Here is a 57515-nt window from a genome sequence, read left to right as displayed (position 1 = left end):
CCTTCGGCGAACCGGAGCAGTCGGAGCCGCTCGGTGTCGTGTATCCGGTGACGCTCGAAGAGCCCCGGCCGGAGCGCCTGGTGGTCCGTGACGTCGCCAAGGGCGAATGGCGTCTGGAGGTCGATCCGCGCTACGGCGGCACCCGGGTCTACCCCGACGGTCTGGAGTTCACCGAGGACGCCCTGGAGACGTACACCATCCAGCAGGACGACCCGCTGTCGGCCAGGGCCCGCTCGGACTGGGCGATCCGGCTGCACCGCCCCGAGATGTCCTGGGACGTGCGGATCGAGACGCGTTCGGAGACGAGTGCGGACGCGGACGACTTCATCACCTCCAACGAGGTCGTGTGCAGGGACGGCGAGGAGGTCGTCTTCCACCGGACCTGGGAGAAACGAATCCCCCGCACGGCTGGCTGACCAGGGTTATCGCGTAACTTTCCGGGCATTACGCCTACTTGAGGCACTGCCGCCGACCGGCGCCGCCGACGTACCGTGTGTTCCTCAAGCCACTGGAAAGGGGCAGCGACAGATGCCCGAGCAGAGCAGTCCGCTCGATCTGGCCGAGGGCGATCCCTTCGGCCCGCACAATCTCCCGTACGGCGTGTTCTCCACCCCCGGACACCCGCAGGAGCGCAAGGTCGGCGTCCGCGTCGGCAGACACGTACTGGACGCGGGCGCGGCGGCGCACGCGCTCGGCTCGCCGTACGCCCGGCTGCTGGCGCAGCCGAGCCTGATGCCGCTCCTGGCGGCGGGGCGGACCGCGTGGCGGGACGTGCGGCGGGCCCTGACGGCGTGGGTGACCGTCCCGGCGCACCGCCCGGACATGGAGCCCCTGCTGTATCCGCTGGACGAGGTGACGCTGCACCTTCCGTACGAGGTCGCCGACTACGTCGACTTCTACGCCAGCGAGCACCACGCCACCAACGTGGGCAGGATCTTCCGGCCCGACGGCGCGGCCCTCACCCCCAACTGGAAGCACCTGCCGATCGGCTACCACGGACGGGCCGGCACGGTCGTCGTCTCGGGCACCGATGTGGTGCGCCCCTCCGGGCAGCGCAAGGCACCCTCCGACCCGGCGCCGGTGTTCGGCCCCTCGGTGAAGCTGGACATCGAGGCCGAGGTCGGCTTCGTCGTCGGTGTCCCCTCCGAACAGGGCACGCAGGTCCCGCTCGGTGACTTCCGGGAGCACGTCTTCGGTCTCTCCCTGCTCAACGACTGGTCGGCGCGCGACATCCAGGCCTGGGAGTACGTGCCGCTCGGACCGTTCCTGGGCAAGTCCTTCGCCACCTCCGTGTCGGCGTGGGTGACCCCGCTGGAGGCGCTGGACGCGGCCCGCACGGCCCCGCCCGCCCGGGACTTCGAGCTGCTCCCCTACCTGGAGGACGCGGACGACGAGGAGCCCGGCGGTTTCGACATCCGGATCTCGGTGGAGATCAACGGGCAGACCGTCTCCGAGCCTCCGTTCTCCTCCATGTACTGGACGGCGGCCCAGCAGCTGGCTCAGATGACGGTCAACGGCGCGTCCCTGCGCACGGGCGACCTGTACGGCTCCGGCACGGTCAGCGGCGCCGAGCCCGCCCAGCGCGGCTCCCTGCTGGAACTCACGTGGAACGGCCGCGATCCGCTGGACCTGTCCGAGGGCAAGCGGACGTTCCTGGAGGACGGCGACACGGTCACCCTGACCGCCTGGGCTCCCGGCCCGCACGGCACCCGGGTGGGGCTGGGCGAGGTCACGGGACGTATCACGGCCGCTTCCTGACGCCGCGTGAGCCGGTGCGGCGGCGATCGCGGCCGCACCGGTGCCGGCCACGGTGACGAGCCCCGGACCCGGGAGCGCGCGGGCACGTGGCCGGCGACACCAAAGGCGTTCACACGTTCGGGGGAGCTTCTGCCGTTTTCTGCCGATACGCTGAACAGGCCCGCGAGGCTTCGTCCCATGGGAGCACTGATGAGCATCGAACCCGAGGCCCCCGAGCCGCGGTGGGCGGTCCCGCCCGTGGGCGGCTGGACCGCCGATGACCTGGACACACTCCCGAGTCTGCCTCCGCACACGGAGCTGATCGACGGGAGCCTGGTTTTCGTGAGTCCGCAGACCGTATTCCATGAGCGTGCGATCGACTACCTCAAGTGGCAGTTGCAGTCGGTAGCGCCGCACGACCTGGAGGTCTTCCGGGAATTCACCATCGATGTCGACTTCCAGAACCGGCCCGAACCCGATGTCGTCGTCGTGCGCGCGGACGCGGTCGAGAGCTTGCGGCAGACACGGTTCCCCGCGAGCAGTGTGCTGCTCGCGATCGAGGTCGTATCGGACGAGTCCGTCACCCGTGACCGGGAGACCAAGCCCGTGAAGTACGCCCGAGCGAAGATCCCGCACTACTGGCGGGTGGAGAATCAGGACGGCCGGGCGGTCGTCTATGTCTTCGAGCTGGAACCCGCGACCGGCGCGTACACCTCCACGGGGATCTTCCATGACCGGATGAAGGTGTCCGCTCCCTTCACCATCGATCTCGACCTGACCGCGATCGTGTCGCGCCGCGGGGCAGCGAAGCCGGAGTAGACCCGGCTGCCGCTCAGTCGAACTCGGGCGGCTCCTCGTCCCAGCCGAACTCCGGGTCGGCGTCCGGGGCAGCCGGCGGCGCCTTCGGCTCCGGGGCCCGGGCCGCTGCGGGAGCCGTCTCCGGTGCTGCGGCGGGGGCCGCGTCACCCAGTCCGGCCAGCACCTCCAGCACTCCCTCGCCGTATGTCGCGAGCTTCTTCTCACCGAGCCCGCTGACCCCGCCGAGCTCCGTGAGGGACCCCGGGCGCAGGGTCGCGATCTCCCTCAGCGTCGCGTCGTGGAAGATCACATACGCCGGGAGGCCCAGCTCCTTCGCCGTGGCCCCGCGCCAGGCGCGCAGCGCCTCGAAGACCGGGACGGCCTCCGCCGGCAGGTCGGCCGCTGCCGCCGCCGACTTGGCCTTGCGCTCGCCGCCGGACGAGGACCGGCTCGTCGGCCGCTTCGGTTCCTTCCGCAGGAGCACCTCGCGCTCCCGGCCGAGCACGGAACCGCTGTCCTCGGTCAGTACCAGCGTGCCGTACTCGCCCTCGACGGCGAGCAGCCCCTGCGCGAGCAGCTGGCGCACCACGCCCCGCCACTCCGCCTCGGCAAGCTCCTCGCCGATGCCGAAGACGGACAGCTGGTCGTGGTCGAACTGGATCACCTTCGCGGTCCTGCGGCCCAGCAGGATGTCGATGATCTGCCCGGCCCCGAACTTCTGGTTCCGCTCGCGCTTCAGCCGGACCACGGTCGACAGCAGCTTCTGGGAGACCACCGTGCCGTCCCAGGTCTCGGGCGGGGTGAGGCAGGTGTCGCAGTTGCCGCAGGTCTCCTCGCCGGGCTCCTGGCCGAAGTAGGTCAGGAGCTGGGCGCGGCGGCACTGCACGGTCTCGCAGAGCGCCAGCATCGAGTCGAGGTGCGAGGCCGCGCGGCGCCGGAACGCCTCGTCGCCCTCACCGCCCTGGATCAGCTTGCGCTGCTGGACGACGTCCTGGAGTCCGTACGCCATCCAGGCCGTGGACGGTGCCCCGTCACGTCCCGCGCGGCCGGTCTCCTGGTAGTAGCCCTCGACGGACTTGGGCAGGTCGAGGTGGGCGACGAAACGCACGTCGGGCTTGTCGATGCCCATGCCGAAGGCGATCGTCGCGACGACGACGAGACCCTCCTCGCGCAGGAAGCGCGACTGGTGGGCGGCGCGCGTCCCGGCTTCGAGGCCCGCGTGGTACGGCACGGCCTCGACGCCGTTGCGGCTGAGGTACTCGGCGGTCTTCTCCGTCGAGTTGCGCGAGAGGCAGTAGACGATGCCGGCGTCCCCCGCGTGCTCCTCCTTGAGGAAGGTGAGCAGCTGCTTCTTCGGGTCGGACTTCCCCACGATGCGGTACTGGATGTTGGGCCGGTCGAAACTGGCCACGAAGTGCTTGGCCTCGGGCATACCGAGCCGCTGCGTGATCTCCCGGTGCGTGGCCTCGGTCGCCGTGGCGGTGAGGGCGATACGGGGCACGTCGGGCCAGCGCTCGCCCAGCACGGAGAGGGCCAGATAGTCGGGGCGGAAGTCGTGGCCCCACTGGGCGACGCAGTGGGCCTCGTCGATCGCGAAGACGGAGATCTCACCGCGGGCGAGCAGGGAGAGCGTGGAGTCGAGCCGCAGCCGCTCCGGGGCCAGATACAGGATGTCGAGCTCACCGGCGACGAACTGGGCCTCCATGGAGCGGCGCTCGTCGAAGTCCTGCGTGGAGTTCATGAAGCCCGCGCGGACCCCGAGCGCGCGCAGGGCGTCGACCTGGTCCTGCATGAGCGCGATCAGCGGGGAGATCACGATGCCCGTGCCCGGCCTGACCAGGGCGGGGATCTGGTAGCAGAGGGACTTGCCGCCGCCGGTGGGCATGAGCACGACCGCGTCGCCGCCCTCGACGACATGCTCGATCACCGCGCCCTGCTCGCCGCGGAACGCCTCGTACCCGAACACCCGGTGCAGCGTCTGCTGCGCAGCGCTCTCGGTCGTCACACTCATGGTCGCGCCCGTCCGTCCGTCTTCACCCGTCCACAGCAACCATAGGCGCCGCCTGTGACAACGCCGGACGGGCTTGACTTTCCAAGCCCGTCCGGCGTCGTCGTGGTGGTGCGGTGCGTCACCGCACGAAGACTCCCGCCTGGCTCGCCAGGTCCAGGAAGTACTGCGGGGCCAGGCCCAGCACCAGGGTCACGGCGACCCCGACCGCGATCGTGGTCATCGTCAGCGGGGACGGGACGGCGACCGTGGGGCCGTCCGCCTTCGGCTCGCTGAAGAACATCAGGACGATGACCCGGATGTAGAAGAACGCGGCGATGGCCGACGAGATCACACCGACCACGACCAGACCGCCCGCGCCGCCGTCCGCCGCCGCCTTGAAGACGGCGAACTTGCCGGAGAAGCCCGAGGTGAGCGGGATACCGGCGAAGGAGAGCAGGAAGACCGCGAAGACCGCCGCGGTCAGCGGGGAGCGCCTTCCGAGACCGGCCCACTTCGACAGATGGGTCGCCTCGCCGCCCGCGTCCCGCACCAGGGTGACGACCGCGAAGGCACCGACGGTCACGAAGGAGTACACCCCGAGGTAGAAGAGGACCGAGGAGACGCCGTCCGGGCTGGCCGCGATGACACCGGCGAGGATGAAGCCCGCGTGCGCGATCGAGGAGTAGGCCAGGAGCCGCTTGATGTCGGTCTGGGTGATCGCGACGATCGCCCCGCCCAGCATCGTGACGATCGCGACCCCCCACATGACGGGACGCAGGTCCCAGGTGAGGCCCGGCAGCACGACGTACAGCAGGCGCAGGAGCGCGCCGAACGCGGCGACCTTCGTGGCGGCGGCCATGAAGCCGGTGACCGGGGTCGGGGCGCCCTGGTAGACGTCCGGGGTCCACATGTGGAAGGGGACCGCGCCGACCTTGAAGAGCAGGCCCATGAGGATCATCGCGCCGCCGATCAGGAGCAGCGCGTCGTTGCCCATGGTGCTCGCGAGGGCCGGGTCGATCTCCTGGACGGTGCCGTCGACGACGTTGGCGATGCCCGCGTACGAGACGGTGCCCGCGTATCCGTAGAGCAGGGCGATCCCGAAGAGCAGGAACGCCGAGGCGAACGAGCCGAGCAGGAAGTACTTCACGGCCGCTTCCTGGGACATCAGCCGCTTGCGGCGGGCGATGGCGCACAGGAGGTAGAGCGGCAGGGAGAAGACCTCCAGCGCGATGAACAGCGTCAGCAGGTCGTTGGCCGCGGGGAAGACCAGCATGCCCGCCACGGCGAAGAGCGTCAGCGGGAAGACCTCGGTCGTGGTGAAACCGGCCTTGACCGCGGCCTTCTCCCCGTCGCTGCCGGGGACGGCACCCGCCTGTGCGGCGAAGGAGTCCACGCGGTTGCCGTGCGAGGCGGGGTCGAGGCGGCGCTCGGCGAAGGTGAAGACGGAGACCATCGAGACGAGCAGGATCGTGCCCTGGAGGAACAGGGCCGGTCCGTCGACGGCGATGGCGCCCATGGCCGCGATGTGGGCACTCTTCGTGGCGTACCCGTCGGCGGCGAGTCCCACGACCGCGGCGAACGAGGCGGCGATCGCGACGACGGTCAGGAACACCTGGGTGGTGTACCGGGCCCGGCGTGGGACGAACGCCTCCACGAGGACTCCGAGGACGGCGGCACCGACCACGATCAGGACGGGTGCCAGCTGGGCGTACTCGATGGTCGGGGCGGTGAACTTGTCGCCCGCGGCTGCCGATGTCACCCCGCCCGCCGTCGTCCACAGGCTGTGGACAGCTGTTGCGCTCACTTGGCGGCCTCCACCTCGGGCTGGGGGTCCTTCTTCTGTACGTCGTGCATGGTGTGCTGGACCGCCGGGTTGACGACCTCGGTGAGCGGCTTCGGGAAGACGCCCAGGAAGATCAGCAGGGCGATCAGCGGCAGGGCCACCGCCAGCTCACGGACCTTGAGGTCGGGCATGCCCCCGATGCCCTCCCTGACCGGCCCCGTCATCGTCCGCTGGTAGAGGACGAGGACGTAGAGCGCGGCGAGCACGATGCCGACGGTGGCGATGATGCCGACCACCGGGTACGCGCTGAACGCGCCGACCAGGACCAGGAACTCACTGACGAACGGGGCGAGGCCGGGCAGCGAGAGCGTGGCCAGACCGCCGATCAGGAAGGTCCCCGCCAGCAGCGGCGCCACCTTCTGCACCCCGCCGTAGTCGGCGATGAGCCGGGAGCCGCGCCGGGTGATCAGGAACCCGGCGACCAGCATCAGCGCGGCCGTCGAGATGCCGTGGTTGACCATGTAGAGCGTGGCGCCCGACTGGCCCTGGCTGGTCATCGCGAAGATACCGAGCACGATGAAGCCGAAGTGCGAGATCGACGCGTAGGCGATGAGCCGCTTGATGTCGCGCTGGCCCACGGCGAGCAGGGCGCCGTAGATGATCGAGATCAGCGCCAGGACGAGGATCACCGGCGTCGCCCACTTGCTGGCCTCCGGGAAGAGCTGGAGGCAGAAGCGGAGCATCGCGAAGGTGCCGACCTTGTCGACGACCGCCGTGATGAGGACGGCCACCGGGGTGGTCGCCTCCCCCATGGCGTTGGGCAGCCAGGTGTGCAGCGGCCAGAGGGGGGCCTTCACCGCGAAGGCGAAGAAGAACCCGAGGAACAGCCACCGCTCCGTGGAGGTCGCCATGTCCAGCGACCCGTTGGCCCGGGCCTCGGCGATCTCGGAGAGCGAGAAGCTCCCCGCGACGACGTAGAGCCCGATGACGGCGGCCAGCATGATGAGGCCGCCGGCCAGGTTGTAGAGGAGGAACTTCACGGCGGCGTAGCTGCGCTGTGCTGCGGCGTTCTCGTCGCTGCCGGTGTGCGCCCGGTCCCCGAAGCCGCCGATGAGGAAGTACATCGGGATGAGCATGGCTTCGAAGAGGATGTAGAAGAGGAAGACGTCGGTGGCGACGAAGGACAGGATCACCATCGCCTCGACCATGAGGATCAGGGCGAAGAAGCCCTGGGTCGGGCGCCACCGGCTGGAGTTGGTCTCCAGGGGGTCGGCGTCGTGCCAGCCCGCGAGGATCACGAAGGGGATCAGCAGCGCGGTGAGCGCGAGGAGCGCCACCCCGATGCCGTCGACGCCCAGTTCGTACCGGACGCCGAAGTCCTTGATCCAGGCGTGCGATTCGGTGAGCTGGTAGCGCTCGCCGCCCGGTTCGAAGCGGGCGAACACGATGCCGGCCAGGACGAGCGTGGCCAGCGAGACGGCCAGGGCCAGCCATTTGGCCGCAGTGCGCCGGGCGGCCGGGACCGCCGCGGTGGCGATCGCACCGATCGCCGGGAGCGCGGCCGTCGCTGTCAGGAGGGGAAAGGACATGGGATCAGACCGCCCTCATCAGCAGGGTCGCGGCGATGAGGACCGCCGCACCGCCGAACATCGAGACCGCGTAGGAGCGGGCGTAGCCGTTCTGCAGCTTGCGCAGCCGGCCGGAGAGCCCGCCCATCGAGGCGGCCGTGCCGTTGACGACGCCGTCGACCAGGGTGTGGTCGACATAGACCAGGGAGCGGGTGAGGTGCTCACCGCCGCGGACCAGGACCACGTGGTTGAAGTCGTCCTGGAGGAGGTCCCGGCGGGCCGCCCTGGTGAGCAGCGAGCCGCGCGGGGCGACGGCGGGGACGGGCCTGCGCCCGTACATCGCCCAGGCGATCGCCACACCGATGACGAGCACCACCATGGTGGCGGCGGTGACGGTCGTCGCGCTGACCGGGGCGTGTCCGTGGTCGTGCCCGGTGACAGGCTCGAGCCAGTGCATGAAGCGGTCGCCGATGGAGAAGAAGCCTCCGGCGAAGACCGACCCGAAGGCCAGCACGATCATCGGGATCGTCATGGACTTCGGTGACTCGTGCGGGTGCGGCTCGTGGCCCTCGGCGTCCGGCTGCCAGCGCTTCTCGCCGAAGAACGTCAGCAGCATCACGCGCGTCATGTAGAACGCAGTGATCGCGGCGCCCAGCAGGGTGACGGAACCGAGGATCCAGCCCTCGGTGCCGCCCTTGGCGAAGGCCGCCTCGATGATCATGTCCTTGGAGAAGAAGCCGGACAGGCCGGGGAAGCCGATGATCGCGAGGTAACCGAGTCCGAAGGTGACGAAGGTGACCGGCATGTACTTTCGCAGGCCGCCGTACTTCCTCATGTCCACCTCGTCGTTCATGCCGTGCATGACCGAACCGGCGCCGAGGAAGAGCCCGGCCTTGAAGAAGCCGTGCGTCACCAGGTGCATGATCGCGAAGACGTAGCCGATGGGGCCGAGGCCCGCGGCGAGGATCATGTAGCCGATCTGCGACATCGTCGAGCCCGCGAGGGCCTTCTTGATGTCGTCCTTCGCGCAACCGACGATCGCACCGAAGAGGAGCGTGACGGCTCCGACGACCACGACGACCAGTTGCGCGTCGGGCGCGGCGTTGAAGATCGCGCCGGATCGGACGATGAGGTAGACGCCCGCGGTCACCATGGTGGCGGCGTGGATGAGGGCCGAGACCGGGGTCGGGCCCTCCATCGCGTCACCGAGCCAGGACTGCAGCGGCACCTGGGCCGACTTGCCGCAGGCCGCGAGGAGCAGCATCAGGCCGATCGCGGTGAGCTTGCCCTCGCTGGTGTCGCCGGTGGCTTCGAGCACCGGCCCGAAGGCGAAGGTGCCGAAGGTGGTGAACATCAGCATGATCGCGATGGACAGGCCCATGTCGCCGACCCGGTTGACCAGGAAGGCCTTCTTCGCGGCGGTGGCCGCGCTGGGCTTGTGCTGCCAGAAGCCGATGAGGAGGTACGACGCCAGGCCGACACCCTCCCATCCGACGTACAGCAGGAGGTAGTTGTCGGCGATGACCAGGAGGAGCATCGCCGCGAGGAAGAGGTTCAGATAGCCGAAGAAACGGCGTCGCCGCTCGTCGTGCTCCATGTAGCCGATGGAGTAGATGTGGATCAGCGTGCCCACACCGGTGATCAGCAGGACGAACGTCATCGACAACTGGTCGAGCTGGAAGGCCACATCGGCCTGGAACCCCTCGACGGGGATCCAGCTGAACAGCTTCTGGTGCAGGGCGCGGTCCTCTGCGCCCTTGCCCAGCATGTCGGTGAAGAGCACGACACCGACGGCGAAGGACGCGGCGGCGAGCACCGTGCCGATCCAGTGGCCCGTCCGGTCGAGCCGACGGCCTCCGCAGAGCAGGACCGCCGCTCCGAGCAGGGGCGCCGCGACCAGCAGCGCAATCAGGTTTTCCACGATTCCGACCCCTTACAGCTTCATCAGGCTGGCGTCGTCGACCGAGGCCGAGTGGCGGGAACGGAACAGCGACACGATGATCGCGAGCCCCACGACGACCTCCGCGGCGGCGACGACCATCGTGAAGAAGGCGATGATCTGGCCGTCGAGATTGCCGTGCATCCGGGAGAACGCGACGAGCGCGAGGTTGCAGGCGTTGAGCATCAACTCGATGCACATGAACACCACGATCGCGTTCCGCCTGATCAGCACGCCGGAGGCGCCGATCGTGAACAAAAGGGCCGCGAGGTAGAGGTAGTTGACCGGATTCACTTGGCGACCTCCTCCTCTTCTTCTGCCGTGTGGTCGCGGGCCGGTCCGCGGTCACGGCCGAGCCGCTCCCCGGAGCGCTGTTCCAGCGCCTTGAGATCGGCGAGCGACTCGCTGGACACGTCGCGGATCTGGCCGCGCTGCCGGAGTGTCTGCATGACGGTGAGCTCGGACGGGGTGCCGTCCGGGAGCAGTCCCGCGATGTCCACCGCGTTGTGCCGGGCGTAGACGCCGGGGGCGGGCAGCGGCGGCAGGTGGCTGCTGCGCACCCGCTCCTGGGAGAGCTCGCGCTGCGTCTTCGCGCGTTCGGTGCGCTCGCGGTGCGTGAGCAGCATCGCGCCGACGGTCGCCGTGATCAGCAGGGCGCCGGTGATCTCGAACGCGAAGACGTACTTGGTGAAGATGAGGTTGGCGAGGCCCTCGACGTTTCCGCCGTGCTGGGCGTTGGCCGCGCCGAGGCCGTTGAACGTGCTCAGCGAGGCCTGCCCGATGCCGGCGATCAGAAGGATGCCGAAGCCGAGCCCGCAGGCGGCGGCCAGCCACCGCTGCCCCTTGAGGGTCTCCTTCAGCGAGTCGGCCGCCGTGACACCGACGAGCATGACCACGAAGAGGAACAGCATCATGATCGCGCCGGTGTAGACGACGACCTGCACGATGCCCAGGAAGTAGGCGCCGTTGGCGAGGTAGAAGACCGCCAGCACGATCATGGTGCCGGCGAGCGAGAGCGCGCTGTGCACCGCCTTCTTCATCAGGACGGTGGAGAGCGCCCCGATGACGGCGACGGTGCCGAGGATCCAGAACTGGACGGCCTCGCCGGTCGAGGTGGCGGTGGCCGCTGCGGCCAGGGTGGAGGTCATGCGTCGACCTCCTTGTCCGCTTCTCCCTTGGAGACGGCGGCCTGGCGCTCCGTGCCGGGAGCGGCCTCGGTCACCAGGCCCCGGTAGTAGTCCTGTTCGTCCATGCCCGGGAAGATCGCGTGCGGGCTGTCGACCATGCCTTCCTCCAGGCCCGCGAGCAGCTCGTCCTTGGTGTAGATGAGGCTCTCGCGGGTGGTGTTGGCGAGCTCGAACTCATTGGTCATGGTCAGTGCCCGGGTGGGGCACGCCTCGATGCAGAGCCCGCACAGGATGCAGCGTGCGTAGTTGATCTGGTAGACGCGGCCGTAGCGCTCGCCCGGGGAGTAGCGCTCCTCGTCCGTGTTGTCCGCGCCCTCGACGTAGATCGCGTCGGCCGGACAGGCCCAGGCGCACAGCTCGCAGCCGACGCACTTCTCCAGCCCGTCCGGGTGACGGTTGAGCTGGTGCCGGCCGTGGAAGCGCGGCGCCGTGACCTTCTGCGTCTCCGGGTACTGCTCGGTCAGCCGCTTCTTGAACATGGCCTTGAAGGTCACGCCGAAGCCGGCCACAGGATTCTGGAACTTCTCCCCTGAGGGTTCCGGTGACTCAGACACCGTCGGCCTCCCTTCCGTCACTCGAACTTCCGGCACTCGGACTTCCGCCACCTGTCAGGTCGTCACTCCGAGTATCCGGTCCACCACTGACAACGAGCTCCCGCTCACGTCGCGGCCTTCGGCGCGGCACCGGCGGCAGGGTCTGGCCGGGCAGCGGGGGCACGGGGTATCCGCCCGCCATCGGGTCGAACGCCGGCTCCGGTCCCGCCGCCTCCTCGGCGGCCTTGGCCTTCCGGTCGCGGAAGACGTCGGCGACGAAGGAGACGAGCAGGACCGCGATCACGGCCCCGGCGACGTACAGCAGGATCTGCGAGAAGTCGTAACCCTCGTTGTTCAGCGCCCTGACGGTGGCGACCATCATCAGCCAGACCACGGAGACCGGGATCAGGACCTTCCAGCCGAGCTTCATCAGCTGGTCGTAGCGGACGCGCGGCAGCGTGCCGCGCAGCCAGATGAAGAAGAAGAGGAGCAGCTGCACCTTGATGACGAACCAGAGCAGCGGCCACCAGCCGTGGTTCGCGCCCTCCCAGAAGGTGCTGACCGGGTACGGAGCCCGCCAGCCGCCCAGGAAGAGGGTCACGGAGACCGCGGAGACGGTGACCATGTTGACGTACTCCGCGAGCATGAACATCGCGAACTTGATCGACGAGTACTCGGTGTTGAAGCCGCCGACGAGGTCGCCCTCGGACTCCGGCATGTCGAACGGGGCGCGGTTGGTCTCGCCCACCATCGTGACGATGTAGATGATGAAGGAGACCGGCAGCAGCAGGACGAACCAGCGGTCCTCCTGCGCCGCCACGATCTCCGAGGTCGACATCGACCCGGAGTAGAGGAACACCGAGGCGAAGGCGGCGCCCATCGCGATCTCGTAGCTGATCATCTGGGCGCACGAGCGCAGACCGCCGAGCAGCGGGTACGTCGATCCGGAGGACCAGCCGGCCAGCACGATGCCGTAGATGCCGACGGAGGCGACCGCGAGGATGTACAGCATCGCGATCGGCAGGTCGGTGAGCTGCATCGTCGTACGGTGGCCGAAGATCGAGACCTCGTTGCCCGACGGGCCGAACGGGATCACGGCGATCGCCATGAACGCCGGTGCGGCGGCGACGATCGGGGCCAGGATGTAGACGACCTTGTCGGCCCGCTTGACGACGACGTCCTCCTTCAGCATCAGCTTGATGCCGTCGGCGAGCGACTGGAGCATGCCCCAGGGACCGTGCCGGTTGGGGCCGATGCGCAGCTGCATCCAGGCGACGACCTTGCGCTCCCACACGATGGAGAAGAGCACGGTCACCATCAGGAACGCGAAGCAGAACACCGCCTTGACGACGACGAGCCACCACGGGTCGGTGCCGAACATCGAGAGGTCCTCGGCCGCGAGGACGGTCCCCCGCGGTGCCGCGGCGAGTTGGGCGAGGCCGGTCACTCTCCTACCTCCGTTGTCACGACGTGGGAGCCCGGGGCGGCCGGACCGATCCTGACCAGTCCGCCCGGCTGGGCGCCGGTGTCGGCGGGGACGCCCCGGCCGACGGAGTTGAGCGGCACCCACACCACCCGGTCGGGCATCTCGGTGACCACGAGCGGGAGTTCGGTGGTGCCCGCGGGTCCGGTGACGGCCAGCAGATCGCCGTCCTTCACCCCGGACTCGGCCGCGGTGGCCGGGGAGAGCCGGGCGACCGCCGCGTGCCGGGTACCGGCGAGCGCCTCGTCGCCCTCCTGGAGCCGGCCGCGGTCGAGCAGCATCCGGTGTCCCGCGAGTACGGCCTCGCCGTCCCCGGGCCGGGGCACCGGACGCGACTCCGCCCGCGGGTCGTCGGCGTGGCGCACGTCCTGGCCGCCGAGGCGGTCGAGCTCGCGCCGGGCCGCCCTCAGGTCGGGCAGGCCCAGGTGCACGTCGAGCGCGTCGGCCAGCATGTGCAGCACGCGCGCGTCGGTCGGGCAGAGCGTCCTCGGCAGCTGCTCGGGCTTCAGCGCGGCCTCGAACATGCGCGCCCTGCCCTCCCAGTTGAGGAAGGTGCCGGGCTTCTCCGGGACGGCGGCGACGGGGAGGACCACGTCGGCGCGCTCGGTGACCGCGCCGGGGCGCAGCTCCAGCGACACGAGGAAACCGACCTCGTCCAGCGCCTGGAGCGCCCCGGCCGGGTCCGGCAGGTCCTCGGGGTCGACGCCCGCGACCAGCAGCGCGCCCAGCTCGCCGGTGGCGGCGGCCCGGAGGATCTGTCCGGTGTCACGGCCGAAGCGCGAGGGGAGTTCGGCGACGCCCCAGACGGACGCCACCTCGTCCCTCGCGCGGGGGTCCGTCGCGGGACGGCCGCCGGGCAGCACCGACGGGAGCGCGCCCGCCTCCAGTGCGCCGCGTTCGCCCGCCCTGCGCGGGATCCACACCAGCGCGGCGCCGGTCGCCGTGGCGGTGCGCACGGCCGCGGTCAGTCCGCCGGGCACCGCGGCGAGCCGCTCGCCCACCACGATGACCGCGCCTTCGCCGCGCAGCGCCTCGGCCGCGACGGCTCCTTCGCCCTCCAGGCCGACTCCGCCCGCGAGCGCGTCCAGCCATTCGGTCTCGGTGCCGGGTGCGGCGGGGAGCAGGGTGCCGCCCGCCTTCTCCAGGCCCCGGCTGGCGTGCGACGCGAGGGCGAACGTCCGCTGCCCGTGCTTGCGGTGGGCCTTGCGCAGCCGCAGGAAGACGCCGGGCGCCTCCTCCTCGGACTCGAAGCCGGCCAGCAGGACGGCCGGGGCCTTCTCCAGCGAGGTGTAGGTGACCCCGCTGCCGTCCAGGTCCCGTCCCCGCCCGGCCACACGGGCGGCCAGGAAGTCGGCCTCCTCACCGCTGTGGACGCGGGCCCGGAAGTCGATGTCGTTGGTGTCGAGGGCGACCCGGGCGAACTTGCTGTAGGCGTAGGCGTCCTCGACGGTCAGCCGGCCTCCGGTGAGCACCCCGGTCCTGCCCCGGGCCGCCGAGAGTCCGGCCGCCGCGGCTTCGAGTGCCTCGGGCCAGCTCGCCGGTTCCAGCACGCCGTCCGTGTTGCGCACGAGCGGGGTGGTGAGCCGGTCGCGCTGCTGGGCGTAGCGGAAGCCGAAGCGGCCCTTGTCGCAGAGCCACTCCTCGTTGACCTCGGGGTCGTTGGCGGCGAGCCGCCGCATGACCTTGCCACGCCGGTGGTCGGTCCGGGTGGCGCAGCCGCCCGCGCAGTGCTCGCACACCGAGGGTGTCGACACCAGGTCGAAGGGCCGGGAGCGGAAGCGGTACGCCGCCGAGGTCAGCGCCCCGACGGGACAGATCTGGATGGTGTTGCCGGAGAAGTACGACTCGAAGGGGTCGCCCTCGCCCGTACCGACCTGCTGGAGCGCGCCGCGCTCGATCAGCTCGATCATCGGGTCGCCCGCCACCTGGTTGGAGAACCGGGTGCAGCGCGCGCAGAGCACGCACCGCTCGCGGTCCAGCAGCACCTGGGTGGAGATGGGGACGGGCTTCTCGAAGGTGCGCTTCTTCCCGTCGAAGCGGGAGTCGGCGCCGCCGTGCGACATCGCCTGGTTCTGCAGGGGGCATTCGCCGCCCTTGTCGCAGACCGGGCAGTCCAGCGGGTGGTTGATGAGCAGGAGCTCCATCACCCCCTTCTGGGCCTTCTCCGCGACCGGCGAGGTGATCTGCGACTTCACGACCATGCCGTCGGTGCACGTGATGGTGCAGGACGCCATCGGCTTGCGCTGGCCCTCGACCTCGACGATGCACTGCCGGCAGGCGCCGGCCGGGTCGAGGAGCGGGTGGTCGCAGAAGCGCGGGATCTCGATGCCCAGGAGTTCGGCGGCGCGGATGACCAGGGTGCCCTTGGGCACGCTGATCTCGATGCCGTCGATCGTGAGCGTGACCAGGTCCTCGGGCGGAACGGCCGCCTCGCCGCCCCCGGAGGGCGCACTCGTGGTGACTGTCATGCGTTCACCCCCCGGTGAGCGTTCTTGTCGTCTTTGTCGTCGGCCCAGAGGGTCGACCGGGCCGGATCGAAGGGGCAGCCCCTGCCGGTGATGTGCTGCTCGTACTCCTCGCGGAAGTACTTGAGCGAGGAGAAGATCGGCGAGGCGGCGCCGTCGCCGAGGGCGCAGAACGACTTGCCGTTGATGTTGTCGGCGATGTCGTTCAGCTTGTCGAGGTCGGACATCTGTCCCTTGCCGGCCTCGATGTCGCGGAGCAGCTGGACGAGCCAGTAGGTGCCCTCGCGGCACGGCGTGCACTTGCCGCAGGACTCGTGGGCGTAGAACTCGGTCCAGCGGGTGACGGCGCGGACCACGCAGGTGGTCTCGTCGAAGCACTGGAGCGCCTTGGTGCCGAGCATGGACCCGGCGGCGCCGACCCCCTCGTAGTCCAGCGGGACGTCGAGGTGTTCGTCGGTGAACATCGGGGTGGAGGAGCCGCCCGGGGTCCAGAACTTCAGCCGGTGCCCCTCGCGGATGCCGCCGCTCATGTCGAGCAGTTGCCGCAGGGTGATGCCGAGCGGGGCCTCGTACTGGCCGGGGCTGGTGACGTGCCCGCTGAGCGAGTACAGCGTGAAGCCCGGGGACTTCTCGCTGCCCATCGACTTGAACCAGTCCTTGCCCCTGTGCAGGATCGCGGGAACCGAGGCGATGGACTCGACGTTGTTCACCACGGTGGGGCAGGCGTACAGACCGGCGACCGCGGGGAAGGGGGGACGCAGCCGGGGCTGGCCGCGCCGTCCTTCGAGCGAGTCGAGCAGCGCGGTCTCCTCGCCGCAGATGTACGCGCCGGCGCCCGCGTGCACCGTGAGTTCGAGGTCGAGCCCCGAGCCCAGGATGTTCTGGCCCAGGTAGCCCGCCTCGTACGCCTCGCGCACGGCCTCGTGCAGCCGCCGCAGTACGGGGACGACCTCGCCGCGCAGATAGATGAAGGCGTGCGAGGAGCGGATCGCGTAACAGGCGATCACGATGCCCTCGATGAGGCTGTGCGGGTTCGCGAAGAGGAGCGGGATGTCCTTGCAGGTCCCGGGCTCCGACTCGTCGGCGTTGACCACGAGGTAGTGGGGCTTGCCGTCGCCCTGCGGGATGAACTGCCACTTCATCCCGGTGGGGAAGCCGGCGCCCCCGCGTCCGCGCAGACCGGAGTCCTTGACGTACGCGATGAGGTCGTCGGGCGCCATGGCCAGGGCCTTGCGCAGTCCCTCGTATCCGTCGTGGCGACGGTAGGTGTCCAGGGTCCAGGACTCGGGCTCGTCCCAGAAGGAGGACAGCACGGGGGCCAGGAGCTTCTCCGGGCTGGTCCCGTTCTTGTCGATCTCGGCTGCCAAGGTCATCACTCCCCCTCCTCGGCTGCGGGCCCGGCCGGGTGTTCCGGGTCGGAGGCCGACGTCTGCTGCGGTGCGTCGTGCGAGCTGAGGTGCTCGGCGCCCTTCTGCGGCGGTGCGTCCTGGGGTGTCTCGCCCCGCTGTCCGACCACGCGCGCGTGCGGTGCGGCCTCACCCTTGGCCAGCTTCAGGCCGATCAGGGAGGCGGCACCCGCCCCGCCGCTGGCCTCGACGGCGCCGGGGCGCTCGTCGGGGAAGCCGGCCAGGATGCGGGCCGTGTCCTTGTACGTGCACAGCGGCGCGCCCCGGGTGGGCTCCACGGTCCGGCCGGCGATGAGGTCGTCGACCAGCCGTGTCGCGCTCTCCGGTGTCTGGTTGTCGAAGAACTCCCAGTTCACCATCACGACGGGGGCGAAGTCGCAGGCCGCGTTGCACTCGATGTGTTCGAGCGTGACCTTGCCGTCCTCGGTCGTCTCGCCGTTGCCGACGTCCAGGTGCTCCTTGAGCCGGTCGAAGATGGCGTCGCCGCCCATGACCGCGCACAGGGTGTTGGTACAGACCCCGACCTGGTAGTCACCGCTCGGCCGGCGCCGGTACATGGAGTAGAAGGTGGCGACCGCGGTGACCTCGGCGGTGGTGAGGCCGAGTCGGTCGGCGCAGAACGCCATGCCCGTACGGGAGACGTATCCCTCCTCGGACTGCACCAGGTGCAGCAGGGGCAGCAGCGCGGAGCGGCTTCCGGGATAGCGGGCGATCACCTTCTCCGCGTCCGCTTCGAGCCGGGCCAGCACCTCGGCCGGGTAGGCGGGGGCAGGGAGCTGCGGCATCCCCAGGCTGACTTCTCGGTTGGCTGCGGTCACCGGTCGACGCCTCCCATCACGGGGTCGATGGACGCGACGGCGACGATGACGTCGGCGACCTGGCCGCCCTCGCACATCGCCGCCATGGCCTGGAGGTTGGTGAAGGACGGGTCGCGGAAGTGGACCCGGAAGGGCCGGGTGCCGCCGTCCGAGACGGCGTGCACGCCGAGTTCGCCCTTGGGCGACTCGATGGCGGTGTACGCCTGCCCGGCCGGGACCCGGAAGCCCTCGGTCACCAGCTTGAAGTGGTGGATCAGGGCCTCCATGGAGGTGCCCATGATCTTCTTGATGTGGTCGAGGGAGTTGCCGAGTCCGTCGGGTCCCAGCGCGAGCTGCGCGGGCCAGGCGATCTTCTTGTCGGCGACCATGACCGGTCCGGGCTCCAGCCGGTCGAGGCACTGCTCGACGATCCTGAGCGACTGGCGCATCTCCTCCAGACGGATGAGGAAGCGGCCGTAGGCGTCGCAGGTGTCGGCGGTCGGCACGTCGAACTCGTAGTTCTCGTAGCCGCAGTACGGATCGGTCTTGCGCAGGTCGTGCGGGAGTCCGGCGGACCTGAGCACCGGGCCGGTGGCGCCGAGCGCCATGCAGCCGGTCAGGTCGAGGTAACCGACGTCCTGCATGCGGGCCTTGAAGATGGGGTTGCCGGTGGCGAGCTTGTCGTACTCCGGCAGGTTCTTCTTCATGGTCTTCACGAACTCGCGGAGCCGGTCGACCGCGCCCATCGGAAGGTCCTGGGCGAGGCCGCCGGGCCGGATGAACGCGTGGTTCATGCGGAGCCCGGTGATCAGCTCGAAGAGATCGAGAACGAGTTCACGATCGCGGAAGCCGTAGATCATGATCGTCGTGGCGCCGAGCTCCATGCCTCCGGTGGCGATGCACACCAGGTGCGAGGAGATCCGGTTGAGCTCCATCAGGAGCACGCGCAGGACGGTGGCCCGGTCGGGGATCTGGTCCTCGATGCCGAGGAGCTTCTCGACCCCGAGGCAGTAGGCCGCCTCGTTGAAGAACGGGGTGAGGTAGTCCATGCGCGTGACGAAGGTGGTGCCCTGCGTCCAGTTCCGGAACTCGAGGTTCTTCTCGATGCCGGTGTGGAGGTAGCCGATGCCGCAGCGGGCCTCGGTGACGGTCTCGCCGTCGATCTCCAGGATCAGCCGCAGCACGCCGTGCGTGGACGGGTGCTGGGGACCCATGTTGACGATGATGCGCTCGTCGTCCGACTTGGCGGCGGACTCGACGACCTCGTCCCAGTCGCCGCCGGTGACTGTATATACAGTCCCCTCGGTGGTCGCCCTGGGCGTTGCGTGGGGAGTAGTCATCAGCTGTACGACCTCCGCTGGTCCGGAGCCGGGATCTGGGCGCCCTTGTACTCGACGGCGATGCCGCCGAGCGGGTAGTCCTTGCGCTGCGGGAAGCCCTGCCAGTCGTCCGGCATCATGATCCGGGTCAGGGCGGGGTGCCCGTCGAAGATCAGGCCGAAGAAGTCGTAGGTCTCGCGCTCGTGCCAGTCGTTGGCCGGGTAGACCCCGACGAGCGACGGGATGTGCGGGTCGCTGTCGGGGGCGGACACCTCCAGGCGGATCAGCCGCCCGTGGGTCAGCGAGCGCAGGTGGTAGACCGCGTGGAGCTCGCGCCCCTTGTCCCCCAGGTAGTGCACACCGCTGACGCCCGTACAGAGCTCGAAGCGCAGGGCGGGGTCGTCGCGCAGGGTGCGGGCGACCTGGACCAGGTGCTCGCGGGCGATGAAGAAGGTGACCTCGCCCCGGTCGACGACGGTCTTCTCGATGACGTTGGCGGGAAGCAGGTCCTGTTCCTCCAGGGCCCCTTCCAGCTCGTCGGCCACTTCGTCGAACCAGCCGCCGTACGGCCGGGAGGCCGCGCCCGGCAGGGTCACCGTGCGGACGAGTCCGCCGTAGCCGGAGGTGTCTCCGCCGTTGTTGGCGCCGAACATGCCCTTGCGCACGCCGATGACGTCACCGGAGTCGTCGCGGGGCGTGGGCACCGCCGTGCCGTTCTGTTCCTCGCTCACCGCAGCAGCCCCTTCATCTCGATCAGGGGGAGTGCCTTGAGGGCCGCCTCCTCCGCCTCGCGGGCGGCCTCCTCCGCGTTGACCCCGAGCTTGGAGCCCTGGATCTTCTGGTGGAGCTTGAGGATGGCGTCGATCAGCATCTCGGGCCGCGGCGGGCAGCCCGGCAGATAGATGTCGACCGGGACGATGTGATCAACACCCTGAACAATGGCGTAATTGTTGAACATTCCACCCGATGACGCGCAAACCCCCATGGAGATGACCCACTTGGGGCTCGGCATCTGGTCGTAGACCTGCCTCAGGACGGGCGCCATCTTCTGGCTGACCCGTCCCGCGACGATCATCAGATCCGCCTGCCGCGGCGATCCGCGGAAGACCTCCATCCCGAATCGGGCCAGGTCGTACCGCCCGGCGCCGGTCGTCATCATCTCGATGGCGCAGCAGGCGAGGCCGAAGGTGGCGGGGAATACGGAGGACTTCCGTACCCAGCCGGCGGCCTGCTCGACAGTGGTCAGCACAAAGCCGCTCGGCAGCTTCTCTTCGAGTCCCATGGTGTGCCCCTCAGCCCCTCAGTCCCATTCCAGGCCGCCGCGGCGCCACACATACGCGTAGGCGACGAAGACGGTGAGCACGAAGAGCAGCATCTCCACGAGCCCGAAGATCCCCAGGGCGTCGAAGGTGACCGCCCAGGGATAGAGGAAGACGATCTCGATGTCGAAGACGATGAACAGCATCGCCGTCAGGTAGTACTTGATGGGGAAACGGCCGCCTCCGGCTGGAGTGGGGGTGGGTTCGATGCCGCACTCGTACGCTTCGAGCTTTGCCCGGTTGTACCGCTTGGGGCCGATTAGCGTGGCCATGACCACGGAGAAGATCGCAAACCCTGCCCCGAGGGCGCCGAGCACGAGGATGGGCGCGTAGGCATTCACGCTCCTCGCTCCTTCCAGTCGTCCTTGACCGTTGGACCGCATCGGGCGACCGGCTCGCCACCTCATCAAGATCGTGCACATGTGAGGCAGTTCACAAGCCCGACTGCCCCGCATCCTATGCCTGCCGTCCTGTGATCTGCGACACGGGGTACACCAACGTCTTTGTGATCTCCACCACCTGACGAACAATCATGAAGTCGGATGAGCGGTGATCTTCACACTCGAAGCGGCCGAGCGGTTACGAGACGTGACATCTCGCGTTGTTACCGCTGGTCAAAGGCGTGTGTCCCTATCAATGGGCGGCCTCTACATGCAAATTGGCGATGGACGCCGAGTCGGTGATATAGGAACCCGCCCCAGATAGCGACCACTCGGACGAGGGGCTCGCGGTACCGATGTGGACATTGCGCACGCATTCACGAACTTCCGGGCGTACACCCCGGGTGGGCGCAGGGGGCCGGCGGCCCGCCGGGACCGCACGCGGCGCGCACCCGCGCGGTTGCCTCACACAGGAGGCTCACACTGTGACCTGCGTCACTCCATGGACACTTCAAGAAAAGCGGGCTTGGCCAACCGTGTGAACGGATGGTAAGCGACGGGCAATTCGGGCGTATTGAAAGAACGCCGTGATCACAGCGATGATCACGGCTGCCCGATATGCCCGTTAGGGCGTCAATAAAGGCCCCCAATAAGCGGATTCACAGATTCCGAACGTAACTGTGTCGCAACACACGTTTCTTGATGGGACCCCTACAGCCCTGATAGCGCTAGTACTCATGTCCCACACCGCTCACATACCCAGCCACCGGAAGCCCCGCCAGCGTGCCTCGAAGACGGCGCTGCGGGCAGGAGTTGCCGGTGGCGTCCTCAGCACCATCGCGGTCGCGGGTGCCGCCGGTCCGGCCCAGGCCGAGCCGGTGACCCAGACCATCGAGATGCCCACCATCACGGCGGGCCTCTCCACCTCCGTCGCGGCGTCCGCGCAGGCGACCCAGGCGGTCGCTCTCGACCTCGAGACGCAGGCCCACGAGGACGCCGCAGCGGCCAGCGCCGCAAAGACCGCCAAGAAGGCCCAGGCCGAGGCGGTCCGCAAGGCCGAGGCCAAGAAGAAGGCCGAAGCAGCCGCCAAGGCCAAGGCGGAGGCCGCCGAGCGCGCCTCCCGCACCGCCGAGCGCACCACGCTCAGCGCGCCCTCCGGCTCCTCGTCCTCCTCCTCCTCGTCGTCCAGCGCCACCGGCTCCGCCGCGTCCGTCGTCTCGTTCGCGCAGTCGCAGGTCGGTGACGCGTACGTCTCCGGCGGCACGGGCCCGAACTCGTGGGACTGCTCGGGCCTGGTCCAGGCTGCCTTCGCCACGGTGGGCATCGACCTGCCGCGCGTCTCGCAGGACCAGTCGACGGCCGGCACGCAGGTCTCGCTCGACAACCTCCAGCCCGGCGACATCCTGTACTGGGGCGGCGCGGGCAGCGCGTACCACGTCGGGATCTACGTGGGCGGCGGCCAGTTCGTCGGCGCGCAGAACTCCAGCACCGGCGTCGTGCAGCAGACCCTGGACTACGACCCGCCGTCGGGCGCGGTCCGCGTTCTCTGATTCACAAGCTCCGCACACCCGGGCACGATCGCGGGCCGTCCCTCCCTCATCCGGAGTGACGGCCCGTCATCGTGCCCGGGTCGCGCCCGCCTCCACGGCGGTCTCCACCGGCGTGCGCTGGCCCGGCACATGCCCCCGCACCCGGCCGGCCCGCTCCTTGCGCAGCAGCATCACGCCCGCCGCGCACGCGAGGGCCGCCAGCACGAAGCCGTACGCCGGGGTGGAGCCCGACGGCTGGGTCTCGTAGACGAGCGCCGCCGACAGCACGACGAGCGTGTCCCGGACCCTGCTGCCGGCCGCCGTGGCGGCGAGCACGGCCGTCCCCCAGAGCAGGTACCAGGGCTGCACCATCGGGGAGAGCGCCACCAGGGCCACCAGCCCGAGGCCCAGCCCGTGCACGGCTTCCAGCCGTCCGGCGGCGCAGCGCCACGCCAGCAGCAGGATCAGGGCGACCCCGGCGGCGAGACCCAGGTTCTGCACGGCGGCCTTCACGGGGTCCGGGTCGGTCCCGGCGAGCAGCCGCAGGAGTTCACCGAGCCCGAGGCCCAGATCGCTGCTCACCGAGAGCGCGGTGTGGATCCGCCCCGCGACGCCCTGCGTGGCCAGCCAGCCGAAGCCGGTCCCGCCGAGCAGGGTCATCAGCACCACGACCGCCCCGGCGACGGCTCCCGGCCCGGCCAGCCCCTTCGCCACCCGGCGCGGGAGCCCTCCGCCGGCGGCCCGGCCCACCAGGACGGCGACGAACAGCAGCGCCACCGCCGCCGGGCTCTTGACCATCATGGCGAGTCCGACGAGCACCGATCCGCTGATCCATCGCCCGCGCAGCGCGAGCACGACGCCCGCCAGCATCAGACCGATCATCAGGCCGTCGTTGTGGAGCCCGCCCGCCACGTGCATCAGCAGCAGCGGGTTGAGCGCGCCCAGCCACAACGCGGCGCCCGGGCTGCGGCCGTGCTCCCGCGCGAGGTGCGGCAGCGCCCAGGCGATCAGCGCCAGTGCCGCCAGGGCGACCAGCCGCATCGCGAGGACGGCGGGCACGATCGTGCCCCCGGTCGCCCAGGTCACGCCGCGCGCCACGATGAGGAAGAACGGGCCGTACGGCGCGGGGGTGTCGGTCCAGTGCCCGCCGACGCTCGCCGCGGCGTCGCCGCCCGGCCCCGCCGGGTCCAGGACGGACGGGCCCACCTCGTAGACGTCGTGCCCTTCGAGGACCATGGCGCCCTGCGCGATGTAGCTGTAGACGTCGGCGCTGTAGAGGGGCGGGGCCACCACGAACGGCGCGGTCCACCACCCCAGGGTGACCAGACTGTCCCGTACTCCGGCGCCGGTCCTGCCGTACAGCCACCAGGCGACGACGAGCACGGTCAGTCCGCCGTACGCCAGGGCGTAGCCGGCCGCCGTGACGGCGGTGCCGTGCGGCACCCAGAGCCCCCACGGGTCGTGGGCGGGCAGCGTCCCGACGGCCCAGCCGCCGGCGACGGCCGCCGTCGCCCCTGCCGCCCCCAGCAGGCGGTACGTTCCGCCGTTCCCGTTCCCGTTCCCCGGTGCCCGCATGGTCCGCAAACCTATCGCAGGGGTCCGGGCGGCTCTCCGGTCCGGACGCTCACTTCTCGGTGAGGGAGATCGTTCCCGCGTGCAGGCGTCCGTCGCCGCCGTCGAAGTAGACCCGGTCGCCCTCAAAGGCCGCGTCGGGGTCGCCGGACGACAGGCGGGCCTCGGCCCGGGACTCGCCGGTGCGGGCGTCGGCGGCGTGCAGACTGCCGGCTTTGGTGCTGAAGAGCACCGAGCCGTCCAGCAGACCGTGCAGCTCGGGTTCGCGTTCGGTGTGCTCGGTCCAGAGCGGTTTTCCGGTGCCGGCAGCGACCGCGTGGACGTCTCCGGGGCCCGTCGTGACGACGTCCTCGCCGGTGGCGCCGAGGATCACTCCATCGGTCACCAGGAGCGGTTCGAGCCACTGCCCCCTCTGACTGACGGGTGCGTAGGTCCACAGCCGTGTGCCCCGCCGGGCGTCGACGGCGTGGAGGACACCGCGGTTGTCACCGGCGTAGACCGTGCCTCCCGACACCTTGATCGCCGTCACCTCGCCCAGGTGCTTCTCCCGCATGCGGTACCGCCAGCGCTCGTCCCCGGTGTCCGCGTCCAGGGCGTAGAAGTAGCTGGCGTCCATGTCCCACATCCCGCCGTAGAGCACCCCGTCCACCACCGCGAGCGCGTCGGACAGGCCGTACTCGACCGGCCGGGTCCACTTCAGCCGCCCGGTCCCCGCGTCCAGCGCCGACACGGCGTAACTGCCGTAGGAGTCCGGATCGTCGGGCAGGTCGTACATGGCGTTCACGTAGACGGTCCCGTCGGCCACCACGACCCGCAGGTAGAGGTTGAACGACGTGCCCGGTGCCGTGTGCGCCTTCGCGTCCACGCTCCAGACCTGACTGCCGTCGGCCGGGTCGATGCCGTGGATCGTGCCCTTCTCACTGGTGGCCACCACCACACCGTCGCTCACGCCCTCGAAGGTGGACGCTGTCGGGTCGTCGTACGTCCACAGGGTGTCGCCGCTGTCGGCGTCCACCGCGTGCAGCAGGCCGTCCTGGCCCTTTCCGATCACCTTGCCGTCGACGGCCACCGGCTTCCAGAGATCCTCGTCGGACGGCCACTCCTCCCGCACCGTCAGCTGTTTCGCCACGGCCGAGGGGGCGGTGGAGCTCTCCTTCCCGTCGGCCCCGCCGCCCTGCGGGCCGGAGAAGGCGCGGGGCAGGAGCAGGCCGGCGACGACGGCCAGGACGACGACGGTGCCCGCCGCGGCGACGACCGCCGTACGCCGCTGCCGGAACCGCCCGGCAGGCGGAGCGGGCGGCGCCACCCCCAGCCGTGCCGTGGCGACGGCGGTCGGTGTCGCGGCGGCCGTCGGCAGGTCCGTGTCCGCCGGGGCGGCCGTGACGGACACGTCCGGCAGCGGGTCCACGCGCAGCGCCATGACGTCGGCGGCGACCGGATCGGGCAGCCAGGTGGCGCCGGTGAACGTGCCCCGGGTCCCGTCGGCCCCTTCCCACCCGCCGAGTTCCTCGATGAGTTCGGGCACTCCGGGCCGCTGGAGCGGATCCTTGGCCAGGCACCGGGTCACCAGGTCGACGAGCCCGCCCGGCAGGCCCTCCAGACCGGGTTCCTCGTGGACGACGCGGTAGGTGACGCCGTACGCGGGCCCGCCGCCGAACGCGCCGGTCCCGGTGGCCGCGTACACCAGCAGGGCTCCCAGCGCGAACACGTCACCGGCGGGGCCCACCTCGCGGCCGACCAGCTGCTCGGGCGGGAGGTAGCCGGGGCTTCCGACCACGGCACCCGTGGTCGTGAGCTTGGTGTCTTCGGCGGCCACCGAGATCCCGAAGTCGATGACCCGGGGGCCGTCCGGTATCAGCAGCACGTTCGACGGCTTGAGGTCGCGGTGCACCACGTCGGCCCGGTGGATCGCCCCCAGCGCCTCCGCCAGCCCGGACCCCAGGGCCCGTACGGACCACTCGGGCCAGGCACCGTGCGCGGCGACCGCCGCTCCCAGCGAGAGGCCCGGCACATGGGCGGTGGCCAGCCACGGCACGTCCGCGTCCGTGTCCGCGTCGGCCAGGGGGGCGGTGAACGGGCCCTTCACCCGGCGGGCGGCGGCCACCTCCCGCCGGAACCGCGCGCGGAAGGACGGGTTCTCGGCCAGTTCGTCGTGCACCACCTTCACGGCGGTCGCCCGGCCGCCCGGCGACCGGGCGAGGTACACACGGCCCATGCCGCCCGAGCCGAGCCTCCCGACGATCCGGTACGGGCCGACCCGCTCGGGGTCGCCCGTCTCCAGTGGTGTGAACGCCTGCACGGGCTCCTCCTCGCTCGTCACCGCCCCGGCTGCGGACGGCGTGTGGATCAGGTCGCGGCCCGGTAGGCGGTCAGCCGGCCATCGCGCTCGACATACAGGGTGTTTCCGACGAAACGGAAGTCGACCTCGTCCACGACCAGGAACTCCCGATATCTGAGCTTTCCCGTGCGGGCGTCCAGCGCGCTCAGGTATCCGTCCGACGCGCAGACGAAAACGGTGCCGTCCGCCACGGAGATGGCCGTCACCTCCTTGGCGTCCTGACTTGTCCGCCACCGCCACAACGGCCTGCCACTGTCCGCGTCGAAGGCCGACACGTAGCCGTCGTTCTCGAAGTAGACGGTCCCGTCGGCGACTTCGGGTGCGCCAGCTCCCCCGCCGAGCCTTCCGTCCCACAGGTCGCCCTCGAAAGTGCCGCGCCACACCTCGTCTCCCGACGCTGCGTCAACGGCGTACAGGGCGCCGTCCTGGGTGCCGAAGTAGGCGTTGCCGTCCGCCATCACGAGGGCCGTCTCCGCGTCGCTCTCCGCCACGTGGGTCCACCTCGGCTTGTGCGTAGCGCTGTCGACGGCGATCAGCTTCTTCCCGTTGTGCACGAGGACCGCGTCCTTGGTGACGGCGAGATTGTGGGACGCCTCGCTGCCGAACGGATAGCCCCAGAGCTCCTCTCCCGTACGCGCGTCGAGGACGTAGAAGAACGCGGCCATGTGCGCGTAGGCGGCGTCGCCCACGGCGACCGGGGAGGCGTGGAAGGAGTCGTCCATGTACTTCCAGCGCGGCTCACCGTCGTCGGCGTCCAGCGCGTACAGGTACTGACCGCTGCCGTAGTACAGCAGGCCGCCCGAGACGGCGGTGACCTCGATGCCGTCTCCCACCACGTCCTTGACGTAGTCGCTCTCCCCGGAGACATCGGAGACCTCGACCCGGCGCTCCCAGCGATTTGAGCCGTCGGCACCGGACAGGGCGGTGATCTCGTGGCCGTCCTCGTTCTGGAGGTAGACCGTCCCCTCCGCCTCCGTGGCCATGCTCTGTCCCTCGTCCAGGGGCCGGGACCACAGTTCCTCGACGTTCGCCGGCGGGGAGTCGTCCTTCTCCTCGTTCCCGGCCATCTGCCACACGACGGCGCCGGTCACGACGACGGCCAGCGCGGTCGCCGCGGCGAGCGCCGTCCGCAGACGGCGGCGAGGCGGACGGGTGGCGGGGTCCGGGGGCTCCGGCGTGCCGCCCCCCGCCCGGGGCACCGGCTCGGTGGGCACCTCGGCCTGGAGCCGCGCGGCCGAGTCGGCCACCGGGCCGGGCAGCCAGCCGGCCGTCGCGACGGGCCCCCCGCCGACGGCGGGTTCCGGGTGTCCCCACGCGTCCAGCAGCCGTGCCACCGTGGGCCGCTCCCCCGGGTCCTTCGCCAGGCACCGGGCCACCACCGCCGCGAGCGCGGGCGGCAGGCCCCTCAGGTCGGGGTCCTGGTGCACGACCCGGTAGTTGACCGCGTGGGCCGCACCGCCGCCGAACGGACCGGCACCCGTGGCCGCGTACGTCAGCACCGCGCCCAGGGCGAACACATCACCGGCGGGCCCGGAGCGCTCGTTGCGCAACTGTTCGGGAGGGATGAATCCGGGGGTGCCGATCACCATTCCGGTCTCGGTGAGCGCGGTGTCGTCGGCCGCCGCAGAGATGCCGAAGTCGATCACTCTGGGGCCGTCCGGCGCCAGCAGCACGTTCGACGGTTTCAGGTCGCGGTGCACCAGGTCCTCCGCGTGCACGGCGGCGAGCGCCTCGGCCAGTGCCGCGCCGAGGCCGCGTACCGCCGGCTCCCCCCACACCCCGTGCAGGGCCACCGCCTCCTGGAGCGACAGCCCGGGGACGTACTCCGTGGCCAGCCAGGCCGGGTTCCCGGCCGGATCGGCGTCGACCACACCGGCGGTGAAGAATCCCGTCACCCGCCGTGCGGCCTCGACCTCGCGCACGAAGCGCCGCCGGGACCCCTCGTCCCGCAGCAGCGCCTCCCGCACCACCTTCACCGCCACCGCGTGTCCCCCGGGCGAGCGGCCCAGGTAGACGCGGCCCATGCCGCCCTGGCCCAGTCGGGAGAGCAGCCGGTACGGGCCCACCCGCTCCGGATCCCCTGCCGTCAACGGTAACGACGCCACCGCCCCGCCCCTCCTGCCGCCCGCGCTCCCCTGCCGGCCCGTCGCCTCGACGGGCCTTCCCTGCACGGGACTCCGGGCACCACCCCCATGGTTCCAGCGGGACGCGGGAGGGCGGGGTGGTTCAGGCCTTCGGAGCGACCTTCGAGAGGCCGTTGATGATGCGGTCCATCGCGTCGCCGCCCGTCGGGTCGGTGAGGTTGGCGAGCATCTTCAGCGTGAACTTCATCAGCAGGGGGTGCGTCAGACCGCGCTGCGTCGCGATCTTCATGACGTGCGGGTTGCCGATCATCTTCACGAAGGCGCGGCCCAGCGTGTAGTAGCCCCCGTAGGTGTCCTTGAGGATCTTCGGGTAGTGCTGGAGCGCCAGTTCACGCTGGGCCGGGGTCGCGCGGGCGTGCGCCTGGACGATGACGTCCGCGGCGATCTGGCCGGATTCCATGGCGTACGCGATGCCTTCGCCGTTGAACGGGTTGACGAGGCCGCCCGCGTCACCGACGAGCAGCAGGCCCTTGGTGTAGTGCGGCTGGCGGTTGAAGGCCATGGGGAGCGCGGCGCCGCGGATCGGGATCGTCATGTTCTCGGGGGTGTAGCCCCAGTCCTCCGGCATGGAGGCGCACCAGGCCTTGAGCACCTCGCGCCAGTCGAGCTCGCGGAACGCCTTCGAGGAGTTGAGGATGCCGAGGCCGACGTTGGACGTGCCGTCGCCCATGCCGAAGATCCAGCCGTAGCCGGGCAGCAGGCGGTCCTCGCCCCCGCGCCGGTCCCACAGCTCCAGCCAGGACTCCAGGTAGTCGTCGTCGTGGCGGGGCGAGGTGAAGTACGTACGGACCGCGACGCCCATCGGGCGGTCCTCGCGGCGGTGCAGGCCCATGTTGAGGGAGAGCCGGGTGGAGTTGCCGTCGGCGGCGACGACGAGCGGGGCGTGGAAGGTGACCGGGGTCTTGTCCTCGCCGAGCTTGGCGTGGACGCCGGTGATGCGGCCGGTGCGCTCGTCCTTGATGGGCTCGCCGACGTTGCAGCGCTCGTGGAGCCGCGCGCCCGCCTTCTGGGCCTGGCGGGCCAGCTGCTCGTCGAAGTCGTCGCGCTTGCGGACCAGTCCGTAGTCCGGGTACGAGGCGAGGTCCGGCCAGTCCAGCTGGAGGCGGACGCCGCCGCCGATGATGCGCAGGCCCTTGTTGCGCAGCCAGCCGGCCTCTTCGGAGATGTCGATCCCCATGGAGACGAGCTGCTTGGTGGCACGCGGGGTGAGACCGTCGCCGCAGACCTTCTCACGCGGGAAGGCCGTCTTCTCCAGGAGGAGGACGTCGAGTCCGGCCTTGGCGAGGTAGTACGCGGTCGTGGAGCCGGCTGGGCCCGCTCCGACGACGATCACGTCCGCGCTGTGTTCGGAGAGGGGCTCGGTCACGGTCGGATCTCCCGAAGACTCGAATTCGCGTGCCGCGCGGCACATGTCGCGTGCAGTCTATGGGTGCCTGCCGATCAACCTCCCGAAGGGCTCCCCGATGCCGCACGTGCCTGGTTCGACCCCGTCCGTACATCTGCGCGTCCCGACCGACGAGGACGCCCTGGCCTGGTACCGGGTGTTCGACGACCCCGAGGTGATGGAGTTCCACGGCGGCCGCCGGGCGGAGTACTCCGTGTACGAGGAGTTGACCGCCCGCCAGCGCCGGCACGACGCGGAGCTCGGCCACTGCCTGTGGACGGTGCTGGACGACTCCGGGCAGGTGCTCGGCTTCACCGGCGCCCAGCCGTGGCCGCACGCGTCCTTCGGGCCGGTGGGAGAGGTCGAGATCGGCTGGCGGCTGGGCCGTGCCTTCTGGGGGAACGGCTACGCGACCGCCGCGGCCCGCACCACGCTGGAGCGGATGCGGGCGCTCGGGGTGCGGGAGGTCGTGGCGATGATCGACGCACGCAACGCGCGCTCGGTCGCGGTGGCGGAACGTCTCGGGATGCGGCGGGCCGAGACGTACACGACCCCGGTGTCGCAGCGGGAGGCGTACTGCTTCCGGCTGGAGCTCTGAGCCCCGCGGGCCCTCAGCGGCGCACGCCCCGGTGCAGCGCGACCACACCGCCGGTGAGGTCGCGCCAGGCGACGTCCGACCAGCCGGCCTTCTGGAGCAGCGTCGCCAGGCCGGCCTGGTCGGGCCAGGCGCGGATCGACTCGGCGAGGTAGACGTACGCGTCGGGGTTGGAGGACACCGCGCGGGCGACCGGCGGCAGCGCGCGCATCAGGTACTCGGTGTAGACGGTCCTGAAGGGCGCCCAGGTCGGCTGCGAGAACTCGCAGATCACGACGCGTCCGCCGGGCTTGGTCACCCGGTACAGCTCGCTCAGCGCGGCGCCGGTGTCCTGGATGTTGCGCAGCCCGAAGGAGATGGTGACCGTGTCGAAGGTCTCGTCCTTGAAGGGGAGCTTCGTGCCGTCCCCCGCGGTGAAGGGCATCCACGGGTGGCGCTCCTTGCCGACCCGGAGCATCCCGATGGAGAAGTCGCACGGCACGACGTAGGCGCCGGCCCGCGCGAAGGGCTGCGAGGAGGTGGCCGTGCCGGCCGCCAGGTCGAGGATCTTCTGGGCCGGACGGGCGTCGACGGCGCGGGCGACCTCCTTGCGCCAGAGCCGCGCCTGTCCGAGCGACAGCACGTCGTTGGTGAGGTCGTAGTTCGCCGCCACGTCGTCGAACATCGAGGCGACTTCGTGCGGCTGCTTTTCCAGGGATGCTCGGGTCACCCTCCCATTCAAGCAGCCCGGGCCCCGGTCCCTCACGGCGGCGTGGAACGGCTTCAACCTTTCGGCACTGGCAGCGCTCGTACAGGAGTGAGACCACCGGAGAATGTGAGAGGAGGACGGATGCCCGTCCTGCGCGACAGCTGCTCCACCAGCCCGAGTGGCTTCGAGGACACCTTCGAGGATTTCGCCCGGTCGAACCAGCAGCGTCTGTACCGCACGGCGTACCTGCTCTGCGGTGACCGGGAGAGTGCCCGGGACCTGACCCAGACGGCCCTGGCGAAGATCTTCCAGCACTGGCGGAGGGTGAGCGCGGCCGACCGCCCCGAAGCCTATGCGCGCACGGTGCTGACGCGGACGTATCTTGCCGAGCGCCGGCGCCGGCTGCGCGACCTCCTGGCCCACACCCCCATCGAGGTGCCCAGGACCACCGTCAGCCCCGACCTGACGGTGACCCTCCTGACCGCACTCTCGGAGCTGCCGCCACGGGCCCGGGCGATGGTGGTCCTGCGCTACTGGGAGGACCTCAGCGTGGAGTCCGTCGCCGAGCTGCTGCGATGCAGCGAGTCCACCGTCAAGAGCCAGTGCTCGCGTTCCCTGGCCCGGCTGCGGGAGCGGCTGGGACCAGCTCATGTCTACATCACCGCGAACTGAGGAGCCCACGTGACGGACCAGGACGCCCTGCTCGTCAAAGACGTCATGAAGCGCGCGGCCGACGATCTGGGCCCGCTTCCCGATCTGGTGCCCGAGGCCGTCGTCCGGGGCAGGCGCCGTCGGGCGAGGACCCGGCTCGCGCTCACGACAAGCGCCTTCGGGGCGGTCACCCTGGGCGTGCTCGGCGCGGCCGTGCTGTCCGGCGGCGGCTCCGGGCCGGGCCCCGCATCCGTCACGGAAGTGGCCGCGGCTCAGGCGCCGCACCGCACGCCGGTCCATGTGGAGCCCTCGCCCGGGGAGACGATGGAGGGTGGCCTCTCCGGTCTGCCCGCCGGGGAGAGGCAGCGCCTGGAGGACTTCCAGCAGCGCGCGGCCGTGGCGCTGGACGAGGCGCTTCCGGACACCGTCGGCGAGATCCGGCCGGTCGACTCCACCGTCGCGCGCTACCAGGGCGGGGCGGACGGGAACGTCTTCACCGTGGACTTCACGGTCCGGCCGGTCGGCGGCAGGGCACCCGAGGAGTGCAGGAACGTCCCGCAGAAGCGGCTGACCTGCGTGAAGGCGGAGCTCGCCGAGGGGGTCGAGGCACGGCTGCGGCGCGCCGCCGTCAACTCCATGCAGACGACATCCACATCGATGGCCTTCGAATTCGGGAACAGCACGGTCCTGATCAGCGTCTCACCGGACGAAGGGAAAGGGGTTTCCGCGCCGGTGACCGTTCAGCAGCTCCTCGACGGGGTGAGGGCAAGCGGGCTGCTGGACGTCGTGCGGTACGCGGACGAGCACCCGGTGCTCCAGAAGCAGGTCAGCGTGCAGGGCGGGTGAATTCACCCGCCCTGGACGGACGTTCCGAGACCACGGACTGCCACCAGAAGATGAACATCGACGACACACTTCGCCTGCGGAACGCCGCAGGCGCCCGCCGGGGGGCCGGAGCATCCGCTCCGGGGGCACGGCCTTCGCGTACACAGGCCCGGAAACGGTCGCTGGACCGCCGAAGACGGATGCGAAGACGGCGCGCCGTCTTCACCGGGGCCGTGGTCGCGGCAGCGGCCGTCGCCGCCTTCCTCCACATCACCCCGCCCTGGCAGGACGGCGGCGGCCCGGTGGCGGCCGGCAGTGAGCGGGACCGGAGCACCTCGCCGACGGCCACCGCCCCGCCCGAGGTGCCGGCCTTACCGGAGGGGTCGGTGGGCCCCGAGCCCTCGGAGTCCCCCTCATCCTCGCCGGACGCCGAGGAGTCCGTGGACCCGGACTCCGTGCCGTCCTCGGGCCCCGGCACTTTCACAGTGGCGCACGAGGGCGCCACCTCCGGCGGCAGCGGCAGCCGCTACCGCGTCGAGGTGGAGGACGGCATCGGGGTGGACCCGGACAGCGCCGCCGAGGACATCGCGGAGATACTCGCCGACCCCCGGGGCTGGGGCAAGGGCGGGAGCCGCGCCTTCCGCCAGGTCGACGACGGCAGTGCCGGGCTTGTGATCCGCATAGGGACGCCGCGCACCACCGACCGGCTCTGCGGGCAGTACGGCCTGAACACCGGGGGTGAGGTGAACTGCCGCGGCGGTAAGAACGTCATGGTCAACCTCGCCCGCTGGCAGCTGGGTTCACCGACGTTCGACGGGTCCGCCTCCGAGTACCGGGCCCTGATCATCAATCACGAGGTCGGCCACTGGCTGGGCCACGGCCACGAGACCTGCCCCGGCGCCGGGAAACCCGCGCCCGCGATGATGCAGCAGATCAAGGGGCTGAAGGGCTGCGTCTCCAACGCCTGGCCGTACGACGCGAAGGGGCGCTACCTGGGCGGGCCCTCCGTGCCGTGAGGCCGGGCACGGGCGTCCTCAGCGCCCCCGGTACACCAGCCGCCCGCCGAGCACCGTGGCCACACAGGTCCGGGCGCCGGCCGCGCGGAGCGCCGCCTCGTCCGGCACGTCGAAGACCGCGAGATCGGCCCGGCCTCCCACGAGGAGCGGGCCGTGCGCGGTTCCGTCGAGGCCCTGCCCCCGGGCGAACGGGTCGAGGTCCGGTCCGCCGGCCGGAGCCCCGGCCGGCCCGGCCTCCGTCAGGCCCGAGCGGCGCACCGCGGTACGTACGGCGGGATCGGCGAACGGCCCGGCGACATGGGTGGTCCCGTGGCGCAGTATCCGCTGGAGTCCCCGGCGTACGCTGCCGCCCCGGCGCCGCTCGTCCAGCTGCCCGGCCAGCCGCTCGAACTCCTCGCCCGTGATGGGCTGTTCGCCGAGCTCGTCCGCCTCGCGCGGATCGGGGTGGTAGCAGCGGGTCAGCAGCGGGAGGCCGTCCGGCTGGCACAGTCCGGGGGTGAGGACGCCGGGCCACCGCCTGACCCGGGCCGCCGGGTGGGCCTCCATGACCCGGTCGTACGGTCCGAGGGCCACGATCCGGTCGCCATCCACGGCGACCGCGCCCCCCGGGACGGCTGCCGCGCCGACCGGGAGGACCAGCGGCGCGGCATGAACGGTCAGCACCGTTCCTTCAGTTGGCGTTGAGGAGCTTGAGCTCCGGGTGCGCGGTGCCGCCCGCGATCGCGGTGGAGGAGATGTGCGAGACGACGCGCTCGTCGACCGGGTCGTTCGCCGGGTCGTCGTGGACGACCAGGTGCTCGTAGGTCGTGGCGCGCTGGGCGGGGACGCGGCCGGCCTTGCGGATGAGATCGATGATCTCCAGCCGGTTCGAGCGGTGCTTGGCACCGGCCGAGGAGACGACGTTCTCCTCCAGCATGATCGAGCCGAGGTCGTCGGCGCCGTAGTGCAGGGACAGCTGGCCGACCTCCTTGCCGGTGGTCAGCCAGGAGCCCTGGATGTGGGCGACGTTGTCGAGGAAGAGCCGGGCGATGGCGATCATCCGCAGGTACTCGAAGAGGGTGGCCTGCGTCCGCCCCTTCAGCTTGTTGTTCTCCGGCTGATAGGTGTACGGGATGAACGCGCGGAAGCCGCCGGTGCGGTCCTGCACGTCACGGATCATCCGCAGGTGCTCGATGCGCTCGGCGTTGGTCTCGCCGGTGCCCATCAGCATGGTGGAGGTGGACTCGACACCGAGACCGTGGGCGATCTCCATGATCTCCAGCCAGCGCTCGCCGGACTCCTTGAGCGGGGCGATCGCCGTACGCGGCCGGGCGGGCAGCAGTTCGGCGCCGGCTCCGGCGAAGGAGTCGAGACCGGCGGCGTGGATGCGCTCGATGGCCTCCTTGGCGGAGACACCGGAGATCCGGGCCATGTGCTCGATCTCGGAGGCGCCCAGCGAGTGGATGACCAGCTGCGGGAACGCCTTCTTGATCGCGGAGAAGTGCTCCTCGTAGTACTCGACGCCGTAGTCCGGGTGGTGGCCGCCCTGGAACATGATCTGCGTGCCGCCCAGCTCGACGGTCTCCGCGCAGCGGCGCAGGATGTCGTCGATGTCGCGGGACCAGCCCTTGGCGGTGTCCTTGGGCGGCGCGTAGAACGCGCAGAACTTGCAGGCCGTGACGCACACGTTGGTGTAGTTGATGTTGCGCTCGATGATGTACGTCGCGATGTGCTCGGTACCGGCGTAGCGGCGGCGGCGTACGGCGTCGGCGGCGGCTCCCAGCGCGTGCAGGGGTGCCGACCTGTAGAGGTCGAGCGCCTCCTCCGGAGTGATCCGACCGCCTTCGGCGGCTCGGTCGAGGACGGGCTGAAGGTCGGCCTTCTCGGTCACCGGGCTGTCACCTTTCGGCGGTTTCTTCTGCGGATCCACGGACCGATCCAGCGTACGCCAGCCCCTGCCGGGGTCAGCCGTCGGACCGGGTGAGCGTGCCCTTCGGTGTGCCCGCGGCCTCCTCGTGGGACTCGTAGCGCAGGGTCCCGCCGGAGGCGAGGGTGAAGACGAGGTCGGCTTCGCCCCCGGTGCACAGGGCTCCGGTGCGGGCGTCGGGATCGGCGCGCTCCTTGATCTTCAGCTGGGTCGCGGTGCCGGAGACGAGGGTGCCGACGCCCTTGCAGAGGACCGTCGTTCCGAGCGCGTCGAACCGGTAGGTGAGCCGGACCACTTCCTCGCCCTTCCTCCCCTCGACGAACACGGCGGTGACCGTCCCGTGGGGGGCACCGCTGCGTTCGGTCGCGGGGCCCTTCCAGGTCCCGGCGAACGCCTCGGGCAGCTCGCTCACCGAGGCGGTCGCGGTGGGGGCCGGGGTCGAGGCCCCGCCGGGCGCGGCGTCCGTCGGCTCCTTCGTCCCGCCGGCGGGCGGCTGCTGCGCGACGTCGTTGCCCTGCTGCTCCCCACCGCCGCCGCTGGTGAACAGGTCCCCCATCATCGCGGCGCCGACGGTCATCACGGCGAGCGCGCCCGCGACGGCGAGCGCGACGGTGCAGCTGACCCGCCGTCGGCGCGGGCCGGGCCGCGGGCCCCCCGAGTCCATGGTGACGGCGATGCGCGCGCCCTGGCCGCTCTCCCCGGGCCGCTCGGCGGGCGGGGGCGGCAGCGGCGGGCCGAAGGCGCCGAGCGGCGCGGCCCCCAGCGAGGCGTTGCTGAAGGGCACCGGGCCCGACTGCACGGGCGCGTCCTGCGGTTCCAGGTCCAGCAGGGCCACAGCCGACCGGCTGACCTCGCGCACCACGGGGCCCGGCAGCCAGCCCGGCGCCACCAGCGCGGCGGCCCCGCCGGGGGCGAGCCTGCGGGCGAGCTCGGCGGGCGCGGGCCGGGCGGCGGGGTCCTTGGCGAGGCACCCGGCCACCAGCTCGCGCAGCTCGCCCTCCAGGTCGCCGAGTTCGGGTTCCTCGTGCACGACCTTGTAGAGGAGTACGGCGGACGAGTCGCCCGGGAAGGGCGCGGTGCCGGTCGCGGCGTAGGCGAGGACCGCGCCGAGCGAGAAGACGTCGGCGGCGCCGGAGATGTCCAGGCCCCGGATCTGCTCGGGCGCCATGTATCCGGGCGAGCCGACGGACACACCGGTGGAGGTGAGGGAGACGGTGGCGCCGAGGGCGCGGGCGATCCCGAAGTCGATCAGCCGGGGGCCGTCGAGGGCGAGCAGGACGTTGGAGGGCTTCACGTCCCGGTGGACGAGGCCGTGCGCGTGTACGGCGTCGAGCGCCTCGCCGAGCCCCGCCCCCAGTGTCCGCACGGCGTACTCGGGCAGCGGGCCGTAGCGGGTGACCGTGTCGGAGAGCGGGGGCCCGGCCACGTAACCGGTCGCCACCCAGGGCACGGCGGCGTCGGGGTCGGCGTCCAGGACCGGCGCGGTCCACTGCGCCCCCAGACGCCGCGCGGCGTCCACCTCGCGCCGGAACCTGGCGCGGAACTGCTCGTCCAGGGCGAAGTGGGGGTGGACGACCTTGACCGCGACGGTGCGTCCGCCCGCGCTGCGGCCCAGATAGACCCGGCCCATCCCGCCGGCACCGAGCCTGCCGAGCAGCCGGTAGGCGCCGATGGTGTGCGGTTCGCCGGCTTCCAGCGGCTGCATACGGTCTCCCCCTGTGGACCCCGGTCTCGACCGAGAGCCTAGGGCGCCCGGCCCGGGGGGTCACCGTTCCCCGTTCCGCCGATTTCGCCCCTATCGGCACGAAGCAGGGATTTCGCCACACCGAAAGGCGCGAATACGACGTTCGTCCGCCCCTATGGGCGTTCACCGGCCGGATACCGGAAGGCGTTCCGGGAGACATCCGCTATTCGGCAGCGTGCCTACGGGAAGGGACTCCTCGACAGAACTCCGGACATTCGCACCCTTTCCCCGGAACGGAATGCCGGCGCCTCGCGTCCGCACTAAAGGACCGCCCGGGGAAGGGGCCGGGAAGGAAGCCCGGGATGGTGCAGGATTCATCTTCTTTGCCGCACCATTCCCGGGAGCGAACGCGTCAGCCGCCGAGCAGCTCGACCTTCACGTCCGCGGGGAACCCGGTCGTCGGGCCGGTCCGCCGGGCGAACTCGCGCACACCCGCCAGCTGGTCCGGGCCGAAGCGGAAGTCCAGGGTGGTGAAGTAGCGTTCCAGCACCTCGGAGTCGAAGGCCTCCCAGCGGGCCGCCTGCTCGGCCACCTTGGTGACCTCCTCCAGCGAGAGGTCACGGGAGGCGAGGAACGCCTCGTGGACCTTCTCGACGTATTCGGGGTGCGTGGCCAGGTAGTCCTTGCGGGCCGCCCAGACCGCGAAGACGAACGGCAGCCCCGTCCAGTCCTTCCACATCTGCCCCAGGTCATGGACCTCGAGCCCCAGCCTGGGTGCGTCGTGGAGGTTGGCGCGCAGCGCGGCGTCACCGATGAGGACGGCCGCGTCGGCCTCCTGCATCATGAGGCCAAGGTCCGGCGGGCAGGTGTAGTAGTCGGGCGTGACGCCGTAGCGCTCGGCGAGCAGCAGCTGTGCCAGCCGCACGGACGTGCGCGAGGTCGAACCGAGGGCCACCCGGGCGCCGTCCAGCTGCTCCAGCGGCAGCTGGGACACGATCACGCAGGACATCACGGGGCCGTCGCAGCCGACGGCGATGTCGGGCAGGGCCACCAGGTCGTCGGCGTTGCGCAGGTACTCGACCAGGGTGACGGGACCGATGTCGAGATCCCCTCTGACCAGCTGCTCACTGAGTCTTTCCGGGGTGTCCTTCGAGAGCTCCAGGTCGAGCAGGGTTCCGGTCCGTGCCAGACCCCAGTAGAGGGGGAGGCAGTTCAGGAACTGGATGTGGCCGACGCGCGGCCTGCTGCGACGATCGTCGCCTTCTACGGGAGAGACGGTTGAATTGTCCACATCGCGAGGCTAGACCTGTGCCCGGAGGCGGGCATCATCGGGGCTCCCGGACCGCTCTCCGGACGCCTTGTCCGTCACCTCTCCGGCGGCCCAATCAAACATCCGGGTGAAGTGATCTTTCCCTCTACCGCTCCCTGTGGACCGCGTGCTAGGCTCATTCGCAAGTTGCAGTTTGGTTTCCCTTGCAGTACAGAGCCTGCGGAGCATGTAACCCGCAGGCTTTTGTAGTTTTCAGACTTGTTTGCAGGTTCTGGAGCAGGGCAACCCTTTGGCCCAAGGAGGGCTTATGGCTACCGGAACCGTCAAGTGGTTCAACGCTGAAAAGGGCTTCGGCTTCATCGCCCAGGACGGCGGCGGCCCGGATGTCTTCGTCCACTACTCCGCGATCAACGCGTCCGGGTTCCGCTCCCTCGAGGAGAACCAGGTCGTGAACTTCGACGTCACTCAGGGACCCAAGGGTCCGCAGGCTGAGAACGTCACCCCGGCCTAGTTGCCCGGGTCGGCCGATCGCGGCCGAGTGAGCATTACCCAAGGAGCCCCGCTCCCCCGCTTCGGCGGAGGAACGGGGCTCCTGCCCATTTCCGGGGGCTCCAGCCCTTTCCCGGGGCTCCCGCCCCTTCCCGGGACTCCTGCCCTTTCCCCGGTCCGGAATGCGGTCCTCCGGAATTCAGAGCCCCGCGGCGGCCCTGGCCCTGGCGGCGTCCGCCGGGTCCCAGCCCTCGCGCGGCACCGAGGCCAGCAGCAGTCCGGTGTAGGGGTCCTGCGGATCGCCCAGCACCCGGGCGGTCGGCCCCTGCTCGACCACCGTGCCGCGGCGCATGACCAGCACCTCGTCCGTGATGTGCTGGACGACCGCCAGGTCATGGCTGACGAAGACCAGCGCGACCCCGGTGTCCCGCCGGATCTCGCCGAGCAGCTGGAGGATCTGCGCCTGGATCGACACGTCCAGCGCCGCCACGGCCTCGTCCAGGACCAGCACCTCGGGACCGACCGCCAGGGCCCGCGCGATGGCCAGGCGCTGGCGCTGCCCGCCGGAGAGCCCGTGCGGCAGCGCCCCGGCCTCGCGGGGACCGAGGCCCACCTGGTCGAGCAGCCCGTCGGCGAGTGCCTCGTCCCGTCCGTGCAGCCGCAGGGCCGTGGTCAGGCAGCGGCGGGCGGTGAGCCGCGGGTCCAGGGAGACGTACGGGTCCTGGAAGACGATCTGGATCTCCCGTGCCCTGGCCAGCCGGGCCGCCCTGCCGCGCGGGGTGCGCGGGGAGCGGACCCGGCCGGAGACGCTGACGGTGCCCGCATCGGGGCGTACGAGCCCGACCAGCATCCGGGCCACGGTCGTCTTGCCGGACCCGGACTCCCCGACGATGCCGAGCGAGCCGCCGGCGGGGACGGTGAAGGTGATGCCGTCGGCTGCCGTGTGCCGGCCGCCGCCGGGCAGCGCGTACGTCTTGCCGAGCCCGTCCACGGCCAGCAGGGCTGTGCTCTCGTGCGCGGTGGCGGTCATCGGGTGCTCCTCTCGTGCGGTCCGGGCCCGGTGAGGACGGGAAGGCGCCGGCAGGCCGCCGCGCCCCCGCCGTCCAGCGCCACCGGCTCCGGCCGCCAGATCGCGCAGTCGGCTTCGGCGTCGGGGCAGCGGCCGGCGAACTCGCAGCCGCCGAAGGTGTCGGCGAGCGAGGGCGGGCGGCCGGGGATCGGGCGGATCTCCCTCCCGTCCTCCCCCAGCGTCGGCGAACAGGCCAGCAGGCCCTTCGTGTACGGGTGCCGGGGCCCGTCGAAGAGCGCCCCCGCGGACTGCTCCTCGACGACCCGGCCCGCGTACATGACGTACACGCGGTCGCAGTAGGCGGCGGCCAGGTGCAGATCGTGGGTGATGAAGAGGAGCCCGAGGCTCCGTTCCGCCCGCAGGGTGCGCAGCAGGGCGAGGATCTCGGCCTGGGTGGTGACGTCCAGGGCGCTGGTGGCCTCGTCGGCGAGGAGCAGCCCGGGTTCGGCGGCCAGCGCGCCCGCGATGACGACGCGCTGGAGCATGCCGCCCGACAGTTCGTGCGGGCGCTGGCGCACCCGGCGTTCGGGGTCGGGGAGGCCGACGGCGTCGAGGAGTTCGACGGCGCGGGCCCGGGCGGCCTTCCGGTCGGTACCGGTGCCGGCGAGCCGTTCGACGAGGAAGTCGCCGATGCGGCGGACCGGGTTGAGCGCGGAGCGCGGGTCCTGGTGGACCATCGCGACCGTACGGGCCCGGTGGGCGCGCAGGGCCTCGCCGCGCAGGGCGAGGACGTCCGTGCCGTCGACGCGTACGGAGCCCGAGACGGCGGCGTCCCCGGGGAGCGCGCTGATCGCGGCCCTGGCGGTCGTGGACTTGCCGGAGCCGGACTCGCCGACCAGTCCGACCACCTCCCCGGCGGCCACCCGCAGGGTCACGTCGGTGAGGACGGGCCGTGCGGTGCCGGGGAGCTGGACGGTGAGGTTCTCGATGTCGAGGAGCATGCGGCTACCTCCTGTTGCCGAGTCGGTCGGCGGCCCAGACCCCGACGACGTTGAAGGACACCACGACCAGGGCGATGGCGAAACCGGGCACCAGGGCGGGCAGCAGGGCGCCCTGGACGACGGCGGCCTGGCCCTCCTGCACCATCAGGCCCCAGTCGGAGCTGGGCGGCTGGGCGCCGAAGCCCAGGTAGGAGAGGGTGGCCAGTGACATCAGCGCCTCGCCGAACAGCACCACCAGATAGCCGATGACCGAGCGGCCGAGGTTGGGGACGAGGTAGCGGGCGCAGATGCGCGCGCCGCCCATGCCCTGGACGCGGTAGGCGTCGATGTACGGCTTGCGGCGTTCGGCGAGCGCCACCGAGCGGGTGTACTTGGCGACGGTCGGGGTGTAGGCGAGGCCGAGCGCCAGCACGGATGTCGTCATCCCGGCCCCGAAGACCGCGATGATCATCACGGTGAAGAGCAGCCCGGGGAAGGCGTACATCACATCGGTCAGCCGGGAGACCAGGGTGTCCACCCAGCCGCCGCGCCAGGCGGCGAGCGTGCCGAGCACGACGCCGAGGAGCGCCGCGACGGCCAGCAGCAGGACCGGGGCGATCAGGCTGGTGCGGGCTCCGTACAGCACCCGGGAGAGCAGGTCCTGTCCGGAGGAGTCGGTGCCCAGGAGGTGTTCGCCGCCCGTCCCGACGAGCGAGGCGGAGAGGTCGATGGCGTCGGGGGCGTACGGGGCGAGGAGCGGGGCGGTCACGGCGGCGAGGACCACCAGCACGAGGACCGCGCCCGCGACGGTGACGCTCAGCGGCCGGCGTGCTCCCCGGCCGGTGCCTACGGGGGCGAGGGTGAGCGCGCTCATGCGGCGGCCTCCTTCACGCGCGGGTCGAGCAGGGGGTGCACGAGGTCCACCAGGGTGGTCACGACGATGTAGCCGGTGACCATGAGCAGCAGCACGGCCTGTGCGACGGGGAAGTCGTGGGTGTTGATCGCGCCGACGAGCAGCGAGCCGACACCGCTGATCCCGAAGGCCGTCTCCACGACGACCGTGCCGGCGAGCATGCCCGCCATGACCAGGCCGCACATGGTGACGATCGGCCCGAGCGCGTTGCGCAGGACGTGACGGAACACGATCTCGCGCTCCGGGACCCCGGAGGCGCGTGCCACCTCCACATGGTCGGCGGCGCCGGCGTCGACCATCGCCTGGCGGGTCACCCGGCTGATCAGCGCGAGCGCGCCGAGCGCCAGCGACAGGGCGGGCAGGGTCAGATGGTGCAGGGTGCCGGCGAACCCCTCGCCGCTGCCGGTCACGGGGAACCAGCCGAGCTGGACGCCGAACAGCGCGACCAGCGCGATGGCGGAGACGAAGGACGGCACGGAGGCGGCCAGGGTGGTGCCGCCGACGACGGTGGAGTCGATCCAGGTCCCGCGCCGCACCGCGGCGAGGACCCCGGCGCCGACGCCCAGGACGACGAACAGGACGGTCGCGTACGCGACGAGCGCCAGCGTCGTCGGGAAGCGGGCGGCCAGCAGGTCGGCGACCTGGTCGCTGTATTTGAAGGAGCGGCCGAGGTCGAGGTGGAGGCAGTCCCCGAGCCAGCGCCCGTACTGCACGACGAGGGGCTCGTCGAGGTGGTACTGGGCGCGGACCAGGTCCAGCTTCTCCGGGGTGAGTTTGTCGCGCCCGCCGGCCAGGAAGACGGCCGGGTCGCCGGGTGCGGCGTAGACGGCGGCGAAGATGAGGAACGAGGCGGCGAGGAGTGTGGCCAGCAGTCCGGCCAGGCGCCGCGAGATCCGGGCGAGCATCGCGTCAGCCCTTCTTCGCGCCGAGCTCTGCGGCCCACGGGTAGTAGAGGTAGGCCATGGAGGCGGGCGGCCCGGTGAGTTCGTCGTTCAGGACGAGCACGGAGGGCACCTGGGCGACCGAGATCCAGACGGCGGCGTCGGTGAACCTCTTCTGGACGCTCACCGCGAGTCCGGCCCGCTCGGCGTCGTCGAGGGTGGAGAGGGCCTTCTTCACCTCGGCGTCGTACGCAGGGTCCTCGAAGCCGACCCAGTTGTTGGAGGAGTCGGAGAGGGCGTTGTCGTAGAAGCCCATCGGGTCGGCCTTGGAGATGTACCAGTCGCCGACGAGCACGTCGATCTCGCCGCGCACCGAGGGATCGCTGTAGAACTGCTCGAACTGCGACGTCGGCACCGTCTTGATCTGCCCCGTGAGGCCGATCCGCTGGAGCGCCGCGCGCACGGCGTTGGCGACGACGGTCCGTCCCTGGCTGGCGTCCGTACCGATCACGATCGGCTCGCCGGGACCGCCTCCGGCCTCCTTCACCAGTTCCTTGGCCGCGGCGAGGTCGTCGGCGTCCGGACCGGCGGGGGCGTACGCGATCTCCTTCTGGGCGGCCTCGAAGGTGTCCTTCTCGTATCCCCAGGCGCCGGAGCCGACGGGGGTGCCCCACGGCTGGACCATGGAGCCGTAGCCGGACGCGGCGATGCCCTCGCGGTCCAGGGCGAGCGAGAGGGCCCGGCGGATCTTCGGGTCCTTCAGCCCGCCGCGCTCGGTCGGGATCAGGACGAGGGACGCGGTGGAGGGGCCGTAGTGCCGCTCGACGCCCTTCTTCCCCGCGAGGGCGGCGGCGGTGTTGGGCGATTCGGCGTACGCGCCGTCGGCCGCCCCGGTGGTGAGGGCGTTGACCAGGGCGCTGTCGGAGGCCCAGCGGAAGGTGACCCGCTTCGTCAGCGGCTTCTCGCCCCAGTAGCCGTCGTAGCGCTCGATGGTGAGGGAGTCGCCGGACTTCCATCCGCTCAGCCGGTAGGGGCCGGTGCAGGCGTCGCCCTGGCCGGGGGTGCCGAAGTCCTTGCCGGCCTCCTCGACCTGCTCCTTGTTCCAGACGATGCCCGCGTCGCCCGCCAGCGCCTTGAAGAACATGGCGTCCGGTGCCTTGAAGGTGATCGTGATCTGCCGGTCGCCGGTCTTCCTCATCGCGGCGATGTTGCCGAACTCGTCGCCCTGCTCCATGTCCGGGTCGGCGTGCCGCTCCAGGCTCCACAGCACGTCGTCGGCGGTCATCGGGGTGCCGTCGTGGAAGGTGACGCCGGAGCGCAGGGTGAGGACGAGGGTCTTGTCGTCGGGGGTCTCGGCCTTCTCCGCGAGGAAGGGCTTCGTCGACATGTCCGGCTGGAGCTGGTAGAGCCGCTCGCAGACGTTGGTGAGGACGACCCGGCCCGCGCTGGAGCCCTGGGTGTCGAGGTCGAGCGAGTCCGGCTCGTCCTCCAGCAGCCAGTCGGCGGAGGCGAGTTCGCCCTTCGCGGCCGGGGTCGTCGGCGTGAGCGTGAGCTTCGCGGCGTCGGTGGCCTTGCTGCCGCCGCCCGTGTTCTGGGTGGCGCCGCTGCAGCCGGTGGCCGCGACGAGCGTCGCCGCGACGAGGCCCGCGGCCAGGGCCGTCCTTCTCCGTGAGATGCGGTTCATCACTGAGTTCCCGTCAGTTCTGGCCGTACGGGCCGTCGTAGAGGTTCCAGGGCAGGTGCTGGTACTCGCGGTCGCAGGGGGTTCCGGCGGTCACGTGGTAGTCGCCGGAGGTCAGGTCGGCCAGGGAGGAGACGAGCGTGGTCCAGTGCTCGACGGCCGGGCGGCGCGGGTCGGGGTGGGTGCACAGGGATTCCGGGTGGCCGAGGTGGTCCGACATGGCCCGGCGGACGATCTCCCGGGACTCCTCGGGGCCGGTGGAGCCGCGCAGCGCCCTGAGCCCCTGCTCGGCGCGCGGGACGCGGACCAGCGAGTCCGACGACATGGGCCGGTAGCCGGACGCGGCCAGCTGCGCGGGGATGCCCGCCTGGTAGTGGTTGCCGTGCACCAGGAGCCCGTCGGCCGGATACATCCAGCCGTGCCCGGCCGGGGTGGTCTCCAGGTCGATGGCGAAGCCCTCCCGGCAGGTGAGGAGCGCGTTGCTGGCGATGTGGGCGCGGGTGCGGCAGAGCACGTCGAGGGCGTCGGTGATGTTGCTCTGGTCCAGGACACTGCGGCGTACGACGGTCTGGGGCAGCCCGACCGCGTCGTCGAAGCGCCCGCCGAGGCCGTTGGCGTTGAGCGCGATCCCGGCGGAGCTGGCGCCCTGCCTGCCGACCTGGCCCGCCTCGACCTGCATGATCAGGGTCGGCTTCGGGGGCTGGACGATCCGGATCATGACGACGGTGTCGGCGACGCCCGCGCGCCAGTCCCAGTTCTGTCCGGCGTAGACGTGCCCGTCGCCGCTGGCCTCGCCGTAGGCGGCGAAGGAGGTGCAGCCCTCGGCGGGCTCCTCCTCGGCCGGCTGTCCGGCCGCCGCCATCCTGGCGAAGGACTTGTCGTAGATGACCTCGCCGCGGGCGTTCAGGGCGAGGACGTCGAGCAGGCCGACCCCCGCCCCGTCCGCGATGCCCTGCATCTCCTCGACGAGATGCGGGGCGTAGTCGCGTACGGGGTCCAGCCAGCGGGCGGCGCGGGCCGCGACCCGGTCCCAGGTCAGCCCGGCGGACCGGCCGAAGGCCTCCTCGTAGTAGCCCAGGGCGGCGTGCAGTTGGGGCCGAACGGCCTCGCCGTACTGGCGCCCGCGGTCGAGCGGACCGCCGGAGATCTCGATGACCGGGAGGACCCGGCCGGGAGCGGCTTGCGTGGAACGGGGTGCCATTCTTCTCCTCGCGACGGAACGCTTCCGTGAACGGCGCCCCGGGATCACCACGATCCTGTAACGTCGATTTCAAGATGCGTTCCCTTTGGAACGTTCTGCCCAGGACAGTAACGCGGGTCACACGGAAGTCAATGGTTGTAATGGGAATTCCAGAGAACGAAACCGGAGTGACACGGCTGCGCGCGGCGATTCGTGGCCAATGGGACGATCTGTCCACATCCGAACGCGCCGTCGCCCAGTACCTCGTGAGCGCCCCCGTCGAGCAGCTGCTCTTCGCCAGCGCCCAGGAGCTGGGCGCCGCGAGCTCCACCAGCAACGCCACCGTCGTACGCGCCCTCCAGCGCCTCGGATACGCGGGCCTGCCCGCCCTGAAACGCGAGCTGGCCAACGACTTCACCTCGACCGTGGCCCCCGAGGTGCGCCTCAAGCAGCGCATCGCGCACGTCGGACGGGACCTGGACTCCATCTGGAGCGATGTCTTCGACGAGGCGCGGGACCGCATCGACCACGCCAGGCGGCTCACCGAACCGGAGGCGGTGAAGCGCTCGGTGACCGCGCTGGCCGAGGCGCACGAGGTGTTCTGCTACGGCATCGCCGCGTCGGAACCGGGCGCCCGCCACCTCGCGCTCGCGCTGGGCAGGATCGGCCGCAGGGCCCGCTTCGTCTCCGAGACGGGCTTCGCCCTCGCCGACCAGCTGCTCGCCCTGGGGCAGGGCGACGCCGTCGTCATCTTCCAGCCGGGCCGGCGGCTCGTGGAGCTGACCGTGATGATGGAGCGGGCCCGGGCGGTCGGCGCCAAGGTCGTCCTGGTCACGGACGAGCTGGGCGAGGCGTACGCGGACCGTGTCGAGGCGGTTCTCACCGCCCCGCACACCCCGACCGGCATCACGGCGGAGTCGCTGACCGGCCTGCTCGTCGCCGACGCGCTGCTCCTGGCGCTGGCGACGCTCGACGAGACCCGGGCGGTGGAGTCGTCGCACCAGCTCACCGCGCTGCGCGAGCAGTTGCTGGACCCGAAGCGCCGGGGCTGAGCCCTCCGGCGTCCTCCGCCCCGCGCCCCAGCCGCCCCCTCGCGCCGCTCCGCCGGCCGGGCCCTCGCCCCCCATCGTTGTCGAGGCCCTGTGCAGAGCGTCACCCGATGCTGACGAGCCCGCCCATAACAAGGCAGACTGTTGACCGCGATACCAGCGGTACGGAACAGAGCGGGATCAGCAGGACCGGCGGGGCGAGCAGGACAGGGGGGCATCATGGACCGCGACGACGGACCCGGTGTGCGCGTTCCGGAGCAACGCGCTCGGGAGGAACGGGCGGCCGTCACCGATCTGCGCTTCACCGTGCTCGGCCCCGTACGCGCCTGGCGCGGCGGCGAGCCCCTGCCCTCCGGCTCCCCGCAGCAACGCGCCCTGCTGGCCGCCCTGTTGCTGCGCGAGGGCCGCACGGCCACCGCGGCCGAACTCATCGACGCCCTCTGGGGCGACGACCCCCCGTCCCAGGCGCTGGCCACGGTACGGACGTACGCCTCGCGGCTCCGCAAGACGCTGGGCCAGGACACCCTGGTCAGCGAGTCCGGCGGTTACGCGATCCGCATCCCGCGCGAGGCCCTCGACCTGACGCTCGCCCAGGACCTGGCGGCCGAGGCGGAGAAGGCGCGCGGCTGCGGGGACCGCTGCCAGGCGCGCGCCCTGATCAACAAGCTGCTCGGCCTGTGGGACGGCGAGGCGCTCGCCTCACTCCCCGGCCCGCACGCCGACACCCGCCGTGCCGGGCTGGAGGAATGGCGCCTCCAGCTCACCGAGACCCGCCTCGACCTGGATCTGGAGGTCGGCTGCCACGCGGAGGCGGTCTCCGAGCTGACCGCCCTCACCGCGGCGCACCCCCTGCGCGAGCGGCTGCGCGAGCTGCTGATGGTCGCCCTGTACCGCAGCGGCCGGCAGGCCGAGGCCCTCGCGGTGTACGCCGACACCCGCCGGCTGCTCGCGGAGGAGCTCGGCGTCGACCCGCGCCCCGAACTCTCCCAGCTCCAGCAGCGGATACTCCAGGCCGACGAGGAGCTGGCCCGCCCGGCCGACGAGCCGGCCCCGGCCTCCGCCCCCGTCCGGCCCGCCCAGCTCCCGGCCACCGTCCCGGACTTCACGGGCCGCACCGCGTTCGTGCGCGAGCTGGGCGCCCGGCTCGCCACCGCCGAGGGCTCCGTGATGGCCGTCTCCGCTCTGGCCGGAATCGGCGGCGTCGGCAAGACCACCCTCGCCGTGCACGTCGCCCACCAGGCACGCCCGCACTTCCCCGACGGCCAGCTGTACGTGGACCTCCAGGGCGCGGGCGCCCGGGCCGCCGAGCCCGAGACCGTCCTCGGCGCGTTCCTGCGCGCGCTGGGCACCGCGGACTCGGCGATCCCGGACACCCTGGACGAGCGGGCCGCGCTCTACCGCTCCGCTCTCGACGGCCGCCGCATCCTGATCCTGCTGGACAACGCCCATGACGCGGCCCAGATCAGACCGCTGCTCCCCGGCACCGCGGGCTGCGCGGCGCTGGTCACCAGCCGGGTGCGCATGGTCGACCTGGCCGGCGCCCATCTGGTGGACCTGGACGTGATGTCCCCCGAGGAGGCCCTCCAGCTCTTCACCCGGATCGTCGGCGACGAACGGGTCAGCACGGAGCGCGAGGCTGCGCTGGACGTGGTCGCGGCGTGCGGCTTCCTGCCGCTGGCCATCCGCATCGCCGCCTCCCGGCTGGCCTCGCGGCGCACCTGGACGGTCTCGGTGCTGGCCGCGAAGCTCGCCGACGAGCGCCGCCGCCTCGACGAACTCCAGGCGGGCGACCTCGCGGTGAAGGCCACCTTCGAGCTCGGCTACGGCCAGCTGGAGCCGGCCCAGGCCCGCGCCTTCCGGCTGCTGGGCCTGGCGGACGGCCCGGACATCTCCCTCGCCGCCGCGGCGGCCCTGCTGAACCTGGACCTCCACGCGGCCGAGGACGTCCTGGAGAGCCTGGTCGACACGAGCCTGCTGGAATCGGCGGCTCCCGGCCGCTACCGCTACCACGACCTGGTGCGGCTCTACGCGCGCGCCTGCGCGGAGCGCGACGAACACCCGCCGGTGGAGAGGGAGCTGGCGCTGTCGCGGCTGCTGGACTTCTACCTGTCCACGGCGGCGGGGGTGTACGCGCTGGAGCGGCCGGGTGAGCGAGTGCTGGAACACTTCTCGCGCACCGTGCACCCCGGACTCACTTTCCAGGTCCGCGAGGCGGCCCTGGACTGGCTCTTCTCCGAATCCAGCGGGCTGCTCGCCTGCGCACGCCAGTCCGCGGCGTCCGGAATGCCGAGACGAGCCGCCGACCTGCTCATGGCGGTGGTGGACATCGGTGAGTCCGGCGCGAACTCACGCCAGTTCGCCACCGCCGCCACAGCGGTGAGCGAGGCGGCGCGGGAATCGGGCGACGCGCGCGCAGAGGGACGCGCCCGCACCATGCTGGCCCATGTCCTCAGCGTGTCCGGCCGGTTCGCCGCCGCGGACACCGAAGCCCAGCAGGCGCTTGAACTCGGCCGTCTGGCCCACGACCCGGTCTCCCTGGCCCAGGCTCCGAACCAGCGGGGCATCATCGCCCTGTACGAGAACCGGCACACGGATGCCGAAACTCATCTGACCGCGGCCCTGGCCGCGTTCCGCGCGGACGGCAACAAGCCGGGCGAAGCCTCGGCCCTGTGCAACCTCTCCCGTGTCCACCTGGCGACGGGCCGGACGGCGAGTGCCGTGGAACTGGCGCAGATGGGCGTCGGTATCTACGAGACGGACGCCTCCGGCCTGGCGCTGCGGCTCGCCAACGGGAAGTACGCGCTGGGACTGGCGCTCAGCGGTTCGGGCCGCACCGACCTGGCTCTGGCGACGCTGACCGACGCCATGTCCATATTCCGTGACAGTCGTCAGCAGTTGTGGCACGGGATGACCCTGTTCCGCCTTGCCGAGCTGCACCTCGCCATCCGCCAGCCCGCCAACGCGGCGTCACACGCCGAACAGGCTCTGGTCATCCTTCGGGGTATCGGCGGCGAGTGGCGACGCGGCAACGTCCTCGTCGCGCTGGGGCGCGCCCTCGTGGGCATCGGCCAGACCGACCGCGCACAGGTCTGCTGGAGCGAGGCACTCTCGATCTTCGAGGATCTGGGTTCGCCGGAGGCCGACTCCGTCCGTGAACTGCTGGCGCCGGTCCCTGCCGCCAGGGCCTCCTGACGGGCGTTCATCAATCGTTTATCGCCCCCCGGCACTCTCTTACTCATCGATCCGTCGCATCGGGGGGCAGACGGATCGGCGAGTGGCCTCACCGTTAGGGTGAACGGCCCTGGAAGGCCCGCCCGGCGATCCACGGGGGAACCGCCGGGCGGGCCCACCCATCCGCTGCCAGAACCTTTTCAGGAGTTGAGCTTCATGGCTGACAAGATCCTCAAGCCGACGGACGCGCACGCGACCGGCGAGGAGATCACCACTCAGGACGCCCACGCGACCGGTTCGCCGCTCAAGCCGACGGACGCGCACGCCACGGGCGAGGAGATCACCACTCAGGACGCGCATGCCACGAGCGAGCCGGCCAAGTAGACCTCACCTGCACGGGGAACGGCCGCGGCGGCGCGGAGGGGGCGCCGTCGCGGCCGCTGCGTGTCCGCGTACGCTCGCGGAATCGCGCCGACGTTCGATCACTTCGCGCCGCAGGGCCCGAGCCGCACGGCCCGGGCCCCCGCCTGCGTCGTCGATGCCTCAGAAGGTCTCCGCCGTGACCAGGCACCGCTTCACCCGGGAGACGAGACCCGGGCTGTCCATCTTCACCTTGACGGTCCTGGTCTCGCCGTAGCCGAGGTCGACCATGGCCTCGCCCGTGTCGACGGTCAGGCCCTTGGCGTCCACGAACGTCACGTCGACCTCGTAGGTCTCCTCCACGCTCGCCGTCGACCGGATCTCCACCGTCGAGTACGTGACCGCCTTGCGCTTGCCCTTCCTGGGCAGGGCGCAGCTGACGACACGGACCTCCGGGGCGTCCGAGGCGGTGGGGCCGGGCGTCGAGCCGGACGAGCCGCCGGACGAGCCCGACGAGCCGCTGTAGTCGTCATCGTCGTCGTAGTCGTGGTAACCGCCGTTGCTCTTCTTGGAGTTCGAGCATCCACCGCCCGAGCTGCTGCTCTTGCCGCTGCGGCTCTTCCCGCCCTTGCCGCCGCTGCTGGACGTGGAGAATCCGGTGAGCGCGAGCACCACCACCACCAGTACCGCCGCGAACCTGATCCTTCGCCGCATCATCGACGCAGTCCCCCTCGGAGTAGTCGGCTACCTCGGCCGCCGCACGGCCGCGCGACAACGTAACGCACAGCATTCCGGGCGATTACCCATGGCTCGGTCATGGCCCTGTCACGGTCTCGTCATGGTCTGCGGCGGGTCCACGGGCGGACTCCCCCGGCCGGACTCCTCCGATGGCAGGGAAGATCGGCCAGGCGTAGCGTCGAGCCGGGGAGCGGTGCGCACAGCCGTGCGCCATGGCCCGGGAGGCTGGCGATGATCCGCAATGTCCTCGGCTCCGTCGTCGCACTCGTGGGAGCCGCGGCGGCCGTCCAGAGCCCTTTCCAGCTCTGGTACACGGACCGCCTGGGGCGGGACTACCGCATCCAGGACCTCTTCGACGGCATAACCGGCGTCTCGTCGTCCGTGATGGCCTCGATCCTGCTGCCGTTCCTCTTCGCCGCGCTGGTGACCCTCGTGGGGGTCGTCCTGCGCTCGCGCTGGGTGGTGGCTCTCGCGGGCCTGATCGTCCTGGGCTTCACCGTGCTGTGGATGGTCCGCCAGGGGCAGGCGGCGGACGGTCTGTCGGTCGACAGCGAGGGGTCCGGGCTCCGGTGGGGTGTCGCGCAGGCGCTGGCGGGCGGTGTCCTGCTCCTGCTGGGCGCGCTGGTGATGTCGGGGCGCCGGAGGGCGGAGCGGTCCGGCCGCACCGCCGAGCCGTTTCCCGTGCCGCCGGACGACCACCCGGACACCTGGCCGCCGACGCAGGAGCCCGGCCCGTCCGCGCAGACGTCGCCGGGGCCCGAGCCGGAGGCCGATCCGTACACCGGGCCCGGCCGGCACCGGGCTCCCCGCGGCGACGAGGACACCGCGCAGTACCCCGTGCAGTACCCCGACGAGGGGGAGCGGCACGACCCGGACCGGTACCGGCCGCCCCATCCCTGAGGCGTCAGGCCCGCGCCCTGTTCCCCGTGCCGGTGCCCTTCAGCGCGTCCAGAGCGTAGACGCAGCGGTCCTTGCTGCACGCGTACACGACGCCCGCCCGCGCCACCGGGGAGCCCGTGATCTCGCCGCCCGTGGCCAGCTTCCAGCGGAGCTGGCCGCCCGCCGCGTCCAGGGTGTAGAGCACATGGTCCGCCGAGCCGAAGTGGACCCGGCCGTCCGCGACGACCGGCGCGCCGACGACCTCGCCGCCCGCCGCGAAGCGCCACTTGGGCGTCCCGGTCACCGCGTCCAGCGTGTACAGCGCGCTGCCGCTGCCGACGTGCACATTGCCCGCCGTGACCAGCACGGGCTCGATGGACTTCCGGGCCTCGGTCGCGATCCGCCAGCGGTCCTTGCCGGTCTGGGCGTCCAGGGCGTACACGGTGCCGAGGTAGTCGGCGAGGTACACCCCGCCGCCCGTGACCGCGGGGCCGGGCGCGAAGGCGGGCGGGGAGAGGAAGACGGCCGGTGACTCGAAGTGCCAGCGGACCCGGCCCGAGACCGCGTCCACGGCCAGCACCCGGGTGCCCGCGGCGACGTAGACGAAGCCGTCGGACGCGGGCGTCACCCGGACCGGCACCCCGCCGCAGGACGCGGCGTCGCCCACGGGGTAGGACCACCGCTCGGTGCCGGTGCGGGCCTCGACGGCCCGCAGCCGGGCGTCCTGCCACAGGAACACCGTGCCCTCGTGGATGACCGGCCCGGCCTCCGGCGTCTCGAAGTCCGTCTGGGCGCCGGAGGTCTCCCACAGCTTCTCGCCGCTGGACGCCTCCCACGCCTGTACGCCGCCGCCGCGTGTCGCGGTCAGGACGGTGCCCCGGTCGGCCTTGAGGGCGTACACCCAGGCGTCGGTCTGGAGCCGCCACCGCTCGGCGCCGGTGGCCGCGTCCAGCGCGTACAGGGACGGGCCGTCCGACGCGTGGATGCGGCCGCCGTCGACGGTCATCGTCCAGGCCACGTCGCGGGTCTTGAACTGGCGTCTGCCGTTGCCCACGTCCAGCGCGTGGACCTCGAAGGACGTCACGTACAGCAGGTCGTCGACCACGACGGGGGTGCCCCACACATCGTTCGACATGCGGAAACGCCACGGCCGCCAGCGCTCCGGCGCGGCGGGGGCCGCGTCGGGTGCCTGCGCGGGGGCGGGCACCGGCGCGGTGGCCGCCCCGGCGCCCGGCCCGCCGGGCGGGCGCACCCAGCCGGTGGCCGGGTCGGCGTGCGCGGCGGCGGGGCCCCGTACGTCCACGGGGCGCGGCCCGGGGCCGATCGGCACCTTCGCTCCGGGCAGGTGCACGGGGCCGCCGTCGAGGGCCGGCCCGGTCCGCAGGTCGCCGCCGCGCCACGCGCCGTCCGGGTCTGCGCCGGGCGGCGGCTGGGACGGGGGCGGCGGCACGACCACGGGGGCGGGCGCGACGGCGACGGCACGGCCGCCGCCGCGCCGCTGTTCGATCATGGCGGTGGCGACGCCCGGCAGCCAGGCCGAGGCGGTGCCGCTGTCGTCGCTGCCCGAGGCGAACAGGTGCGGGGCCAGCTGGGCCTGGAGGTCCGCGGGGCTGGGCCGCCGGGTCGCGTCCATCTGCATGCAGGACTCGATGAGCGGGCGCAGGTCGTCGGGCAGCCCCTCGGTGTCGGGGCCCTCCCGCAGCAGCATGAACACGGTCTCGACCGGGTTCGCCCCGTGGAAGGGCGCGTGCCCGGTCGCCGCGAAGACGAGGGTCGAGCCCAGCGAGAAGATGTCGCTCGCGCCGGTCACGCTGCGCGAGTCACGGGCCTGCTCCGGGGACATGTAGGCGGGGGTGCCCACCGCCACGTTCGTCATGGTCAGGCGGGTGTTGGAGACGCCGGACGCGATGCCGAAGTCGATGACGCGCGGCCCGTCCTCGACCACGAGGACGTTGGACGGCTTCAGGTCGCGGTGGACGAGACCGGCCCCGTGGATCGACTGGAGTGCCTCCGCGATCCCGGCGGCCAGCCAGCGCACGGCCTGCGTCGGCATCGGACCGCACTCACTCACTATCTCCTCGAGGGAGGGTGCGGGGACGTAGGCGGTGGCCAGCCAGGGAACGGCCGCCCGGGGGTCCGCGTCCACGACGGCCGCGGTGTAGAAGCCGCTGACCGCGCGCGCGGCCTCCACCTCACGCGTGAAACGGACCCGGAACAGCTGGTCCTCGGCCAGTTCCGTCCGCACGGTCTTGATCGCCACCCGCCGGCCCGACGCCGACCGCGCGAGATAGACCAGCCCCATGCCGCCGGCTCCGAGCCGTCCCAGCACCTCGAACGGGCCGATCCGCCTCGGGTCATGCTGCGTCAGCTGCTCCACTTGCCTGCCACCTCCCCGTACGGACCTCAGGAACAGAAGCCCGCGAATTCCCGCCCCGTGCAGCGTCTCACCGCTGGGCACCACCTGGCGGTGCGCACCCTGATTCTTCCTGGCTCGGCGCCCGGTTGCGAACCCGGGGGCGGATCGGGGTGTCTTACGGCACTCCACCCCTTTCAGGACACCTTCCGGCCCGCTACGGAAGGAGCTCGGTCGGCTGAAGCACGGCGAACGCCGCGCCCTGGTCGTCCTGGAGGACCGCCATCCGCCCGTACGGGATGTCCATGGGCGGGGCCGTGATCCGGCCACCGAGGCGTACGGCGGTCTCGGCGACGCCGACGCAGTCGGCCACGGCGAAGTAGTTGAGGAAGTAACTGGGCATCATCTCGGGGAACGCGTCCGTGATCACGGCACGTCCGCCGATCGCGGTGTCCTCCCCCGGCTCGGTGCCCGCGGGCGACCACACACGGAAGGGCTCGGGCCGGCCCGAGCCGCCCTCGCCGCCCGGGAGCTCGATGTCGGTCCCCTGGAAGCCGAAGACCTCTTCGTAGAAGGCGTCCACGCGCTCCGGCTGCCGGGTGTAGACCTCGGTCCAGCAGAAGGAGCCCGGCGCGTTCTGCTTCTCGAAGCCGGCCCGGTCGCCCGCCTGCCAGAGCCCGAAGACCGCGCCGCCGGGGTCCGCCGCCTGGGCGAGGACACCGGCCCGGTCGGCCCGCACCGGATCGGTGATCACCTGGCCGCCCGCCTTACGGATCAGGGCGACGGTGGCGAGGATGTCGTCGGTGGCGAAGTAGACGCCCCAGGTCGTGGGCATGCGTCCGTCCTGCTTGGCGGCGAGCGCGGCGACGAGTTCGCCGCCGCTGTACGCGTCCGCGAAGGGCATGCCGTCGCCGGCGCGGAAGGTCCAGCCGAAGAGCCCGCCGTAGAAGCGCTTGCCGGCCTCCAGGTCGGAGAGCTGCACATCCACCCAGCACGGCGCGGACTGCGCGAATACGGCCATGGCCCGGGTCCTTCCGTCGTGGTGAGGGGCGCGGTGCGGTGGCAGTGGCCGCCACGGACGCCTGTGGATCACTGGGCACCGCGACGGGAGCGGCGGTGACGCCCGTCACACTCAACGTAGCGCCGGGGGCCGCGTGGCGCGCCCCGGGGAGCCTGAATAGAACCTTTGCCCTCATCGTGAAGGTTTCGCGACCCCCGTGGACGGAGGTTGTCCACCGAAGTTATCCACAGGCTGTTGATAACACGATCACTCCGGAGCACCCCGGCACAGCCGGGGAGCGCGGTCCGGGGGTGCACCCCTGGGGCACGCCCCGGGGCGCACAGCAGGGGGAGCGCAAGGCGCACTGCAGGGGGAGCGCAATTCGATAAAGCGCGGCACCGGCGGAAAACGCGACACCGGCGGAAAAAACTGCTTCCGCATCACCGTGAATTGCGCCGCTCACCCCGTGCGCACTGGGCCGTTCCCCATTTGCAGTCAGCCGAATCGCGCTCGGATCACCCCTCGGTAAGCTGACGGCATGACAGGACAAGTACGCACCGTCGACGGCCGCGTGGCTGGTCGGCGAGGTCAGGCGACGCGGCAGAAGCTGCTCGACTGCCTCAGCGAGATGCTCAGCTCCTCGCCGTACCGGGACGTCAAAGTCATCGACGTGGCCCGGAAGGCGGGGACTTCACCCGCGACTTTCTACCAGTATTTCCCCGATGTCGAGGGCGCCGTTCTCGAACTCGCAGAGGAAATGGTCAAGGAAGGCACCGGACTGACCGAACTGGTCAGCGGCCGTTCCTGGGTCGGCAAGGCCGGCTGGCAGACCTCCGAAGAACTCGTCGACGGATTCCTCGACTTCTGGCGCCGCCACGACGCGATCCTCAGGGTCGTCGATCTCGGTGCGGCCGAGGGAGACAAACGGTTCTCCAAGATCCGCATGAAGGTCCTCAACTCGGTCACCAACTCCCTGACGGACTCGGTCAAGGAGCTCCAGTCCAAGGGCAAGGTGGACAAGGACGTCAGCCCCGCGGCCGTGGCCGGTTCCGTGGTCGTCATGCTGGCGGGGGTCGCCTCGCACCAGAAGGGCTTCACCGCCTGGGGTGTGAAGCAGGCCGAAATCCGGCCGAACCTCGCCCTGTTGGTCCATCTCGGCATCACCGGCAAGAAGCCGGTCAGGTAGGCGCCCAGCACACGACTCCCCCGCACACAACCGGGCGCCGCGGCCTCTCCGCGGCTCCCCGCGTCCTGTCTCACCGACGGCGGACCACCCCCGTGGTCCGCCGTCGGCGTGTCCGCGACCGAGCGCAAACGCGTCGACGTCCCGCGACCGGGCGCGAGGCGGTGGAATGGGGTCATGAGCGATGCACAGAAAGCCTTTCGCGACCTGCTCCACGCGCAGCGCGTCTGGGACGCCCCCCTCCCCTCCTTCGCCCCCTCCACCGCGCCCGCCGATCCCCTCGCCCTCTTCCACACCTGGTTCGCCGAGGCGGTGGCGGCGGGGCAGACCGAGCCGCACACCATGACCCTGGCGACGGCGGACTCCGAGGGCAGGCCCGATGTGCGCACGCTGATGCTGCACGACGCGGACGCACGCGGCTGGCACTTCGCCACCCATGCCACCAGCGCGAAGGGCCGCCAGCTCGCCGCCAGGCCGTACGCCGCCCTCGGCTTCTACTGGCCCGCCCAGGGCCGCCAGGTGCGCGTACGCGGCCCGGTCGCCCCGGCCGGCCGCGAGGAGAGCAGGGCCGATCTGCGGGCCAGGTCCACCGGCGCCCTGGCCGCCGCGCTGACCGGGTCGCAGAGCGAGGTGCTGCCCGCGCACGAGGACCTCGTACGGGCCTCCGAGGCCGCCTGGGAGCGGGCGCGGGCCGAGCCGGACACCGAGGCGAAGACCTGGACGCTGTACGTCACCGAGCCTCGGGAGGTGGAGTTCTTCCAGGGCGACGCCCGGCGGCGGCACGTGCGGCTGCGCTACCGGCGCGAGGGCGCGGACTGGACCCGCGAGCTCCTCTGGCCCTGAGGGCGGCCCCGGATCTGTACTGCGGCCCTGCACCTGCCCCCGGAGACCCCGAATCGGACTTTCATCCGGTTTTCACATGAAAGGGGCATCATGGGAGGCGGATGAATCCGCTGGAGGTCCCCATGGCACGAGCCCGTTCACGCTACGCCCCGGACCGCGGCCTGACCGCACGCATGGTGAGCACCATGTTCTTCATCGGTCTGCTGTACGTGGTCCTGGTGGGCGTGCTCCTCGCCGTCCTGCGGGGTTCGTGGCCGGTGATCCTGGTCATCACGGGCGGTCTGTTCATCGCCCAGTTCTGGTTCAGCGACCGCATCGCGGCGTACGGCATGGGCGCCCGCGAGGTCACGCCGGAGGAGGCGCCCGAGCTGCACGGGGCGATCGACCGGATCTGCGCGCTCGCCGACATGCCTAAGCCCCGGGTGGCCATCGCGCAGAGCGACGTCCCGAACGCCTTCGCGACCGGGCGGAGCGAGAAGACCGCCCTGGTCTGCGCCACG

At 71.3% G+C, this 57515-nt stretch carries 49 protein-coding genes (2 of these 49 cut by a window edge); 16 read left to right on the top strand and 33 right to left on the bottom strand.

Going from position 1 to position 57515, the window contains the following annotated elements; translation table 11 throughout:
- The 3 genes from AMK10_RS01895 to AMK10_RS01885 all read left to right on the top strand — a co-directional run.
- Positions 1-416 carry the 3' portion of a CocE/NonD family hydrolase gene (locus tag AMK10_RS01895; protein WP_073744139.1) on the top strand. 1579 nt of this gene lie to the left of the window's left edge, so the window shows 416 of its 1995 coding nt (coding positions 1580-1995); its start codon lies beyond the left edge, outside the window; the stop codon is at positions 414-416.
- Between the two features lie 112 nt (positions 417-528).
- Positions 529-1758, top strand: a complete 1230-nt coding sequence (fahA, locus tag AMK10_RS01890; RefSeq protein WP_073744137.1) for a fumarylacetoacetase — start codon at positions 529-531, stop codon at positions 1756-1758.
- A 189-nt stretch (positions 1759-1947) separates the two neighbouring features.
- Positions 1948-2556 (top strand): Uma2 family endonuclease, encoded by a 609-nt coding sequence (locus AMK10_RS01885; RefSeq protein WP_073744135.1) that lies wholly within the window; start codon positions 1948-1950, stop codon positions 2554-2556.
- A 13-nt stretch (positions 2557-2569) separates the two neighbouring features.
- Here the strand turns inward: AMK10_RS01885 and recQ are convergent, their stop codons facing one another.
- From recQ to AMK10_RS01810, 15 genes are all read right to left on the bottom strand, one after another.
- Complete coding sequence (gene recQ, locus AMK10_RS01880) at positions 2570-4546, bottom strand: DNA helicase RecQ (protein ID WP_073744133.1); 1977 nt, start codon at positions 4544-4546, stop codon at positions 2570-2572.
- 118 nt (positions 4547-4664) lie between these two features.
- Positions 4665-6329 (bottom strand): NADH-quinone oxidoreductase subunit NuoN, encoded by a 1665-nt coding sequence (gene nuoN, locus AMK10_RS01875; RefSeq protein WP_198959606.1) that lies wholly within the window; start codon positions 6327-6329, stop codon positions 4665-4667.
- Entirely contained in the window at positions 6326-7897 is a 1572-nt protein-coding gene (locus AMK10_RS01870; RefSeq protein ID WP_073744128.1) for an NADH-quinone oxidoreductase subunit M, read from the bottom strand. Before AMK10_RS01870 ends, nuoN begins: the two co-directional genes overlap by 4 nt.
- Before the next feature lie 4 nt (positions 7898-7901).
- Complete coding sequence (gene nuoL / locus AMK10_RS01865; protein WP_073744126.1) at positions 7902-9797, bottom strand: NADH-quinone oxidoreductase subunit L; 1896 nt, start codon at positions 9795-9797, stop codon at positions 7902-7904.
- A 12-nt stretch (positions 9798-9809) separates the two neighbouring features.
- Positions 9810-10109, bottom strand: coding sequence for an NADH-quinone oxidoreductase subunit NuoK (nuoK, locus tag AMK10_RS01860; RefSeq protein ID WP_073744124.1), 300 nt, complete (start codon positions 10107-10109; stop codon positions 9810-9812).
- Entirely contained in the window at positions 10106-10963 is an 858-nt protein-coding gene (locus tag AMK10_RS01855; RefSeq protein WP_073744122.1) for an NADH-quinone oxidoreductase subunit J, read from the bottom strand. Before AMK10_RS01855 ends, nuoK begins: the two co-directional genes overlap by 4 nt.
- The gene (gene nuoI / locus AMK10_RS01850) at positions 10960-11556 is read right to left on the bottom strand and encodes an NADH-quinone oxidoreductase subunit NuoI (RefSeq protein ID WP_073744120.1); all 597 of its coding nucleotides are present in this window, start codon (positions 11554-11556) and stop codon (positions 10960-10962) included. Before nuoI ends, AMK10_RS01855 begins: the two co-directional genes overlap by 4 nt.
- A complete protein-coding gene (nuoH, locus tag AMK10_RS01845) occupies positions 11549-12982 on the bottom strand; it encodes an NADH-quinone oxidoreductase subunit NuoH (protein ID WP_073744118.1) in 1434 nt (477 codons plus the stop codon). The genes nuoI and nuoH overlap by 8 nt, the downstream gene beginning before the upstream one ends.
- Entirely contained in the window at positions 12979-15486 is a 2508-nt protein-coding gene (locus AMK10_RS01840) for an NADH-quinone oxidoreductase subunit G (RefSeq protein WP_073744116.1), read from the bottom strand. The genes nuoH and AMK10_RS01840 overlap by 4 nt, the downstream gene beginning before the upstream one ends.
- Positions 15483-16856 (bottom strand): NADH-quinone oxidoreductase subunit NuoF, encoded by a 1374-nt coding sequence (gene nuoF / locus AMK10_RS01835; RefSeq protein ID WP_073744114.1) that lies wholly within the window; start codon positions 16854-16856, stop codon positions 15483-15485. Before nuoF ends, AMK10_RS01840 begins: the two co-directional genes overlap by 4 nt.
- A complete protein-coding gene (gene nuoE, locus AMK10_RS01830; RefSeq protein WP_073744112.1) occupies positions 16856-17674 on the bottom strand; it encodes an NADH-quinone oxidoreductase subunit NuoE in 819 nt (272 codons plus the stop codon). The genes nuoF and nuoE overlap by 1 nt, the downstream gene beginning before the upstream one ends.
- 29 nt (positions 17675-17703) lie before the next feature.
- Positions 17704-19026 (bottom strand): NADH-quinone oxidoreductase subunit D, encoded by a 1323-nt coding sequence (locus tag AMK10_RS01825; protein WP_073744110.1) that lies wholly within the window; start codon positions 19024-19026, stop codon positions 17704-17706.
- On the bottom strand, positions 19026-19736 hold the full coding sequence (locus tag AMK10_RS01820; RefSeq protein ID WP_073744108.1) for an NADH-quinone oxidoreductase subunit C: 711 nt from the start codon (positions 19734-19736) through the stop codon (positions 19026-19028). Before AMK10_RS01820 ends, AMK10_RS01825 begins: the two co-directional genes overlap by 1 nt.
- A complete protein-coding gene (locus AMK10_RS01815; RefSeq protein ID WP_014154689.1) occupies positions 19733-20287 on the bottom strand; it encodes a NuoB/complex I 20 kDa subunit family protein in 555 nt (184 codons plus the stop codon). Before AMK10_RS01815 ends, AMK10_RS01820 begins: the two co-directional genes overlap by 4 nt.
- Positions 20288-20305: 18 nt before the next feature.
- The gene (locus tag AMK10_RS01810; RefSeq protein ID WP_003992243.1) at positions 20306-20665 is read right to left on the bottom strand and encodes an NADH-quinone oxidoreductase subunit A; all 360 of its coding nucleotides are present in this window, start codon (positions 20663-20665) and stop codon (positions 20306-20308) included.
- Positions 20666-21441: 776 nt separating this feature from the next.
- On the opposite strand from AMK10_RS01810, the gene AMK10_RS01805 reads away from it, so the two are divergent.
- Entirely contained in the window at positions 21442-22254 is an 813-nt protein-coding gene (locus AMK10_RS01805; protein ID WP_073744106.1) for a C40 family peptidase, read from the top strand.
- A gap of 66 nt (positions 22255-22320) precedes the next feature.
- On the opposite strand, the gene mptB is transcribed toward AMK10_RS01805, so the two are convergent.
- From mptB to AMK10_RS01785, 4 genes are all read right to left on the bottom strand, one after another.
- Positions 22321-23808, bottom strand: coding sequence for a polyprenol phosphomannose-dependent alpha 1,6 mannosyltransferase MptB (gene mptB, locus AMK10_RS01800; protein WP_073744103.1), 1488 nt, complete (start codon positions 23806-23808; stop codon positions 22321-22323).
- Positions 23809-23857: 49 nt separating this feature from the next.
- Positions 23858-26104: a serine/threonine-protein kinase gene (locus tag AMK10_RS01795; protein WP_073744101.1), complete on the bottom strand. Its 2247-nt coding sequence runs from the start codon at positions 26102-26104 to the stop codon at positions 23858-23860.
- A 47-nt stretch (positions 26105-26151) separates the two neighbouring features.
- Entirely contained in the window at positions 26152-28248 is a 2097-nt protein-coding gene (locus AMK10_RS01790; RefSeq protein ID WP_143194936.1) for a serine/threonine-protein kinase, read from the bottom strand.
- A gap of 121 nt (positions 28249-28369) precedes the next feature.
- The gene (locus AMK10_RS01785) at positions 28370-29653 is read right to left on the bottom strand and encodes a geranylgeranyl reductase family protein (RefSeq protein WP_073744096.1); all 1284 of its coding nucleotides are present in this window, start codon (positions 29651-29653) and stop codon (positions 28370-28372) included.
- Between the two features lie 97 nt (positions 29654-29750).
- On the opposite strand from AMK10_RS01785, the gene AMK10_RS01780 reads away from it, so the two are divergent.
- Positions 29751-30269, top strand: a complete 519-nt coding sequence (locus tag AMK10_RS01780; protein WP_073744094.1) for a GNAT family N-acetyltransferase — start codon at positions 29751-29753, stop codon at positions 30267-30269.
- A gap of 13 nt (positions 30270-30282) precedes the next feature.
- Here the strand turns inward: AMK10_RS01780 and AMK10_RS01775 are convergent, their stop codons facing one another.
- Positions 30283-30975 (bottom strand): demethylmenaquinone methyltransferase, encoded by a 693-nt coding sequence (locus tag AMK10_RS01775; protein ID WP_073744092.1) that lies wholly within the window; start codon positions 30973-30975, stop codon positions 30283-30285.
- 120 nt (positions 30976-31095) lie between these two features.
- Here AMK10_RS01775 and AMK10_RS01770 point away from each other — a divergent pair, with 120 nt between their 5' ends.
- From AMK10_RS01770 to AMK10_RS01760, 3 genes are read left to right on the top strand one after another with little or no spacing between them, the layout of a single operon-like run.
- Positions 31096-31626 carry a SigE family RNA polymerase sigma factor gene (locus AMK10_RS01770; protein WP_073744090.1) on the top strand — a complete coding sequence of 177 codons (531 nt, stop codon included), beginning with the start codon at positions 31096-31098 and terminating at the stop codon, positions 31624-31626.
- 9 nt (positions 31627-31635) lie between these two features.
- Positions 31636-32451 carry a hypothetical protein gene (locus AMK10_RS01765; protein ID WP_073744088.1) on the top strand — a complete coding sequence of 272 codons (816 nt, stop codon included), beginning with the start codon at positions 31636-31638 and terminating at the stop codon, positions 32449-32451.
- 50 nt (positions 32452-32501) lie between these two features.
- On the top strand, positions 32502-33446 hold the full coding sequence (locus AMK10_RS01760; protein WP_079180634.1) for a DUF3152 domain-containing protein: 945 nt from the start codon (positions 32502-32504) through the stop codon (positions 33444-33446).
- Positions 33447-33464: 18 nt separating this feature from the next.
- Here the strand turns inward: AMK10_RS01760 and AMK10_RS01755 are convergent, their stop codons facing one another.
- The 4 genes from AMK10_RS01755 to AMK10_RS01740 form a co-directional block, all read right to left on the bottom strand.
- On the bottom strand, positions 33465-34109 hold the full coding sequence (locus AMK10_RS01755; protein ID WP_073744084.1) for an imidazolonepropionase-like domain-containing protein: 645 nt from the start codon (positions 34107-34109) through the stop codon (positions 33465-33467).
- A gap of 7 nt (positions 34110-34116) precedes the next feature.
- The gene (mqnC, locus tag AMK10_RS01750; RefSeq protein ID WP_073744082.1) at positions 34117-35316 is read right to left on the bottom strand and encodes a cyclic dehypoxanthinyl futalosine synthase; all 1200 of its coding nucleotides are present in this window, start codon (positions 35314-35316) and stop codon (positions 34117-34119) included.
- Positions 35317-35389: 73 nt separating this feature from the next.
- Positions 35390-37057, bottom strand: coding sequence for a serine/threonine-protein kinase (locus AMK10_RS01745; RefSeq protein ID WP_073744080.1), 1668 nt, complete (start codon positions 37055-37057; stop codon positions 35390-35392).
- A gap of 391 nt (positions 37058-37448) precedes the next feature.
- Positions 37449-38327 carry a menaquinone biosynthetic enzyme MqnA/MqnD family protein gene (locus tag AMK10_RS01740; protein WP_073744078.1) on the bottom strand — a complete coding sequence of 293 codons (879 nt, stop codon included), beginning with the start codon at positions 38325-38327 and terminating at the stop codon, positions 37449-37451.
- A gap of 286 nt (positions 38328-38613) precedes the next feature.
- Between AMK10_RS01740 and AMK10_RS01735 the strand changes: the two genes are divergently transcribed.
- Entirely contained in the window at positions 38614-38817 is a 204-nt protein-coding gene (locus AMK10_RS01735) for a cold-shock protein (protein ID WP_003967102.1), read from the top strand.
- A 177-nt stretch (positions 38818-38994) separates the two neighbouring features.
- Here AMK10_RS01735 and AMK10_RS01730 read toward each other — a convergent pair whose 3' ends face one another.
- Genes AMK10_RS01730 through AMK10_RS01705 form a run of 6 tightly spaced genes read right to left on the bottom strand, consistent with a single transcriptional unit; the run spans position 38995 to position 45460 of the window.
- On the bottom strand, positions 38995-39825 hold the full coding sequence (locus tag AMK10_RS01730; RefSeq protein WP_073744075.1) for an ABC transporter ATP-binding protein: 831 nt from the start codon (positions 39823-39825) through the stop codon (positions 38995-38997).
- Entirely contained in the window at positions 39822-40805 is a 984-nt protein-coding gene (locus AMK10_RS01725) for an ABC transporter ATP-binding protein (protein ID WP_073744073.1), read from the bottom strand. The genes AMK10_RS01730 and AMK10_RS01725 overlap by 4 nt, the downstream gene beginning before the upstream one ends.
- 4 nt (positions 40806-40809) lie before the next feature.
- A complete protein-coding gene (locus tag AMK10_RS01720) occupies positions 40810-41658 on the bottom strand; it encodes an ABC transporter permease (protein ID WP_073744071.1) in 849 nt (282 codons plus the stop codon).
- Positions 41655-42602 (bottom strand): ABC transporter permease, encoded by a 948-nt coding sequence (locus AMK10_RS01715; protein WP_073744069.1) that lies wholly within the window; start codon positions 42600-42602, stop codon positions 41655-41657. Before AMK10_RS01715 ends, AMK10_RS01720 begins: the two co-directional genes overlap by 4 nt.
- A gap of 4 nt (positions 42603-42606) precedes the next feature.
- Entirely contained in the window at positions 42607-44262 is a 1656-nt protein-coding gene (locus AMK10_RS01710; RefSeq protein ID WP_073744067.1) for an ABC transporter substrate-binding protein, read from the bottom strand.
- A gap of 13 nt (positions 44263-44275) precedes the next feature.
- Entirely contained in the window at positions 44276-45460 is a 1185-nt protein-coding gene (locus AMK10_RS01705) for a C45 family autoproteolytic acyltransferase/hydolase (protein WP_073744065.1), read from the bottom strand.
- Positions 45461-45600: 140 nt separating this feature from the next.
- Here AMK10_RS01705 and AMK10_RS01700 point away from each other — a divergent pair, with 140 nt between their 5' ends.
- The 3 genes from AMK10_RS01700 (at position 45601) to AMK10_RS37595 (ending at position 50043) form a co-directional block, all read left to right on the top strand.
- On the top strand, positions 45601-46491 hold the full coding sequence (locus AMK10_RS01700) for a MurR/RpiR family transcriptional regulator (RefSeq protein ID WP_073744063.1): 891 nt from the start codon (positions 45601-45603) through the stop codon (positions 46489-46491).
- Positions 46492-46707: 216 nt separating this feature from the next.
- Positions 46708-49680 (top strand): AfsR/SARP family transcriptional regulator, encoded by a 2973-nt coding sequence (locus tag AMK10_RS01695; RefSeq protein WP_073744061.1) that lies wholly within the window; start codon positions 46708-46710, stop codon positions 49678-49680.
- Positions 49681-49875: 195 nt separating this feature from the next.
- The gene (locus tag AMK10_RS37595) at positions 49876-50043 is read left to right on the top strand and encodes a hypothetical protein (RefSeq protein ID WP_198959605.1); all 168 of its coding nucleotides are present in this window, start codon (positions 49876-49878) and stop codon (positions 50041-50043) included.
- A 159-nt stretch (positions 50044-50202) separates the two neighbouring features.
- On the opposite strand, the gene AMK10_RS01690 is transcribed toward AMK10_RS37595, so the two are convergent.
- Complete coding sequence (locus AMK10_RS01690; RefSeq protein ID WP_073744059.1) at positions 50203-50736, bottom strand: hypothetical protein; 534 nt, start codon at positions 50734-50736, stop codon at positions 50203-50205.
- A gap of 252 nt (positions 50737-50988) precedes the next feature.
- On the opposite strand from AMK10_RS01690, the gene AMK10_RS01685 reads away from it, so the two are divergent.
- Positions 50989-51657: a hypothetical protein gene (locus tag AMK10_RS01685; protein ID WP_073744057.1), complete on the top strand. Its 669-nt coding sequence runs from the start codon at positions 50989-50991 to the stop codon at positions 51655-51657.
- A 4-nt stretch (positions 51658-51661) separates the two neighbouring features.
- Here the strand turns inward: AMK10_RS01685 and AMK10_RS01680 are convergent, their stop codons facing one another.
- Positions 51662-54013, bottom strand: coding sequence for an outer membrane protein assembly factor BamB family protein (locus tag AMK10_RS01680; protein WP_073744055.1), 2352 nt, complete (start codon positions 54011-54013; stop codon positions 51662-51664).
- Positions 54014-54206: 193 nt separating this feature from the next.
- Positions 54207-55010, bottom strand: a complete 804-nt coding sequence (locus tag AMK10_RS01675) for a VOC family protein (RefSeq protein WP_073744053.1) — start codon at positions 55008-55010, stop codon at positions 54207-54209.
- Positions 55011-55527: 517 nt separating this feature from the next.
- Between AMK10_RS01675 and AMK10_RS01670 the strand changes: the two genes are divergently transcribed.
- From AMK10_RS01670 to htpX, 3 genes are all read left to right on the top strand, one after another.
- Positions 55528-56175: a TetR family transcriptional regulator gene (locus AMK10_RS01670; protein WP_073744051.1), complete on the top strand. Its 648-nt coding sequence runs from the start codon at positions 55528-55530 to the stop codon at positions 56173-56175.
- Between the two features lie 174 nt (positions 56176-56349).
- Positions 56350-57015, top strand: a complete 666-nt coding sequence (locus AMK10_RS01665) for a pyridoxine/pyridoxamine 5'-phosphate oxidase (RefSeq protein WP_073744049.1) — start codon at positions 56350-56352, stop codon at positions 57013-57015.
- Between the two features lie 122 nt (positions 57016-57137).
- Positions 57138-57515, top strand: partial view of a zinc metalloprotease HtpX gene (htpX, locus tag AMK10_RS01660; protein WP_073745971.1) — the 5' portion only. The gene runs 534 nt beyond the window's last position; only the first 378 of its 912 coding nucleotides appear in the window; its start codon is at positions 57138-57140; its stop codon lies beyond the right edge, outside the window.

This window comes from Streptomyces sp. CB02058 (assembly GCF_001905505.1).
Classification (GTDB): domain Bacteria; phylum Actinomycetota; class Actinomycetes; order Streptomycetales; family Streptomycetaceae; genus Streptomyces.
Note: the sequence above shows the minus strand (reverse complement) of the source record. Positions and strands in the feature narration are given on the sequence as shown.

Bases quoted from the DNA above. Each gene is read 5' to 3' on its own strand.
- fahA (WP_073744137.1), top strand. From the start codon at position 529: ATGCCCGAGCAGAGCAGTCCGCTCGATCTGGCCGAGGGCGATCCCTTC.
- AMK10_RS01885 (WP_073744135.1), top strand. From the start codon at position 1,948: ATGAGCATCGAACCCGAGGCCCCCGAGCCGCGGTGGGCGGTCCCGCCC.
- recQ (WP_073744133.1), bottom strand. From the start codon at position 4,546: ATGAGTGTGACGACCGAGAGCGCTGCGCAGCAGACGCTGCACCGGGTG.
- AMK10_RS01870 (WP_073744128.1), bottom strand. From the start codon at position 7,897: ATGTCCTTTCCCCTCCTGACAGCGACGGCCGCGCTCCCGGCGATCGGT.
- AMK10_RS01855 (WP_073744122.1), bottom strand. From the start codon at position 10,963: ATGACCTCCACCCTGGCCGCAGCGGCCACCGCCACCTCGACCGGCGAG.
- AMK10_RS01840 (WP_073744116.1), bottom strand. From the start codon at position 15,486: ATGACAGTCACCACGAGTGCGCCCTCCGGGGGCGGCGAGGCGGCCGTT.
- nuoF (WP_073744114.1), bottom strand. From the start codon at position 16,856: ATGACCTTGGCAGCCGAGATCGACAAGAACGGGACCAGCCCGGAGAAG.
- nuoE (WP_073744112.1), bottom strand. From the start codon at position 17,674: ATGCCGCAGCTCCCTGCCCCCGCCTACCCGGCCGAGGTGCTGGCCCGG.
- AMK10_RS01825 (WP_073744110.1), bottom strand. From the start codon at position 19,026: ATGACTACTCCCCACGCAACGCCCAGGGCGACCACCGAGGGGACTGTA.
- AMK10_RS01815 (WP_014154689.1), bottom strand. From the start codon at position 20,287: ATGGGACTCGAAGAGAAGCTGCCGAGCGGCTTTGTGCTGACCACTGTC.
- AMK10_RS01805 (WP_073744106.1), top strand. From the start codon at position 21,442: ATGTCCCACACCGCTCACATACCCAGCCACCGGAAGCCCCGCCAGCGT.
- mptB (WP_073744103.1), bottom strand. From the start codon at position 23,808: ATGCGGGCACCGGGGAACGGGAACGGGAACGGCGGAACGTACCGCCTG.
- AMK10_RS01780 (WP_073744094.1), top strand. From the start codon at position 29,751: ATGCCGCACGTGCCTGGTTCGACCCCGTCCGTACATCTGCGCGTCCCG.
- AMK10_RS01770 (WP_073744090.1), top strand. From the start codon at position 31,096: ATGCCCGTCCTGCGCGACAGCTGCTCCACCAGCCCGAGTGGCTTCGAG.
- AMK10_RS01760 (WP_079180634.1), top strand. From the start codon at position 32,502: ATGAACATCGACGACACACTTCGCCTGCGGAACGCCGCAGGCGCCCGC.
- AMK10_RS01745 (WP_073744080.1), bottom strand. From the start codon at position 37,057: ATGCAGCCGCTGGAAGCCGGCGAACCGCACACCATCGGCGCCTACCGG.
- AMK10_RS01735 (WP_003967102.1), top strand. From the start codon at position 38,614: ATGGCTACCGGAACCGTCAAGTGGTTCAACGCTGAAAAGGGCTTCGGC.
- AMK10_RS01730 (WP_073744075.1), bottom strand. From the start codon at position 39,825: ATGACCGCCACCGCGCACGAGAGCACAGCCCTGCTGGCCGTGGACGGG.
- AMK10_RS01725 (WP_073744073.1), bottom strand. From the start codon at position 40,805: ATGCTCCTCGACATCGAGAACCTCACCGTCCAGCTCCCCGGCACCGCA.
- AMK10_RS01720 (WP_073744071.1), bottom strand. From the start codon at position 41,658: ATGAGCGCGCTCACCCTCGCCCCCGTAGGCACCGGCCGGGGAGCACGC.
- AMK10_RS01715 (WP_073744069.1), bottom strand. From the start codon at position 42,602: ATGCTCGCCCGGATCTCGCGGCGCCTGGCCGGACTGCTGGCCACACTC.
- AMK10_RS01710 (WP_073744067.1), bottom strand. From the start codon at position 44,262: ATGAACCGCATCTCACGGAGAAGGACGGCCCTGGCCGCGGGCCTCGTC.
- AMK10_RS01705 (WP_073744065.1), bottom strand. From the start codon at position 45,460: ATGGCACCCCGTTCCACGCAAGCCGCTCCCGGCCGGGTCCTCCCGGTC.
- AMK10_RS01700 (WP_073744063.1), top strand. From the start codon at position 45,601: ATGGGAATTCCAGAGAACGAAACCGGAGTGACACGGCTGCGCGCGGCG.
- AMK10_RS01695 (WP_073744061.1), top strand. From the start codon at position 46,708: ATGGACCGCGACGACGGACCCGGTGTGCGCGTTCCGGAGCAACGCGCT.
- AMK10_RS37595 (WP_198959605.1), top strand. From the start codon at position 49,876: ATGGCTGACAAGATCCTCAAGCCGACGGACGCGCACGCGACCGGCGAG.
- AMK10_RS01690 (WP_073744059.1), bottom strand. From the start codon at position 50,736: ATGATGCGGCGAAGGATCAGGTTCGCGGCGGTACTGGTGGTGGTGGTG.
- AMK10_RS01685 (WP_073744057.1), top strand. From the start codon at position 50,989: ATGATCCGCAATGTCCTCGGCTCCGTCGTCGCACTCGTGGGAGCCGCG.
- AMK10_RS01675 (WP_073744053.1), bottom strand. From the start codon at position 55,010: ATGGCCGTATTCGCGCAGTCCGCGCCGTGCTGGGTGGATGTGCAGCTC.
- AMK10_RS01670 (WP_073744051.1), top strand. From the start codon at position 55,528: ATGACAGGACAAGTACGCACCGTCGACGGCCGCGTGGCTGGTCGGCGA.
- AMK10_RS01665 (WP_073744049.1), top strand. From the start codon at position 56,350: ATGAGCGATGCACAGAAAGCCTTTCGCGACCTGCTCCACGCGCAGCGC.